Origin of the sequence: Parabacteroides sp. Y3-G-102, assembly GCF_023656845.1 — a bacterium.
Lineage (GTDB): Bacteria > Bacteroidota > Bacteroidia > Bacteroidales > Tannerellaceae > Parabacteroides > Parabacteroides distasonis.
This window is the reverse complement of sequence record NZ_JAMOKU010000008.1, coordinates 57,672-115,342: the sequence shown is the minus strand read 5'-3', so window position 1 is coordinate 115,342 and position 57,671 is coordinate 57,672. Positions and strand designations below refer to the sequence as shown.

Annotated in this window: 46 protein-coding genes (2 of these 46 cut by a window edge); 14 read left to right on the top strand and 32 right to left on the bottom strand. The window is 48.4% G+C overall.

Translation table 11 applies throughout. From position 1 onward, the window contains the following. Positions 1-1,839, bottom strand: the 5' portion of a protein-coding gene (locus tag NBH16_RS05755; RefSeq protein ID WP_022192213.1) for an LruC domain-containing protein. It extends 396 nt beyond the left edge of the window; the window shows 1,839 of its 2,235 coding nt (coding positions 1-1,839); its start codon is at positions 1,837-1,839; its stop codon lies beyond the left edge, outside the window. Positions 1,840-2,019: 180 nt separating this feature from the next. Between NBH16_RS05755 and NBH16_RS05750 the strand changes: the two genes are divergently transcribed. Then, on the top strand, positions 2,020-2,298 hold the full coding sequence (locus NBH16_RS05750) for a hypothetical protein (protein WP_227793754.1): 279 nt from the start codon (positions 2,020-2,022) through the stop codon (positions 2,296-2,298). On the opposite strand, the gene NBH16_RS05745 is transcribed toward NBH16_RS05750, so the two are convergent. Continuing rightward, positions 2,263-2,403 carry a hypothetical protein gene (locus tag NBH16_RS05745; RefSeq protein WP_154396232.1) on the bottom strand — a complete coding sequence of 47 codons (141 nt, stop codon included), beginning with the start codon at positions 2,401-2,403 and terminating at the stop codon, positions 2,263-2,265. The genes NBH16_RS05750 and NBH16_RS05745 overlap by 36 nt on opposite strands. Before the next feature lie 111 nt (positions 2,404-2,514). On the opposite strand from NBH16_RS05745, the gene NBH16_RS05740 reads away from it, so the two are divergent. The 5 genes from NBH16_RS05740 (at position 2,515) to NBH16_RS05720 (ending at position 6,467) form a co-directional block, all read left to right on the top strand. Beyond that, positions 2,515-4,701, top strand: coding sequence for a VapE domain-containing protein (locus NBH16_RS05740; RefSeq protein ID WP_250788214.1), 2,187 nt, complete (start codon positions 2,515-2,517; stop codon positions 4,699-4,701). Positions 4,702-5,104: 403 nt separating this feature from the next. Next, entirely contained in the window at positions 5,105-5,326 is a 222-nt protein-coding gene (locus tag NBH16_RS05735) for a DUF4248 domain-containing protein (protein WP_022192633.1), read from the top strand. Between the two features lie 97 nt (positions 5,327-5,423). After that, positions 5,424-5,870, top strand: a complete 447-nt coding sequence (locus NBH16_RS05730; RefSeq protein WP_022192632.1) for an HU family DNA-binding protein — start codon at positions 5,424-5,426, stop codon at positions 5,868-5,870. Between the two features lie 49 nt (positions 5,871-5,919). Then, entirely contained in the window at positions 5,920-6,030 is a 111-nt protein-coding gene (locus NBH16_RS05725; RefSeq protein ID WP_153188314.1) for a smalltalk protein, read from the top strand. Continuing rightward, positions 6,024-6,467 (top strand): N-acetylmuramoyl-L-alanine amidase, encoded by a 444-nt coding sequence (locus NBH16_RS05720; protein WP_044545188.1) that lies wholly within the window; start codon positions 6,024-6,026, stop codon positions 6,465-6,467. The genes NBH16_RS05725 and NBH16_RS05720 overlap by 7 nt, the downstream gene beginning before the upstream one ends. Positions 6,468-6,483: 16 nt before the next feature. Here the strand turns inward: NBH16_RS05720 and NBH16_RS05715 are convergent, their stop codons facing one another. The 22 genes from NBH16_RS05715 to NBH16_RS05610 form a co-directional block, all read right to left on the bottom strand. Beyond that, the gene (locus NBH16_RS05715) at positions 6,484-7,803 is read right to left on the bottom strand and encodes a sigma-54-dependent transcriptional regulator (protein ID WP_057319648.1); all 1,320 of its coding nucleotides are present in this window, start codon (positions 7,801-7,803) and stop codon (positions 6,484-6,486) included. A 50-nt stretch (positions 7,804-7,853) separates the two neighbouring features. Continuing rightward, positions 7,854-9,026 (bottom strand): DUF418 domain-containing protein, encoded by a 1,173-nt coding sequence (locus NBH16_RS05710; protein ID WP_057319649.1) that lies wholly within the window; start codon positions 9,024-9,026, stop codon positions 7,854-7,856. A 370-nt stretch (positions 9,027-9,396) separates the two neighbouring features. Next, positions 9,397-11,883 carry an ATP-binding protein gene (locus tag NBH16_RS05705; protein WP_057319650.1) on the bottom strand — a complete coding sequence of 829 codons (2,487 nt, stop codon included), beginning with the start codon at positions 11,881-11,883 and terminating at the stop codon, positions 9,397-9,399. Positions 11,884-11,898: 15 nt separating this feature from the next. Continuing rightward, complete coding sequence (locus NBH16_RS05700) at positions 11,899-13,617, bottom strand: phosphoethanolamine transferase family protein (RefSeq protein ID WP_005863022.1); 1,719 nt, start codon at positions 13,615-13,617, stop codon at positions 11,899-11,901. Between the two features lie 136 nt (positions 13,618-13,753). Then, complete coding sequence (locus NBH16_RS05695) at positions 13,754-15,427, bottom strand: alanine/glycine:cation symporter family protein (RefSeq protein WP_008772433.1); 1,674 nt, start codon at positions 15,425-15,427, stop codon at positions 13,754-13,756. Positions 15,428-15,579: 152 nt separating this feature from the next. After that, the gene (locus NBH16_RS05690; RefSeq protein WP_044544864.1) at positions 15,580-15,921 is read right to left on the bottom strand and encodes a hypothetical protein; all 342 of its coding nucleotides are present in this window, start codon (positions 15,919-15,921) and stop codon (positions 15,580-15,582) included. A 119-nt stretch (positions 15,922-16,040) separates the two neighbouring features. Continuing rightward, positions 16,041-17,039: a glycoside hydrolase family 130 protein gene (locus tag NBH16_RS05685; RefSeq protein WP_005857736.1), complete on the bottom strand. Its 999-nt coding sequence runs from the start codon at positions 17,037-17,039 to the stop codon at positions 16,041-16,043. Positions 17,040-17,058: 19 nt separating this feature from the next. Next, positions 17,059-18,378, bottom strand: coding sequence for an MFS transporter (locus NBH16_RS05680; protein WP_005863027.1), 1,320 nt, complete (start codon positions 18,376-18,378; stop codon positions 17,059-17,061). Positions 18,379-18,430: 52 nt separating this feature from the next. After that, positions 18,431-19,315, bottom strand: a complete 885-nt coding sequence (locus NBH16_RS05675; RefSeq protein WP_122369421.1) for a beta-propeller domain-containing protein — start codon at positions 19,313-19,315, stop codon at positions 18,431-18,433. Between the two features lie 147 nt (positions 19,316-19,462). Further along, positions 19,463-20,335, bottom strand: a complete 873-nt coding sequence (gene lsrF / locus NBH16_RS05670) for a 3-hydroxy-5-phosphonooxypentane-2,4-dione thiolase (protein ID WP_005863031.1) — start codon at positions 20,333-20,335, stop codon at positions 19,463-19,465. A 69-nt stretch (positions 20,336-20,404) separates the two neighbouring features. Then, positions 20,405-21,019, bottom strand: coding sequence for a DAK2 domain-containing protein (locus NBH16_RS05665; RefSeq protein ID WP_005863034.1), 615 nt, complete (start codon positions 21,017-21,019; stop codon positions 20,405-20,407). 9 nt (positions 21,020-21,028) lie between these two features. Further along, positions 21,029-22,045, bottom strand: coding sequence for a dihydroxyacetone kinase subunit DhaK (locus NBH16_RS05660; protein ID WP_008772438.1), 1,017 nt, complete (start codon positions 22,043-22,045; stop codon positions 21,029-21,031). Positions 22,046-22,086: 41 nt separating this feature from the next. Beyond that, on the bottom strand, positions 22,087-22,401 hold the full coding sequence (locus NBH16_RS05655) for a hypothetical protein (RefSeq protein ID WP_005857750.1): 315 nt from the start codon (positions 22,399-22,401) through the stop codon (positions 22,087-22,089). A gap of 18 nt (positions 22,402-22,419) precedes the next feature. After that, on the bottom strand, positions 22,420-24,867 hold the full coding sequence (locus NBH16_RS05650) for a cytochrome c biogenesis protein CcsA (protein ID WP_250788213.1): 2,448 nt from the start codon (positions 24,865-24,867) through the stop codon (positions 22,420-22,422). 116 nt (positions 24,868-24,983) lie between these two features. Further along, positions 24,984-28,988, bottom strand: coding sequence for an SUMF1/EgtB/PvdO family nonheme iron enzyme (locus NBH16_RS05645; RefSeq protein ID WP_057316928.1), 4,005 nt, complete (start codon positions 28,986-28,988; stop codon positions 24,984-24,986). A gap of 92 nt (positions 28,989-29,080) precedes the next feature. Next, positions 29,081-29,839: a cupin domain-containing protein gene (locus NBH16_RS05640; RefSeq protein WP_250788212.1), complete on the bottom strand. Its 759-nt coding sequence runs from the start codon at positions 29,837-29,839 to the stop codon at positions 29,081-29,083. A 34-nt stretch (positions 29,840-29,873) separates the two neighbouring features. Then, a complete protein-coding gene (locus tag NBH16_RS05635) occupies positions 29,874-30,968 on the bottom strand; it encodes a chorismate transformation FkbO/Hyg5 family protein (protein WP_250788211.1) in 1,095 nt (364 codons plus the stop codon). Positions 30,969-30,979: 11 nt separating this feature from the next. Further along, positions 30,980-32,755, bottom strand: coding sequence for a YncE family protein (locus NBH16_RS05630; protein WP_057328384.1), 1,776 nt, complete (start codon positions 32,753-32,755; stop codon positions 30,980-30,982). A 17-nt stretch (positions 32,756-32,772) separates the two neighbouring features. Beyond that, positions 32,773-33,570, bottom strand: a complete 798-nt coding sequence (locus tag NBH16_RS05625) for an IclR family transcriptional regulator (protein ID WP_057326472.1) — start codon at positions 33,568-33,570, stop codon at positions 32,773-32,775. A 165-nt stretch (positions 33,571-33,735) separates the two neighbouring features. After that, a complete protein-coding gene (locus NBH16_RS05620; RefSeq protein WP_036615641.1) occupies positions 33,736-34,224 on the bottom strand; it encodes a Dps family protein in 489 nt (162 codons plus the stop codon). Positions 34,225-34,378: 154 nt separating this feature from the next. Then, the gene (locus NBH16_RS05615; RefSeq protein ID WP_034531327.1) at positions 34,379-35,062 is read right to left on the bottom strand and encodes an outer membrane beta-barrel protein; all 684 of its coding nucleotides are present in this window, start codon (positions 35,060-35,062) and stop codon (positions 34,379-34,381) included. A 135-nt stretch (positions 35,063-35,197) separates the two neighbouring features. Then, a complete protein-coding gene (locus NBH16_RS05610; protein WP_005863058.1) occupies positions 35,198-35,686 on the bottom strand; it encodes a Dps family protein in 489 nt (162 codons plus the stop codon). A gap of 481 nt (positions 35,687-36,167) precedes the next feature. On the opposite strand from NBH16_RS05610, the gene mfd reads away from it, so the two are divergent. From mfd to NBH16_RS05570, 8 genes are all read left to right on the top strand, one after another. Next, on the top strand, positions 36,168-39,530 hold the full coding sequence (mfd, locus tag NBH16_RS05605; RefSeq protein ID WP_250788210.1) for a transcription-repair coupling factor: 3,363 nt from the start codon (positions 36,168-36,170) through the stop codon (positions 39,528-39,530). A 27-nt stretch (positions 39,531-39,557) separates the two neighbouring features. Further along, positions 39,558-41,459, top strand: a complete 1,902-nt coding sequence (locus NBH16_RS05600) for an AMP-dependent synthetase/ligase (RefSeq protein ID WP_250788209.1) — start codon at positions 39,558-39,560, stop codon at positions 41,457-41,459. Between the two features lie 24 nt (positions 41,460-41,483). Then, the gene (locus NBH16_RS05595) at positions 41,484-41,639 is read left to right on the top strand and encodes a hypothetical protein (RefSeq protein WP_192922580.1); all 156 of its coding nucleotides are present in this window, start codon (positions 41,484-41,486) and stop codon (positions 41,637-41,639) included. A 342-nt stretch (positions 41,640-41,981) separates the two neighbouring features. Then, entirely contained in the window at positions 41,982-42,809 is an 828-nt protein-coding gene (locus NBH16_RS05590) for a DUF6261 family protein (protein WP_250788208.1), read from the top strand. A 179-nt stretch (positions 42,810-42,988) separates the two neighbouring features. Next, positions 42,989-45,577 (top strand): DUF5686 and carboxypeptidase-like regulatory domain-containing protein, encoded by a 2,589-nt coding sequence (locus NBH16_RS05585; protein WP_122369231.1) that lies wholly within the window; start codon positions 42,989-42,991, stop codon positions 45,575-45,577. A gap of 56 nt (positions 45,578-45,633) precedes the next feature. Beyond that, positions 45,634-46,929: a Na+/H+ antiporter NhaC family protein gene (locus NBH16_RS05580; protein WP_122144203.1), complete on the top strand. Its 1,296-nt coding sequence runs from the start codon at positions 45,634-45,636 to the stop codon at positions 46,927-46,929. A 56-nt stretch (positions 46,930-46,985) separates the two neighbouring features. Further along, on the top strand, positions 46,986-47,228 hold the full coding sequence (locus NBH16_RS05575) for a hypothetical protein (protein WP_122144202.1): 243 nt from the start codon (positions 46,986-46,988) through the stop codon (positions 47,226-47,228). Then, a complete protein-coding gene (locus tag NBH16_RS05570) occupies positions 47,222-47,371 on the top strand; it encodes a type II toxin-antitoxin system RelE/ParE family toxin (RefSeq protein ID WP_122144201.1) in 150 nt (49 codons plus the stop codon). The genes NBH16_RS05575 and NBH16_RS05570 overlap by 7 nt, the downstream gene beginning before the upstream one ends. Before the next feature lie 198 nt (positions 47,372-47,569). Here NBH16_RS05570 and NBH16_RS05565 read toward each other — a convergent pair whose 3' ends face one another. The 8 genes from NBH16_RS05565 to NBH16_RS05530 form a co-directional block, all read right to left on the bottom strand. Beyond that, positions 47,570-48,538 carry a hypothetical protein gene (locus tag NBH16_RS05565; protein ID WP_122378559.1) on the bottom strand — a complete coding sequence of 323 codons (969 nt, stop codon included), beginning with the start codon at positions 48,536-48,538 and terminating at the stop codon, positions 47,570-47,572. Between the two features lie 6 nt (positions 48,539-48,544). Continuing rightward, complete coding sequence (locus NBH16_RS05560) at positions 48,545-49,087, bottom strand: ferredoxin domain-containing protein (protein ID WP_005863072.1); 543 nt, start codon at positions 49,085-49,087, stop codon at positions 48,545-48,547. Positions 49,088-49,158: 71 nt separating this feature from the next. Next, positions 49,159-51,273: a KamA family radical SAM protein gene (locus NBH16_RS05555; RefSeq protein WP_250788207.1), complete on the bottom strand. Its 2,115-nt coding sequence runs from the start codon at positions 51,271-51,273 to the stop codon at positions 49,159-49,161. 123 nt (positions 51,274-51,396) lie between these two features. Next, positions 51,397-51,792 (bottom strand): response regulator, encoded by a 396-nt coding sequence (locus NBH16_RS05550; RefSeq protein WP_005863076.1) that lies wholly within the window; start codon positions 51,790-51,792, stop codon positions 51,397-51,399. Positions 51,793-51,923: 131 nt separating this feature from the next. Then, positions 51,924-53,807 (bottom strand): TonB-dependent receptor plug domain-containing protein, encoded by a 1,884-nt coding sequence (locus NBH16_RS05545; protein ID WP_057326477.1) that lies wholly within the window; start codon positions 53,805-53,807, stop codon positions 51,924-51,926. Positions 53,808-53,898: 91 nt separating this feature from the next. Then, complete coding sequence (nikR, locus tag NBH16_RS05540; protein ID WP_057326478.1) at positions 53,899-54,300, bottom strand: nickel-responsive transcriptional regulator NikR; 402 nt, start codon at positions 54,298-54,300, stop codon at positions 53,899-53,901. 89 nt (positions 54,301-54,389) lie between these two features. Then, positions 54,390-55,985 carry a SusD/RagB family nutrient-binding outer membrane lipoprotein gene (locus tag NBH16_RS05535; RefSeq protein WP_057326479.1) on the bottom strand — a complete coding sequence of 532 codons (1,596 nt, stop codon included), beginning with the start codon at positions 55,983-55,985 and terminating at the stop codon, positions 54,390-54,392. A gap of 4 nt (positions 55,986-55,989) precedes the next feature. Continuing rightward, on the bottom strand, positions 55,990-57,671 hold the 3' portion of the coding sequence (locus NBH16_RS05530) for a SusC/RagA family TonB-linked outer membrane protein (protein WP_250788206.1). 1,624 nt of this gene lie beyond the right edge of the window; the window shows 1,682 of its 3,306 coding nt (coding positions 1,625-3,306); the start codon falls outside the window, past its right edge; it ends in the stop codon at positions 55,990-55,992.

Sequence of the window (57,671 nt, the reverse complement as noted above, 5' to 3'; positions counted from 1 at the left end):
TATCTTATAAGTATTAATAGGTGTTCTTTCCGAGCTACCTAATAGAGAATGTGCATCCGAGAACAACTGGATCACAGCATTCGTCTGTCCTTGCTCAGCGCCAGAAACCGCCGAAGCGGGAATACCATCCAATTGGAAACCAACCCCAATTTGCTTTGTAGCGCCGGTGGCATATAGCGTATAGATGATTTTAGCAGACTCCGTCTTGCCCCCGATCTTTTTATTATTTATCTGGATACCTATTACCAAATCATTCATATCATAATCGCCGGTAGTAGGCCAATTATCCTCAAATAAATAAGTATAAGGTAAAGTCTCAACTTCTTCATACGACGGATCTTGATCTCCATCTCCTTCTCCCGGATTCTGATTTCCTGAATTTTTATTACAATCATCTTCATCTATCTCTACAGATGCTTGTCCTTGCGCAAATGTAGCCGGAGCATTCAGTTTATAATAGTTTACATTCTTGTCATGATGATCACATTCGATCTCAAGCATACCTGAATACTCTACACTATTCCAACCACCTAATATTACCTTATTTGCTCTAAACAACGCATATTCCGGGCTATCAGACGTACCTGATATGTAATTTGTTTGCGTCGTAAAATGCACTCCAGCATCTTTATCATCATCAGTACAATCAAAAATGGAAAACGCATCCATATACATGTGCAAACCACCAGCCGTAAATTTATCACACTCAAAACCAGAATAGGAAGCTAAAATTATAGTTCCACCGTTAACATCGCATATATCCGTCTCAAAAACACAAGCGTTATATATCTCTCCATTTGTTAACATCAATGTTTTCTCTATATCAAATTCTCCATAATTTACAATGAGGTTTGTTTTATCAGTAGTAGACAGCCCACCTGTAATGTCCATTTCTCCATCATTATAAATTGAAGCACTTGAAGTTAAAGCCAAAGAATAATTTCCATTTGCCTTCTTTCCATTCAACTCAACATCTCCATGATTAATCAATCTTGATTGAGCCGTGAAAGACAAGCTCAATTTTTTGTCATCATCATCATCTCCTAAAGAGCCATCCTTTTCTACCGCTATTTGAGCGTTACCCACACAGTTCAATACTATATTGTTTTTACCAGCAGTCAACTCGCCATCACTTAATATATAAATCTTCGCATTATTCTGCAAAGTTAAGTAATCAGTGGTTAGTTTGGCTTCACCTTTTATATATAAGCTAAAATTCCCCTCTCCCGGTAAAGAACTTATATTCAACTTTGCATCCTTGTTTACGATATATTTTCCTCCAGTTTTAATTTGTTGCTTTCCACTAATCGCAGTCGCACCTGACGGACTAAAATCAACCTCTGGCATTTCGTAACTTGCGCTACGCAACACTGAACCAGAAGAGCTTTTAGTATTGGCAATCGAACCCAAATTACAAACCATATCACCATCTTGAACAGGAAAAGCATAAACTCTTTTTCTCTTAAAGGGATCAGTTTGACGTATAAAGATTTCATTTTCAGAATCCGGAATACTTATATTCACGTTAAATGGAACTTTACTATTCACTTTCTGTCCTGCCAGCAATCTCGCCCTTTCATCAATAGCTGGATTGCCAGCAAAGGCCTCTATTGTATAATAATATTTTCCATCATAAGCATCGACTATATTTACAGTCAAGTTTCTCGACTTGGATATCGAGTTCACTATATCCACAATTGGATTTTCCGGAATCTCCGGCTCCGGAGTTGGAGTAGGATCCGGCTTCGGCTCATACACATCCGCCGTACAAGCGGCCATCAGCGCCGCGAACAGGAACAGCGCCATGAACTTCACTTTCGTAAAAATACATCTCTTCATATGCTTAATCATTAAATATTTCCCCTATAACACTGTTAAAAAAAAAAGTTGTATATTTTAATCAACTTGTTGAGTATTATCGACAGCAAAGGTAGACTTTATTATGACACGAAGTCCTTCAACAGGCAAACATTATTACATCAATTAACTATAATTAATAACATATCCAATAAAAAGCCATTGATAAATAGACAATATTTATCTCATGCCGTATTAAAAAAGAATAAAAAACACACTTTTACCCCCCTACTCCAGCCACTCAAGCAACTCCTTACGCCAAGACTCCCGTTCACGGCGAAGGCGGTCGGTGTCGGAAGGGATAAGGCCCTTGGCGATCTTCTCGTCGTAATAGCGGAGGATATGGCGGTGGGCGATGATGAGTTGCTCGAGGGACAGCGCCTCGTTGGGCTGGAGTTGATCCATTCATGCCCGCGCGAAAACGCCGTGACGGATATGTAGTTCCCGCTCGAAGGTATGCCGCATGCGGGGATAAAGGCGGTCCAGATAAGTGAGTACACGTACGGTTAGCGCACGGGAGGTTTGGGATGTTCCGGTTTTTTCCATGTAGAATTCTTTTTTGAATGTTTTAGCATATTATGTCCCCTGCAGGGACACTTTCTTGGCCAAGCAAGCGGAAAGGCCTTAATTTGAGCAAAATTAATAATTTATTTTCATATGGAACAACTACAATTACCTGTTTACGCCTCTTGCGTGTCGAAAGAGGAGCCGAGAATGGAGACAATCCTTGAGATATACAACCGGATCGTGGGCGAGGAGCTGCGACCGACGACCGAGGAGTACAGGCGTGCCATGCGGAAAGGCGACCCCGAAGTGACGGCGAGGATGAAGCGGACGGCATTTCCCGCCTTGATGCCCGCCTGCGTATGCGCCGGATTCCGGCGAAAGGAGTGCGTAACGCGATATACGGGGCTTTGCCAAGTAGACTTCGACAAGGTGCCCGCAGAGCGGACGCATGAGGTGGCGCTCCGTCTCAAGGCCTTGCCCGAGACCCTTCTCCTCTATCGCTCGATGGGCAACGGCCTCCACCTGCTCTACCGCTACGAGGGCGATTACCGGCAGGCCTTCCGGCAAGGCAACCAATATTTCGCCGAGCAGGCGTCGCTCCCCTACGACCCGTCGTGCGAGCCGATCGTGCATCTCAGCTCGTTATGCCACGACCCGGAGGCTTATCTCAACCTCTCGGCAACGGCTTTCGTACCCGACGGGCATGGCGAACGTCCCGAGCCGGTGCGGACTACCTCCGGCATCTCTCCCGAGACCGCGGGGAACTCCGGCGGGACGACGCCCTTGACCTCCGACGAGATCTGCCGCCACGCACGAGAGCTGGTGGAGCGGCGGATGCCATTCATGCAGGGGCAACGGCATAACCACCTCGTGCGCCTCTGCTACTTGCTGAACGACTACGGCGTGTCCGAAAGCGATACCGAGATGTGGATCGCCATGAACTACGCCGACTATCGCGACGAGAACCCCGCCCTCCTCGTCCGCTCCGTCTACCAACGGGCCACGGCCAGCTTCGGGTGCCGCGAGAGCCCTTCCCACCGCCCTTCCGCCCGGAAGGCCAAGGACACCAAGACCTCCGGGGGGCGGAAGGCACGGGTGGCCGACGAGGGCGAGACGGATGACGGGAGGAGGAAAATGACACGCACCGAGATCGTGGAGCAATTCCTGCGAGGCAAGCCCCTGCGCTACGATATCATCAGCCAGAAGACGCAGCGCAACACGGAATCCTCCCCCAACGCGAATTGGAAGGATATGACAGACCGCGACACCAACTCGCTCTACTGCGAGTGTTGCCGGACGACCTCCCAGAACATCAACCAGCCCACCTTCCGTGCCGTGCTGAGCAGCGACATCATCCACGAGGTACACCCGCTGCGCGAGTTCATAGAGGAGCTGCCGCCTTGGGACGGGCATACGGACTATATCTCCCAAGCGAGCGGCATGGTGCACGTGAAAGACCCCGCCAAGCAGTCCCTCTGGACCTCCTGCTTCAAGAAATGGTTCGTGGCCATGGTAGCCTCATGGATGGCCGACGAGGTGACGAACCATGAGATACTGGTGCTCATCGGGCGGCAAGGTATCTACAAGACCACGTGGATCGACCGGCTGATGCCCCCCCAGCTCGTCCGTTACCGTAGCAAGCAGAGCGCCACCGGACGGCTGGACAAGGATGAGATGCTACGTTTCTGCGAGTTCGGGCTGATCAACATGGACGAGATCGACAGCATGCCGGATCGCGAGGTGAATACCCTGAAGTCGCTCATCACCTCGGACGACATCATCGTACGGGCCGTCTACGCCACGAACAAGGAGCGTCGCATACGCCTCGCCTCCTACGCCGCCAGCGGCAATAAGGAGCAATTCCTCACCGATACCTCGGGCAACCGCCGCTGGCTCCCTTTCGAGATCGAGAGCATCGACTCGCCCTTCGAGCATCCTCTCCCCTACGCCGGGATATACGCCCAAGCCTACCAGCTCTCGAAAGACGGCTTCCGGCATTGGTTCGATCTCGACGAGATAAAGGGCCTCGAGGAGCACGTGGAGGGCTTCATGGAGGAGACCAACGAGGGGCAGTTGATCCCCGTTTACTTCGCCGTGCCCACGCCCGGGCAGGAAGAGGCCGGCAACGCCATCTTCCTCACCCTAGCCGAGATCGGCGCCAAGCTGACCGTATGGGGCGCCATCCGCAGGCCGCTCAGCCTCCGGCAGCTGGGCAAGGTGATGACGAAGCAGGGATTCAGGTGCGTAAGGAGGGGAAACGGCAAGCAAACCGGTTATCTGGTGATCGAGAAAACCTCTACCTTCATCGAGGCCGAGCGTAAATTGAAAGCCCACTGACAAGCGGCCCGGGGCGTGGCCGGGGGTACGATGGTACGATTCGATTCAATATCTTATTAAAATTTTTAGGTTTTTGATATAATAGATTGATAAACAATATTATACAGACCTGTTTTTTATACGGTGAGCGCTTGGATCCAATCGTACCATCGTACCGTAAGGAAGCCTGATCGCTCATATACAAGGATTTGTGTTTTTCAGGAAAATCCGTAATCGTACCGAATCGTACCCTACCATCGAGGCTTACGGGTCCCCCCCCGCAAACCCAAGGTTTACGCCCCCCAAACCCAAGGTTTACGACTCGTAAGCCTTAGGGTTATATAGGCCTAGCCCCCCGGAAAAAGGGCATGCGATATCCGGCGAAACCCTTTGTATTTCAATAATAATTCCGTATCTTAGGGGTATGGAAACAACATTCAGGATACGGCCCTACGGACGGATGGAACTGGCGCAAGCCTACCTGCCCGCCATGACTCCCAAGGCGGCTCACCGCAAGTTACAACACTGGATAGCGATCTATCCCGGGCTGGCAGATCGCCTCCACGACATGGGCTACCGGCCCACCGAGCGCCTCTACTCCCCCGCCATGGTACGGGCCATCGTAGAGGCGCTGGGTGAGCCTTAATTCCCTTTAACCTCCCCCTATTCCCTCGAACTCCCCATAAGTCGCAACTCGATACGGCAGCGACGTATCTTTGTGACATCATCAAAAACAATAGGTTATGATCAGATTCATGAAATTCCAGAACAAGAACGAGAAGAACCAGACGGCCTTCGGGAAATGGTACGCACGTGCCGTGTGCGACGAGACCGTAGACATCAAGGGGCTAGCCGCACACATGGCCAGCCACAACACCCCTTACTCCACAGGCGCCATCCACGGCATGCTGAAGGACATGGTAAACTGCACCAAGGAGTTGCTGCTGGACGGCAAGAACGTAAAGATCGACGACCTCGCCATCTTCTCCGTAGGCCTGCATACCACGGGGGCCCCTACCGCCGATGATTTCAACGCCAACACCAACATCACCGGCGTACGCCTCCGGGCGAGGGCTACCGGCAACCTTACTCCCACGACGCTGAAACTCGACGTGAAAATCAGGGAACTCACCGAGTATGGGGCAAGCGAGAATAAGGGAAGCGATAGCGAGAGCCCGGATGAGATCTGAGGAATCGGGAATTGAAAAAACGGGGTATTAATCATTCATTATTTATAATATGGAACAAGAGAAGAAAAAGTCTGTATGGGGAGTTATCATCAAGGTAATCATAGCCGTAGCCACCGCCTTGGCGGGAACGTTGGGCTTAACCGCCTGCGGAGTATGGTAGCCTCGTGTTTTTACCAGAATTACAGGGAGGTGCGCCTCCTTGTAATCCATTGCAGCGCCACTCGTTACGACCGTGATTTCCCGGTGGAAGCCCTTAGGGCCTCCCACAAGGCCCGGGGATTCGCCGACATCGGCTATCATTTCTACGTCACCCGCGACGGCGAGATACACCGCTGCCGTCCACTGAACCAGATCGGGGCGCACGCCGCCGGCTGGAACGACCAAAGCGTCGGTATCTGCTACGAGGGGGGGCTGGACGAGAGCCTCCAACCCACCGACACCCGTACCTACGCCCAAAAATGCGCCCTCATGGACCTGCTCCGCCAATTGAGGAGGGATTATCCGAAGGCTAAGATCCTAGGCCATTACCAATTAAGCCCCTACATCCGGAAAGCCTGCCCTTGCTTCGACGCACGTAGCGAATACGCTGAGTTATAAGGGGAGGAAGGGGTTATCAATCCAACTGATAAATCTTCAGCTTATTGTAAAGCGTCTTCCGGTCGATGCCCAATAACTGGGCCGCACGAGTCTTATTATTGCCGCACTCTTGGAGGGCCTTACGGATAAGGTCACGTTCATGCTCCACGTTCTTAAGCTGGATGTTGGTGTGCGAAGAGAGGTTCTCCGTCAGTTCCTCCGGGAGTTCCTTGCGGGTGATGTATCGACCGGTCGCCAATAAGGTAGCGTACTTGATAACGTTCTTCATCTGCCGCAGGTTACCCGGCCAAGAATAGGATTGGAACAATTGCATGGTATCGTTGTCGAAACCGATGATATCTTTCTGGAGCTCGCTATTCGCCAGATCGAGAAAATGATTGGCGAACAAGAGCAAATCCTCTTTTCGCTCTTTCAAGTCCGGGATACGGATCGTGAACTCATTGATACGATGGTACAGGTCCTCACGGAAATCTCCTTTCTCGATCGCCTGCCGCAAGTTCTCGTTCGTCGCGGATATCAAGCGCACGTTGATAGCGATCTCCTGATTGCTCCCGATCGGCTTTACCTTGCGCTCCTGTAGGGCACGCAATAGCTGAACCTGTACCTCATACGTCAGGTTCCCGATCTCATCCAAAAATATCGTACCGCCTTGAGCCGCCACAAACGCCCCAGTCTTGTTCTCGATCGCCCCCGTAAAAGAGCCTTTCACGTGGCCGAAGAACTCGGAAGCCGCCAATTCCTTGGGGATAGCGCCGCAATCCACGGCGACAAACGGAGCCTTGCTACGATTACTTTGCTCGTGGATCCGACGGGCGATATACTCCTTACCGGTACCGCTAGCGCCGGTCACCAATACCGACATATCCGTCGGAGCCACCAAACGCACATGCTCATAAAGCTGGCGGGCCGCTTGGCTCTGCCCCTCGATATAAAGATCCGGGGCCGAAGAAACCGGGACTCTCGCCGGAGCCTTCTCCTCCACGTGCACAAGTTCCTTGATCTTTCCCAGCAACTCATCCGGGTTCAACGGCTTAGCGATATAATCCGCCGCTCCCAGCTTCATCGCCTGAACCGCCGTTTGTATCTCCGCATAACTGGTCATCATGATAAGGGGTAAGGAAGGATGAGTGCTTTTCAGCCATTTCAATAAGTCGATCCCGTCACTATCCGGCAGGCGTAAATCCGATATAACCAAATCGAACGCTTCCTCCCCCAGCCTCCGTTTAGCATCGGAAACAGAGGACGAGGATATTACGACAAACCCTTTCTTACCCAGCCATGTGGTAAGCATCAAGGAAAAAGTTATATCATCTTCAACGATTAGAATCGACAACATACCCACTCAGATTATTTATAGTAACCACAAAGGTAAATAAATAAAACGAATCAAGAAAACATCCACGTAGCTTTACGCCATACTCCCTCGAAAGGACCTTGTTTATGATGGGCTAACCACCAGTGGCAAAAACCTAGCTGGAGAATGAAAAGAAGGATTCCTATGGCGAAGCTGGCGGTCGTCCCCAGATCGTCATACAGGGATAAACCGTATCCGAAATAGATGAAAGAGCCTACCATCGATTGCGTGAGGTAATTCGTCAAGCTCATTTTCCCGTAAGGCACAAGCCCGTGAAGCACCTTATGCGGCGCCTTCCACTGCCACAAGAAGATAAAGGAGGATACCAATACGCACATGAACGAGAAATTACGCAAGGAAGACACGATCGTGCTCATCGGGCGAAGCTCTTCGGTACGCTCCAGCAAACCGGGTAGGGAAAGGGACAGATAATAGAGGGGAATGAAACAAACTACCCCGATAACAAAGGTCCTTGTCCAAAACGTCCGGTGCTTCTCCGGATCGACAAACAATCCCTTGCGCCCCAACAACATGCCCAGCATAAAGAGAGCCGATGTCTGGAAGAAACGTCCATAGCTCCAAGCCCAGAGAAGGCTATACAGCTGCCCGTCCCACAGATTGGACTTGACCATTTCCCAAAAGCTGGTACCTTCCATATACGGATAGATCCGCATACAGTGCACCAGCCATTGTTCCTTGGATGCCACATATTCCGGATGCATCAGGGCATACATGAATTTACCCCACTCCATAGGCTGTAGCATCAAGACCACGGCGATCGCCAAGACCACCTTATTACTCAACTTGCAAACCGGTATCAACACAATACCCAAGATCGAATAAAGCACCAAGATCTCCCCCGGGAAGAACGATGCGTTGAAGCAACCGATAAAGAATAGGAGCACCAACCGCCAGAAAAAACGAAGCCGGAAGTCCTTCCCTTTCCTCGCTTGGTTATCAAACTGGATAAAGAAGCTAAAACCGAACAGCAGGGCGAAAATAGCGTATGCCTTCCCGGAAAAGAGGAAGAACAAGGTATCCCATACCCCTTTATCCAAGGCTTTCATAAAATCGGTAGTAGCCTCCGGAAAATTATACAAGTTAAAATGCTCGATATTATGCAATAGGATAATAGCCATAACGGCAAATCCTCGTAATGCGTCGACCACCTCGATACGAGGTCGGGATTGTAGTGCGTGTTCCATGATATGATTCAGTAGATTTTATTATTTCGTGGCAAAAGTAACGAAACTAAATAGAAAAAGCATCCTCGAAAGGATGCCTTTTTCTTTTGCAGACTTAAATTGAATACTCAAGACTTAATCTTTCGCCATGAATAAATTCATGACTTTTGTTTTTAACGGTTTAAATGTAGAAACGCCCACTTGCGATTTCATTAAATAGATAGCGAATATCGTGCCAAAGCCAGCGAAACGCACGATAATGAATATCTAACTACTTATCCTTTAACAAGTAATAGATAAATTTTGTTTCTATAAAGTGGAATTTTATTTCAAAAGCATGGGGAAAGGCATTCCACGGATGGGTATTTATTCCACACCGGATTCCACAAGATTACCCGATGGCGGACTCCGCATCCTTCACGATAGCAAGCGCTTGCTCGATTACCTCGCCCAGCAGGTGGTACCAGCCGGAATCGGTCAGTTCCTCATCATTCTTCTCCAAGATCCGCAGGTGTTGTACCAAAGAATTGGCCCCCAGCATCGTGAACAGGGGAATCAACTTATGAGATATCCGGGAGGCTTCCTCCCGGTCTTTTCCCTCTAACGCATCCCGAAGTAAGTCGATGCTCTTGCGGGTTTCCTCCGAGAAGGTTTTCAGTATAGAGGCTGAGGCCTCCGGATCCTCTCCGGCAAAAGCGGTCAACGAAGAGAAATTCAACTCGCTCCTTGCCTCCAGATGGAGTGTCAGCAACTCATTCAGCAAGGAGATTAATTGGGCGGCGGTAAACGGCTTGTTCAAGAAACCCGTGAAACCAGCCTCCAGATAATGCTCGTGCTCCTTGGCGATACTGGCGGACAAGGCGATCACCGGGATCTTATCCGTTCCGGGGATACCGGACGTACGTATCTGCTCCAGTAAATGATAGCCATCCAGCGTCGGCATCTGTATATCGGTAATAATCGCATTGAATACGGTGTTCCGCAATAGCTCGAGGACGTTATGCGGATTCGTACAACCTACCACCTGCACGTGACTCTGCTTCAAGAGTTCCTCCGTCAAGGCCAGTTGTAGAGGATCATCATCAACCAGAAGACAATAGACATCTTGCCCCTCAAACAAGGGTAAAGCCTCGGCCTCACCAGCATCCGGAGCCTCCGCCATTACGTCCGGCAAAGATTGATTATCGGCCAAGGGAAGAGGTAGCAAGATCGTGAAATCACTGCCTTTCCCCGGGGTACTATCCAAAGCAAGCGTACCGTTCATCAAGGACAGAAGCTTACGGGTGATGGAGAGGCCCAGACCGAAACCTTCCGCCTCTTCCGTATCGGCAAGGCGGGTAAACTCCCCGAATATCCGCTCTTGTTCCTCTTTCGGGATGCCCGGACCGGAATCGCTTACGGTAATAGATAATTGATAATTGATAATTGAAAGTTTTTGGAGGGAGACGAGGAGGACAACTCGTCCCGCTTCCGTGAACTTGATAGCGTTGGATAAGAGGTTTCCTACGACCTGCCGGATACGGATCGGGTCGCCCATATAGACTTGCCCAGTCTCCTCCGGTTCCAGGTTCAAGACAAACCGTAAGCCTTTCGCCTCCGCTATCGGCTGGAAGCTGGTATAGATCTCATCGAACAAGACTGGGACACGGAAGGGAACGCTATGCACCTCCATCTCGCCGGACTCCAACCGCTGGAAATCCAACAGGTCGTTCACCAAGGAAAGGATATGATCCGAGGAACCTTTCATGTTCTCCAGATAATATTGCTGACGCTCGTCTGGATGGCGGCGTAGCAAAAGCTCGATATATCCGATGATGGAAGAGAGCGGAGCCCGTATATCGTGGCTGATCGTCAACATCAGCTTCTCACGGCTTCGCAATAAGCTCTCGGCGACCTGTTTCGCCTTTTCCAGTTGCATACGGTAATATTTACTTCGTGAGATATCCCGTGAGATAAAGAAGAGGAACAGAAAGGCGATTACCACGGAGACGATCGCGATTCCGGCGATCAAATGGGAGGTCTCCCTTAATAGTACCTGCTTCTTATAGACCCTTTCCAGCGACGCCTCCATCTCCTCCTCCTCTATATTACGGAGCATCTGGTTGATCTCCCGGGTAATCACGCTATTGTTATACCGTAAGTTAGAGGCCCTTTCCAACAACTGATCCATCAGTTGTTGCCGTTGCCAAGCCACACTGTCTTGGATGCTTTTCAGCACGCTGACAATCGTATCGGTCGGATTATAAGCGTTCACCAACGTATCGGTAACGATCTCCCGGGTCGTGTTCACCACGATGCTGGTATCTTCCTTGCCGGGAGAGAACACGTCGGCCAAACGCTTGAAGAATCCCCGCTTCTTACGGGGAACTACCACCGTATCTTGCTTGACCTCTACCCGCTCTTGTACCTGCACCTCGTTTACGATCGTATCCCGGACGGCAATTATTTTCTCGATATTCTCCGTATAAAGACGCTCCGTGTTCGCTTCCTGCCAAGTCTCAAGCAAACGACGGGTATTCCATCGCTTACGCTCCAGCAGTATGTCGATCGTATCTATTTTCAGGAGTTGCATGGAGTCCGTCACCAAGGTCCTCAACGAATCCATGTTATTATGGGCCTTATTCAACGTACGATTGAAGTGGCGGAACTCGTTCTGGGGCATGCCTACCAACTGCCCCAATGCCTCGCTCTCATAGAGCAGGGAGAGGGTATTGGTGACCAAATACACCTTCCGGCGTGCCTGATGATCCGGCTCATCCTCCTCGGCCACTTTCTCTACGATATTATAAATGTAAGCGACCGAGCAGACTGCAATGGTAATCAGCAAAATATAGCCTAATATCACCTTGCTAGTAATATGTCCGCTTTGCTCTTTCATACGGTTGAGATCAGTCTAATTTCTATCGTAAGCGATATCCCATTTATCCATCATCTCAAAATCCTGCTTTTTCAAGCCGACTTTCCAGAATGGAATCGGGTCGTCATGGTCTCCCAGATACATACGGTCACGTACCTTGAAGGCACGATTCGTTAAGGCAAACGTGGAATCGGCCACCGGAGTCCGCACACCGGCTATATCAAGCATCGTATGGAATACGCTGTTCGTGCTAACCGGATAAGTCTCGTGTGCCTGCGCTTCCAGATATTTCTGGGGATATGACTCCCGGTAAGCCTTCGAGAACCAGATCACATACGGGATATGCAACTGGTAATAGGTCGGTATCGGAGACGCATGCAGATAACGGGCTCTGGAATCATCGAAGATATCCTCTCCATGATCGCTTAAGTAAAGCATGGATGCCGGAGCATTTGTCTTCGCCAACATATCCACGATTTCCCCCAGCACGTAATCTGTATAGTGGATGGAATTATCATAAGCGTTCCGTAACTCCTTTTTATACGAGGCACGAATTCCCTCCGCCTTATCCGGCCTATAGAAACGGAACTCCTTCGGATAACGTTCATGGTAATTAAAATGCGAGCCATAAGTATGCAGTACTACGAAAAGATTACCGTCCTCTTTATCCAGTTCCTTCTTTAGATAAGGCAGGATCGCCGCATCGTGCAAGGAGGTTAGCGTAGAACCCGTATTAAATGCACTCATATCGATAAAGGTATCTGCCTCCCGGTAAAAAGCGCCGATCATCGAGGTCGTTAGTTTCTGGTTGGCGATCACGAGCGTACGGAAACCAGCCTCTTTGAAAGCGGTCACGATACTTTTCTCGTCGTAAAGGACTCCATAATTCTCGGCGCTGGCAGCGGACAGGATAATGGGGACACTTTTATGCGTATTATTCGATTGCGTCACCACATCCGTGAAATGCACCAATCCGTCTAAAGCCTCCATACGGGGAGTCGTCTTGCGCTCGTATCCGTAAAGGCTCCATTCCATAGCACGGGAGGTCTCTCCCACTACCAAGACGTAGATCTCCCGTTTTCCCTCCGCTTGCTCCGGCTTAGTGGCGTCGAACTTAAAGTCGGCGGAAGTAATATGATACTTGCTGTTCCTCTCCGCCTTATTTATGGCGAAATATAAATTGTATAGGGCGTTAGCCGGATATACATCGTCCTTCCATGAGAACCGGTGATCTTGCGAAGGAGACAGGAAGCAAAGGAGCAAACCCACGACAAACATGCCTAGGCTGATCTTGGCCCATTTCTTCCGGAAAGGATTTCGCAGTTTCTCTTTCTGCCGTATCGAACGACAAGCGAGCACCAGCGTAGGTAATGTATAGAAAAAGAATACGCAACCGATCACCAGAATGATATTCCCCAATAACTCACTAGCCTCGGAAGCGTTCGAGCTGGTAAGGTTCAAATACATATCAACCGCTATCACGGACTGTCCGAAAAGATACAGAAGCACCAACTGCCCCCCATCTAATATAACCTTCGGCAACAGGCACCAAACCACGATCCCCGGTTTACGGGCCACTAATAAAACACACATCCAAAAGGCCAAAGGTATCAGCAACGAGGCGATACCGACCGTGACGGGAAGCGGTTCCGTAAAAAAGAACACACAGTTTGGGATGATAAATAACAGGGCAAATAAGAAATATAAATGCTCCTGTGAAGATATCCAGCGTATTAACCTTGTAAAATACTTCATTCAATCAAAACTTTGCCAACTCTCAATCATTACTCTTCTCAACTAATACCCAGAACCTGAAATTCCGGCAATTGGCAAAGATAGGCGTTATTAAACACATACAAAGCGTATTATACACAAAAAATGTTATTGACATTCATAACTTCTCTTTCATCCGTCGCCAATACTCATTGACAGAGCTTTTCACTTCCTTATGTAACAGCAAGATACCAATCAAGTTCGGGAGCGTCATCAAAGCCACGGTGATACCGGATAATGTCCAAACAATAGTAGTATCCGTGAACGAGGCCAAGAAAAATCCGACAATATAGATTACGTGGTAAATACGGACATATTTCGTTCCCCAAAGATAGGTCACCGCCCGATCACCGTAGTAAGACCATGCTATCGTTGTAGAAAACGCAAACAACAACAGGGAAAACGGAATAATAAACTGCCCCCAATCCCCTAAAAAACCTTTCTTAAACGCCTCCGTAGACAAGGGGGCGGAATGAAGCAGCGACTTACCGGTTAAATACACCGCACGCTCTTTATTCATAGGTAATTCGATACGTCCGTCACGTACAGAGAGCGTACCACTAAACAACACCTCCTTCCCTTCCTTGACCCGCACGCTATCCGCAAAGGAACGTGCGTGTAGTAACGTTATATCCGTATTTAGGATCTGTCCGTTCCGGACCTCCAAGGAGCCTGTATAAAAAGGCAGGGGCTTATTCCCTAGTACATGCTCCGACACTGCGGATTTACCGTCCGGGTCCGATTCATGATAAGCACCGGACAAGACTACCGTATCCGCCTGCTGAAACTTATTCTCAAACTTTTTCAGCCAAGTACCGGATGACAATAGAACCAAGCCGGTTATCGAACAAATCACGATCGTATCGATGAACGGCTCCAATAAAGCGACCATACCCTCGGATACCGGCTCTTCCGTCTTGGCTGCCGCATGAGCGATCGGAGCGGAACCTTGCCCCGCCTCATTCGAGAATAATCCACGGTTCACACCTCGGTTAAAAGCCCAGACAACCGTCGCTCCTAAGAAACCACCCGTAGCCGCCGTACCGGAAAAGATATTCGAGAAAACAGAGATAAACGAAGGTAGGATATGCTGGTAATTATAGGCCAATATGCTGAAGGCACCGAGCAGATAGACGACCGCCATAAAAGGCACCAACTTCTCGGTAACCTGCGCTATACGCTTGATTCCCCCGATCACGATCAATCCCAGCAAGACCGATAAAACCGCCCCGGTAATATATTGCTGAATACCGAACGCCGAAAACATGGCGTTCGAGATGCTATTTACCTGTGGCAGACTACCCGTACCGAAAGAGGAGAAAATAGTAGCGACCGCAAAAAGTCCTGCCAACCAACGCATATGCAAACGATGCTTCATATAATACATCGGACCGCCGGAAATCGTACCATCTTCCGTCTGCTCACGATACTTATGGGAAAGGGTGACCTCTACCATCTTGGTAGTCATACCCAAGAACGCCGTCATCAACATCCAAAACAAGGCAGAAGGACCACCTAGATGTATGGCCAGAGCGACACCGGCGATATTACCGGTCCCCACCGTACCCGAAAGAGCAGTTGCCAACGCTTGGAAATGGGAGGTATCTCCTATGTCTTGCTTATTGTCGTACTTCCCCCGCACGACCTTGATCGCATGCCCGAAAAAGCGCAATTGCGGAAACCGAAGATAGACCGTAAAGAACAATCCGGTTCCCAGTAATAGAAAAACAAACCATTGTGATCCTCCAAAATGAGCGTCAATAAGGGATAGTAAGTTATTCAACTCTTGCATCATCTGCCTACATTTTTAAATAATGATGCCGCAAGTTAAGAATAATAAAACAAAAAGCAACCTTACAAGCTTTTGTTTTTCATTTTAGACTTACAAGATTGCTTTTTCACAATCAAAAAGATACTATCACACAATAAAATTATATTTATCTCCTATATTTTCTGGAGGATAGCGATAAACTCATCATTCGTAATGTCTAGCTCCGGCTCTTTGTAATTGACATAATCCTCAAAATAGTCGCTGGCGATATCGGCTACGATCTCCCCTCCGTCCAAGCCATACGAGGAAACTAGTTTCTCCACCCGGTTACGTATCTGGCGAATCACCTGTAAACGATCCTCATAACGATCTGGCTTCTCCTGATCAGTGACGTGCTCATTCCGGGCGATCAAGTAAACTACCGTATAAAATTTCTCCATGCTCCCGAAAACAGGGACAAACAAGGCTTTCTTCTCCTCGGGCAGATCTGCCAAAAACTGTTGTATCTTTGTCATAACTCTTACTCTTTTACCTAATAAAAAAAACAATATACTTTTTGTTCTAAAACAATATACTTTCGTGTGTAAAAGTATATTGTTTCGACAACAAAAGTATATTGTTCTTCTCGAGTCTGTTAAATGATAGAATTCTTCTTCGTAAAGTCCAAAATCTCATCAATATAGCCAAAAGCCAATCCTGTTACCGTATCCGCGCAGCCGTAATAGATAGCGATACGTTTCGTCTCCGGATCATGCAAGGCGGCACAGGGAAAGACTACGTTCGGAACGTCTCCCATGCACTCGTAATCCTTTTGCGGGGATAACAAATAAGGTCCGGAGCGGAATTTCACTTTCCAAGGTTGCTCCAAATCCAAGATAGCGGAACCGAAGCTATACACATACCCGTTGCAAGAACGAAGCACGCCGTGGTAAATCAATAACCAGCCCTCGGAAGTCTCGATAGGGATAGGGCCCGCACCGATCTTCGTACACTGCCAAGCGCTATCCTCGAACGCAGCCGGAGACATCACGTGGCGATGTTTACCCCAGAAACACATATCCGGAGACTCGCTATAGAATATATCGCCGAACGGAGTATGACCGTTGTCGCTCGGACGGCTTAACATGGCGAAGTTTCCGTTAATCTTACGAGGGAACATCACGCCATTACGGTTGAAAGGCAGATAAGCGTTCTCCAGCTGATGGAAGGTCTCGAAATCGAACGTGTAAGCCACGCCGATCGTCGGGCCATGATAACCGTTACACCAAGTCACATAATAACGATCCTCGATAAAACATACACGGGGGTCGTAGGCGTAAACAAACTCGCCGATCTCCTTGTCGTCGCACTCAAACTCGAGTTTTGTCTCGGAGATACTCCAATGAATGGCATCTGCGCTAAAACCTACGTGCAAACGCATCCGGCGATTCGTATCGTCGCAACGGAACACACCGGCATAACCACCTTTGAAAGGGACAACAGCACTGTTGAACACGCTGTTCGATGTCGGAAGGATATCACGAGGAATCACCGGGTTCTTCGAATATCTCCACAATACTTCTTTGCTACCCTCGGGACGATCTTCCCAAGGCATATCAGGCAGCGGAGCGCCTACGATTTTCAAATTATCCATAACTAATCCTATTAAAATATTACTGTACTAACTTATTACCTTTATCGTCATACGTGAACGGTACGAAATAGGCTACCAAGAATGAAGGGATCATCGCCAGCAAGGTCACGATAAAGAAATACTTATAACCTAGCCAGTCGCTCACGAAACCGCTCATCATTCCCGGAAGCATTACGCCAAGGTTCATGATACCTGAAGCGAACGCATAATGCGCCATCTGATGCTTGCCCGGAGCTACCTGTTGCATCATAAACAGCATTAAGCCCACGAAACCGAATCCATAGCCAAAATACTCGAATACGATGGCGGAAGCGATAATGAGACCATTATCAGGCTGGAAACACGCCAAGAACGTGTATACCAAAAACGGTATATTGAAACAACAACAAAGCGTAAACAATACCTTTCGCAACCCCTTGGCCGAGATATAATATCCACCAAGCAAAGAACCCAGCACGAACGCCGCCGCCCCAAACGTACCATAATACAAACCGATTTCTTGCTCCGTTAGTCCTAATCCTTGATCAGCTATCGGAGCTTTCAAGAACAAAGGTACGATCTTTATCACGAAACCCTCGGCAAAACGATACAATATGATGAAACAGATATACCACACGATATACTTCTTCGTGAAGAACTCCTTGAAGACCAGCCATAACTCAGCCATACTTTCCTTCAACGAATGTTCTCTGGTAGCGGCTTTCCCACCCGAAGGCAACATCTTCATATGATAAAAACCAAGCAGGATCATGATCGTACCGCAAAGCAGCATAACGATCATCCAAGCGTATATCACGGCCTCTTTCTCCAATCCTATCCCGGTAAAATATTGCATCATATAACCCGCCAGATAAACCAGACCACCCGTGGCTACGATCTTCGCCAAATTGTAAAACGCACCTTGCCAACCGATATATTTGGCTTGATCCTCCGGCGAGAGCTCTTTCATATAAACGCCATCCGTTGCCACGTCATGCGTAGCCCCGCTAAGCGCTATAATACCTAATAATGCGATAGATAGAGCAAAGAAACTCGGCAAGTTTAACGCCAAGGCCACTAAACCGAATAAGCAACCGGATAACAACTGGGTCAATACGACAAAGAATTTCTTAGTACGATACATTTCCAAAAACGGGCTCCATAAAGGCTTTAAGGTCCAAGGTAACATGATAACCGAGGTCCATAACGCAATCTGGGCATCCGATATATCCAATCCCTTAAACATGAGTACGGTAACCATGTTCAGCACTACAAAAGGCAATCCCATAGCAAAATAGACACTAGGGACCCAAGTCACAGGGTTTCGACGTTTAGTAGCATTCGTGTTTTTCTCTTCCATGCTTTATTTAGAATTTAGGTGTACAAATATAATTAATAATCCGGATATATCTTTAATCGATCGGACAAATAGAGGAGATCATCCCGAAGGTAGCGTTATCATTCAAATCCCAGACCATCTTTCCGGCTCCGTTTATCTCGATCAACTGCGGGTAATGTCCTTTCGCAGCCTCTCCGTCATGGCCTTGCCAGTTACAGATATACAAACCACCGTCCCGTTTAGGGAGCAACTGGGCAACAAAGAAAAGCTGGGCTCCCTCGATATCGTTCGCATTCACCTTGCGAACGATATCTCCGGTCTCGAAATTCAGCTCTATGAAGCAATGGGCATCACCGCAAGCGACCAGATAATTACAGTTATCCAACGCAGCCACGCTAAACGGGTTACCGTCTACTTTCACGCTTTTCAGCAATTGACCGGACGGGGATATTTCCCGGATCTCGGAGGTAGCGAACAAGGGCACTAGATAATTGCCCCGCTTATTCTTGTTTACTTGACGGAATTGTGCATGGGGTTGCTCAATTCGGGTATCGAAATCTGTTTTCGACAGGATCTCTCCTTTTGCGTTCACTTCCATGATCGTAGCCGGGTTTCCACACCACGCCAATAAATAATTACCGTTGGAAAGTACACGGGCTGTCTGCATCTCACACCCTTCCGGAGCGGAGATATTCCAGACCTCCTCATGATCCCGGGTGATTAGCTTCGCCCCTTTCGAATAGGAAAAAAGGATATTCCGATCGGGAGTAACAGCTACAGAATTACATTCCCATCCTTTTTCCAAGGGATGCTCCCATTCAATTTCTTTCGTGTTCTTGTTTACGATGGCGATCTTGTCCCAGCCGGAACCGCCTAATAAAAGATGATGCGATGCCTCATGACATGCGGAACATACGAGTAGCAGGCATGCGGATAATATAAAAGTATAGATTTTCATGGTATATAATAATGTACTAATTAGATAATATGCCAATTATAGCAGGATGGACACATGGGATCCACCCTGCAAAAAAAGATCATGTGTGTTGTATTCGCATTGGCATATTGACACATTTAGCGAAACGACACATTGGTTCATTCTTCTTTATTTCGCTAAGTCACGGAACAACTCATATCCCTGATCAGGCGTGATACCTTGATGCACGACCGCATGAACCGCCTGGATCATGGCGACAGGAGAAGTACTCTGGAATACATTACGTCCCATATCCACGCCGGCCGCACCGTCGTTAATCGCATTATAACATAATTCCAACGCCTCCTTCTCCGGTAATTTCTTACCACCGGCGATTACCACGGGAACCGGGCAAGCGGCGGCTACCTTCTCGAAGCCCTCACAATAGTAGGTCTTCACGATATTAGCGCCATTCTCCGCACAGATACGGGAAGCCAGACCGAAATAACGAGCGTCTCGAGCCATTTGCTTACCAACGGCGGTAACACCCATTACCGGGATATTGTAACGGCTAGCCTTATCGACCGCCTTATATAAGTTAGCCACAGTCTTAGCCTCATGCGCCTCGTCGCCGATAGCCAACATAACCGCCATGGCGGAGACGTTCATACGGATAGCGTCCTCTATATCGATCAATACATTATCATTCAAATCCGTAAGGATAGACGTTCCAGCGTCCGAACGAAGACAAATCGGTTTCGTCGTATTCGCAGGGATCGTAGATTGCAGGATACCACGGGTACACATCAAGCAATCCGCATATTCAATCAAAGGAACGATATTCAAGTCGATACGCTCCAGACCGGAAGTCGGCCCCATGATGAAACCATGGTCAAAAGCAAGCATAACCGCCTTGCCTGTCTTCGGGTTGAAGATACGGGATAAACGGTCTTTCATACCCCAAGGTAAGTTCTCGGCTCCCTTCACATGGAAACTCTGGTTCTCACAATTGATGCCTAAACCGAAGTCCGCACCTTCTCTTAAATCATCTAAATCTGCCATATTTATTATTCGTTATATTATTATATTTTATAGAGACGGGGCACGCCCCGTCTCACGCTGTGTATTATTTTATAGCGCCTCAGCAAAAGAAGCGAACATACAGCTCCAAGAAGTAGCCCCGCTATCAGCGAAACCAATCGAACGCTCGCCATAGTTACGGGCACGGCCAAAGTTAGCTTTCATCGGTACCGTAGCCTCCGCTCCCTCAAGCGCCGCTTTAGCGCCAGCATTCAAGACTTCCTTGATATCATCCGACGTACAAGCCTGCATAGCCTCCACCGCCGGGATCAAGGCATCCATCATCGTCTTGTCGCCTCGTTTCGCTTGGGTTTGTTGTTGCACATTCGCCAAGCCACCGGCGAACATAGCTTTCACGCCTGCGGCATCCAACTCGGTTCCCTCTGCATGATCGCTCATACCCAAGAAGAAAGCGCCGAGCAAGGTACTTGTCGATCCGCTCACTTCCATCATCACGTCCATACCCATATCACCAAGCATTTGCTTGAACTCCGTTCCAGACTGAGCGCTTTTATTCACGGCAGTCATAGCGGCAACGATAGCGGTACCATGATCTCCATCCCCGATTACGGCATCCAATTTAGAAAATTCCTCCTCACGTGCCTTGATCTGTTTCAGCGCATTGTCTAACATGGCCTTGAAGGCCTCGATAGTAAGTTGTTTCATGTATATTATTTATTTACCTAGGGTTGTCCAATAAGGTGCGTCCGCACGTTTGTTATTCAAATAATCGATATGATCCTCATCCAAGATCGCCATGATCATCTGGAATCCGGCTTGCTCCTGTACGGTCAAGATCTCTTGGATACGGCTTACCACCACCTGCAAGCCACGAGCCTCTAATTCCTTATAAGCCTTGCGGAAGATGATATTCAATTCCATATGGGTAGTAGCGCCTACGCCGTTAATGATCAATAACATCTTATCACCGGCTTTTGGCTGTAACTGCTGGCAAAGTAGGTCTACCATCTCCGCTGCCGTATCATCGGCGGATACCAACGGTTTCTGTCCACCACCACCTTCGCCATGCTGGCCCATACCGATCTCCATGATTCCATCGGGAAGATTCGTGATCGTACCTCCGTTCTGGGGATGCGTACAAGAACGCATAGCGACAGCCAAGGTAGCCACGTTCTTATTATAGCGTTCACCTATCTCAATCAACTCGTCTAAAGACTTCCCTTCCTCGGCGGCGGCACCTAATATCTTATACAAAGGAACACAACCGGCCAAGCCACGGCGATCATCTACATTCGCCCCGATACCTGCGCTGATATCATCATGCGTAAGTAATTTCTTCACCTTGATACCCTTACGAGCAGCCAACTGGCAAGCCATATTAGCGCTCATCACGTCGCCGGAATGGTTCAATACGACCAGCAAGATCCCGGCCTCACGATCCATCAATTGCAGTGCCTGAAACAAACGTTGGGCACCCGGAGCGGCGAATACGTCACCCACGACGGAGCAATCCAACATGCCCTCTCCTACGAAACCGCTCAAGGCAGGCTCATGACCGGAACCGCCTAAGGTAACGATCGCTACCTTATCATTGCCTTTCGGGTTAGCACGTACGACGATATTCTCAGCCGCCAACTTTACTTGATTCGGATACGCTAACGCATAACCTTCCAATAACTCAGCCGTAATATTCTCAGGATCATTTATGAATTTTGTCTTGATGTCTGACATGGTATTATCCTCCTTTAGATTTATAAATTTTGATTTACGAATTATTTTAGTTCCATGATCTCGATAGCGATACCTTCTTCCTCGATGAAAGCGATCGTCAAGTGCTCGTCGCAAACAGCAGGGCCGAAGATTACCTTCTTACCTTCCAACTCTTTTTCCAAACAAGGAACCGTATAAGCGATATGGCCATTGGTCTGTACCAACTCCGGTAAGCAGCTGCCTTTCTCGAATTTCAAGAACTCGATCCGGTTCGGACTCTTGCTGTAATCCGTCAACCATACACTCAGGCCTTCGTTATAAACCGCCCCTTCTTTACTTTCTGTAGTGACAATTCCTACGTGATTAAATGTTCTCATGATCTATTCAATTTATAGTTAGACAATTATATTATTAAAATTCGTTCTCTTCCGATAGGATATAAAGCCAGCCCCCAATACTAGGATGATCGACAGATAAAGATAAATAAATATCCCGTTCACGTTGTCATTCTGGCCATAAGAGTGCATGCCACTCAAGAAATAATTCACGCCGAAGAAGGTCATCAACACCGAATAGAAGGCCAAGATAGACGTAAAATTAAACAACCACAGGTTATTGCATTTCGGTATCAAGCGGAGATGCGTCACGATCGCATATATCACCATCGTAATCAACGCCCACGTCTCCTTCGGGTCCCAGCCCCAATAACGTCCCCACGACTCATTCGCCCAGACCGCTCCCAAGAAAGTACCGATCGTCATCAGGGCCAATCCGATCCAAAGTGACATCTCGTTCACGATACTCAATTCTCGTACCCGTTCTTTGAGCATCACGCTGTTCTTCTCCCCGCTTACGCTCATCATCACCAGATTCGTCAAGCCGATCAGACAGCTAATACCGAAGAAACCGTAAGCTCCCACGATAACCGCCACATGGAACATCAACCATGGGGATTTCAAGACCGGAACCAGCGGATTGATCTGCGGGTCCATCCAACTCAAGCCGGACACGAACAAGATGATCCCCCCGAATAAAGTAGCCAACGCAAACGTAAGCGTACTCTTGCGTACGAACAACAACCCGGCGAACACCGTAGCCCAAGCCACATAAACCATCGTCTCGTACGAATTGCTCCAAGGGGCGTAACCTGCGATATACCACCGCATTCCCATCCCATACATATGGAAAACGAATACGGCCAAAATGCCCAGACTCAATAACCAAGTCGTATAGGTAACCCATTTTTTCTTCTTGAATAAGGCCACGAAAGCGAAGATCAGCAACAAGCCTCCCAAAATCAAGTACCCTTTCTTACATTGCCGGAATACATCCATTTGATTATATTTAATCTCGGCCTGTATTTTCTCAGGGCGAATGTCTACCGTCTTATTCTTGGCTTGCTGATACGTATGGATCATTCCGATTACCTCGTCCGCTTTCTCCCAATCACCACTCTTCAATCCTTCCTGTACCTCCGATAAATACCAGCCCATAATGTGGGTAACGAACATGGAGTCCTTTCCGGAAAACGCCGATAAATCATCGCCCGGTGCATACCATTTGTGATCCGGGTCGTCCTCTTTCGGGAAAAGGTTTAACATCTGGTAATTGATCAATTGATGGAAGATATTTACCTGCTCATCCAGCTTGATCAAGTCTTTATCGAAGCGGGTACGCTCCGCTGGCATTTTATTGTAGGCCTTTTCCAGCTTCTCTTGCAATTTATAGCGTCCGTTACTATCGAATACCTCTATATAGGCGCAATCCTTATCCGTAAGGTCGTAATAATTAGCCAGCTCACTATTAGACAAGGCGATAAACGGCACCCGGACCCACATATCCGGCATAGCCAAGACACTCAACAAGAACTGATCAGAGTTCAAGGAACCGAACTGATCCGATTTATGCAACTTTCGCAGTACCTCGGAAGAAAATGTATTGATCGGCAACATACGTCCGCTTACCGATTGGATCGGCAACGCACCGAACTTAGCGGCATGTTCCGGACTTATCGCATATTTCTGTATGGCCTCCTTCATCTCGGGAGCGGCCGCACCTTGCGCCCGCAAGCCCCCTACGGAAAGAAGAATCGCTACTAACAGGGTCGTTTTACGAGCGCCCGATCTTAAATCTTTCAACTGTCGGCTTAATTTCATGAAACGGGAGTTTTTACCTACCAAGCAAAGTATAAAGCCGATCACTAAAATCACGTAGCCGGTATACGTAATATTCCTTCCGGCCACATCTCGGTTCACGGAAAGTACCGTTCCTTGCTCATCCGGGTCATAGGAGGCTTGGAAGAAGCGATAGCCTTTCACGTCTAATACATTATTCATATATACCCGGGCATGGCGAGTCTGTCCATCTACATGTACCAGCAACTCACTCTCATAAGCAGAGGGACTGGCAGAGCCGGGATAGCGGGTTAAGGTAAATTTCACGAGTTCTACGCTAAAAGGAAGCGTATGATAGAGAGTCTGGTCCGAGGTACGGATCATGATACGATCGCTAGCCTCTCCCTCACGCAGGTGAAGGATTCCTTCCTCGCCGAAAAGGTGGGAAATAAGGGCACCCAGAAGGATGACAATAAAGGCGGCATGGGTGACCATCAATCCCCATCTACGCCGCTTAAGTAACTGGTGCTTGATAACGATAGCCACGAAATTGGCTACCAATAAGAATTGGAGTAAGAAAAATACAGGAGAATAGTAAATCATCGCTTTAGCGGCGGCAGTACCATGATACTTCTCTATAAAAGTAGCGATAGCCAAGCCAAAGGCGTAGATCAATAGAAGGACGATAGTCGTCACAGAAGAAGAGATAAATCTTTCTAGAGTTTTCATTTGCTCATTTATTAATAACACTGATGCGACAAATGTACGCAGATTAATCATTTTTGAAAGAATCGGCGATTAATTTGCCGCATCCATGTTATCTATCTATAAATAGACCTTGTCTATTAGTCCTCAATAATTACCCGGAAGCCTACGTTGAATACACGTTGGTACGGATAATATCCTTTACGGGTATAAGCCGTCGAGAATTTCGGTCGCTCGATATAAGAACCGCCACGAACCACCTTATACTCGGAAACCTCTTTCGATTTCTCGTTGTAAGGATAAGGCAAGTAATCTGAACGAGTCCATTCCGCCACGTTACCGTGCATGCAATACAAACCGAACGGATTCGCTTCATATTGCTTACCACCCACCTGAACCAAATTGCCATCATCCACGCCTTCCTCTTTCGGTAAGTAAGTATAGTACTTGTACCAATAAGAAGTCTTAGGCATCGGTTGCGGGTCGATACCGCTTACGGCAAGCAGGAGCGTGGTTACGTCGGCTAGGTTATCCTTTTTACCGAAGTCCGCATTCATATCGCCATACCAGAAATCTTGATCGCTACCGGCACGACAAGCCCATTCCCATTGCGCCTCGGTCGGAAGCGTGATGTTCAAGCCTGTTTTCTCACTCAGCTTCTTACAATAATCCATAGCGTCATTGTAACTTACACGGATTACCGGTTGCTCTGGCTTATTAGCGGGATATCCTTGAACCACGTGATCCTTCCATTGCTGATCCACGAAACGGCTGTCGTGATCCGGGAAAATCACGTTGAATTGCTGGTTCGTAACCTCCAACTCACCCATCCAGAAAGCTTTGTCAATCTTCACTTTCGCCGTCGGACGAGTATCGGATTGCCCACGATAGCTACCCATCACGAATTGTCCGGCCGGAATGCGAACAAATGTCATCTTGATACCCGGAGCCAACTCAATCTCCTTACGGGTTTCCTTCTCGTCGGCCAACATAGCCTTGATCCGGTCCGCATCGAAAGGCCAACCTTTCACCTTCAACTCTTTTTCCTTGACAGGAGCCAATTTCTCCGGCATCTCCGGTTTGATCTCACCTTTACCCTTCAAGTAAGCGGCATAATCGGAGATCTCTTTCTTCCAATCCACGCCTGCGCCATTCGCATACTTATCCGTCAACTCTTTACGACGCTTGATCTGGTCAAAGCCTTGATACGGGATGATATCCTTCGAAAGCACATTCGCATTGAAATAACCCTTATCCGGAGCGTTGTAATCAATCCAGTTATAAAGGGTTTTCCACTCTTTATCCGTCAGTTGCACGTTAAAGTGCCCTTTCTTCAACATACGAACCAGTTCACTCGTGTTCGGATGATATTCATACGGTTGAAGAACCACCATATCACCCTCGCCACCTTGACGGTGTACATACGGATGCAGATTCAAGTAAGAAGTGCCATAACCTAATTTATCCTTCTTGCCCCCACGCAAGTCGAAAGCCTTACCCTCACCATTATGGCAAGCGATACAGGCACGATCCAAGATCGGTTGGATCTCCAGATCGAACGTGAACGAACGGGTCCCCCCTTCCGGCGGAGTCAACGCATGCGGGGCTTTCTGCGAAGCCATCACACGTTTCGGAATAGGAATCTGGTTCTGGTCCTCATGGCAACCGATACAAGATACCACCTCGCCCGGCTGACCGGTCAACCAGCTACGCATCCACTGGATAGCCACTCCGTCTTTGTCTAACGGCTGGATAGAGATCGGCGTATTCGCCGGGATCTTGAAGATAGCGGAGCCATCCTCTTCTACCGGTACTGTACCCAACATACGTTTGATGTCCCAACCGGACTGGATTCCATGCCAGTTATGATCGGAGGTAGTCTTCACGTAAGCATACTCATAAGCGTGCAGACGAAGAGACTTAACCGTACCCCGGGGAATGCCTCTCAAACCCTCTCCCTCGTAAATATCCTGAATAAAGACCGTAGCCTCTTTGTCATTCAATTTCACACGGTCCGGAATAGCCGGAGGAGTCTGTGTCTTACGTACGGCAACCGGACTGATATAGCCCTCACCCTCTACCTTACGCAAACAAGTCACGTTATCGAATACGTCCACCAAATAGATACCCCATAAATCCTGTGGATCTAATTTAGCGGCCACCAAGAAATATTTATCATTCAGCGGAGTCGGTTTGATAAACTGCGGCCATACGCCATTTACCAACTCATCCTTAATCTCCTCCACGATCGGCCGGTTACGATACGGTATCTCCTGTACCATACCAGCGGCGCCTTTACGGGCTTTCGCCGGATCGAACACGATTAAACGACCGGAACGGGCAATACCATGGTGACCGGAGATAATTCCCACGAAAGCGGAACCGTGGCCCGGCAACGGCTGAATATCGAACGTACTGTTCGGGAACATCGATCCGCTACCATACAGCGCTTTCTGCTCCGTACCATCCGGATTCATGTTCATCACGATACGGGAATAATAGTGCGTCAAGTCCGTGTACTCCCAACGAGTGTACATCACACGACCGTTATTCATCACTACCGGGTTCCAGTTTGCGTCTTGATCGAAAGTCAGACGGCGCAAGTTCTTCGTATCCGGCGTATAAAGTACCATATTACCGACAGGGTCATCACCGCTTACACAAGGCACGCCTTGATAACCGATATTCGAGTTGGCGATGATACGTCCGTCCGGTAAGTAGGTTCCATCATAAAACTCCAGATCCGGTTCCTCGTTATGTATTAATTGCTTAAAGCCCGAGCCATCCAATTTCACCTCGAATACGTTCCAACGCTTATCGGGCATCGTCTGGGTAAACATAGCACGATCGCCATCCCAATGCATCCGCAAGTCGGCGACAGAGGAACCGTTTTCCGGTTTATAGATCGACCGTACCTGTACATCCTCCCCGCGTAAATTACTCAACTCCACGATATCGGCGTCGAAGCCCATACGGCGGGCGGACTCTTGGTTACTCCAGTTATTACCCTGCGTACCCAAATCCGGAGCCATTGCCTTATGAGCGTTTACACCTAATTTAAAGCGGGCAGCCAAGACTTTATCACCATCCAAGAACGGGTTCGCCAGCAAGATCGTACGTTTATTCGCGATCGCTTTCTCGGCATTAACCAAAGCGGCCTCATCACCACTATAAATGCCATCGAAACCTTTCTTTACCTGCTGTTCCAACTCATCCAGAACCGGTTGATATTTAGTGGCGTCGAAGCCTTTCAACTTTTTCATATCGTTGAAAGCCAAACGAATCGCCTCCATATTCAACCAACTCAAGTCGCTCTGCAAATTACAGATACGTTGAGTTTTCTCATAAAGTTTCAAATACTCACGGATCTGGGTATCAATATCTTTTTCCGTCTCGATCTGCTTAACAGCGTTCTTTACATACGCAGCGTCTTTCAGACGAGAAGCCAGATTCAAGACAATATCACGCTCGGCGGAAGCGTCACTGGCAGTCAACCAGTTCTCCAACCCATCGATATTAGCGTTTAAGGCCCCCAATTCCTTCGGATAAGCGGCTAGCAAACGTGCGGCCTCCTCCTTCGGGAAAACATTCATGATACGGAAGAATACACTACCTACCGTCGACTGATCGGCCAAACCCACCTCAGCCTCGAAGCGTACATATTCCTTATTGATATTGTACACCATCACGCCATTGGCATGGCATAATACACTATGATCGTATTTCTTACCGCCGATCAACAAAGGATTCCCGTATAAATCCGTATTCTTGCGGATACTGCCCGAGCCAGAAACCCAATAATCAGGATCTAACTCATCCAACCAAACCGAACTACCGTCCGCCTTGATTAAACGGGCATTCGCCCATGTACCCCAATCCCAATCCGTACCATCCGGTCCGGCGGCCGTAACAAGCACCAACTGATCCAGCCCCGTCAAATCGGCGGACATCGGGACAGCCTTCTGCTTCGCCTTGATCCAAGCCGACATGATCGGCATGTTCGCCTTCACCAAAGAGGCACGAAGCTCAGACTTTTGTTTTACTGAGGCGTCAATCCAGTTATCCACCTTCTTTTGCTTCGGACCTGCCGAAACAAGAAGAGAGGTCGACAACAAGAGTGATACCATTATATAGTATTTATTCATGTATTAAATTTAAATTTAGAAGGTTGTTTATTGAAACCCTAAGGATCACGATCGGCAACCCTTAGAATTACGAAGCATAACCCTAGAGGTTTTTATAAAGCGGCCTTCTGGTTCGTGAAACGTAAGCCAGCGTTGTCGTGATAGCATGCCCACTCATCTACGATAGCGCCTTCCGGACCTGCCATCATAAAGTGGAATGTCTCCAATTTCTTCAGACGTAATACGTCGCCGACCTTCTGAACCACGAAATTCTTGCTCTTGATCGGTCCGTGTCCAGCAGGGATAGCCGGTGCGTTCGGAGTCTCGTCACCTACCTCAGAGAAGTTGTATACCCAACCCTTCTCTACCATCCAAGACTCATGTTTAGCCGGGAAGTCAGTCTTTATGTGAGCATGTTCCGGAATCATCTGGCCCGGCAACAAATAGATAGCGTGAGCGAAATACTTATACTCCGGATCGTTGATCCAGAAAATACCCCCCATACCTACATTCTCGAAATCACCCAAACCAAAGTCTGTCACCCACATATCTTTCGCCATCAACTCCGTGAAAGGAACATCGTAGAAAGCAAACATATCTTTCATCGCTTCCATAGCGACATCTTGTTGGAACTTGCCGTCTTTATAAAAATCGGCGTTCGTGTACTTCTTTGAATAAGCCATTGTTTTATTTTTTTGATTGTTAGTATTACATGCGTTCGTGCATTCTTTGCGGCAAGTTCCTTCCGGACAATTGCCCTCCCCGTTAGCGGCGCAACAAGTAGCGTCTGTTGTTGTCTTTCCCGTACATGCGACCATAGATGCCAACGCCAATCCCATAGCCGCCATTTTCATGTTCAAACCTTTTCTCATTTGTTTTTGTGTATATTTGTTAGTACTATCTGTTTCAACGTATCGCTATTCCCTCGATCTCGATCAATAACTCATCCCGGCAAACGTCGGCCCACATATAAGAGATCGGGATATTTAATCCGTAGGTATTCATCAAACGCTCAGCCTCCTCATAGTCGGATTTATTCTTCAAGTAGACTCGTAACTTAACCAATTTAGCGTCAGCGATCAGTTCCGCTATATTCTCCATCGTGATCCGTAGCTGACGTTCCAGACCTACTCCCTTCAAGCTCTCCTCACCACGGATAGCGGCTGTACCGGAGATATAAATCAATTTACGATCCTGAAAAGTCATGCTCTTGGCACGCTCGAACTTAGGGGTCGTCTTCTTTTGTCGGGCAACTTCCAGTACTTGTTCCGAATACGCATGGGCAGCCACCTGCAACTTATTATCGATCGGCGTAGCGAAAGCGTCCGGCGTAGTAAATACGACAGCATCCACATCAATCAAGATACCTCCCAGATTCGCCCCGATACCCGTAGCGGCAGGATAACCATTCGTCCATTCCGTTTTACTATAAAAATCAGACCGGGCGTTATTAAACGCTTGATAATGCTGATCCTGACCGTCGAAAGCTGTTATACGCTCGATATAATTCCACTGACGGATAATGCTATTCAACGGAAACCCCTCCCGACGAAGCACATCCCCCAATAACCGGAAAGCTTCCACCGACTGAGGCTCTATACCAAAATGGAGTACATCCCCTTGAAAACCGCCGGCAAAAAGGAAACGTCCCGAGGCATTCTCCAACAAGACATAAGGAACACCTTGATAATGACGGAAAGTAATCCGATCCTGCGCATCGGGCACATAGCTATGTACCTCCATCAGCAAAGGAGCGTTCAGCGGCGGTTGGGAGACATAGCTCAAAGCCGGTTCGCAATCCCCATAATACCGACGGATTTTCTCCCGCAGCAAAACCCGGCGTGCCACGTATTCCTCATTCGTACCCGGAGTACCGAAAAAGGCCAGTCTCATGATCACCTCGTTTTGAGGTAATTGAGACAATAGATCGTCCACCATAACCGCGAACTCAGCCGGCTCAGTGTTTAATATCGTATAATGTATTTTCTCACAATAATTCATATCCTTTTATTTTACAGGGAGTTTACATATTCCGTTAATGCCTCGACATCTTTCTTGGAGACCTTTTTATCGATACCATGCTTATGGACCTCGAACACCTCTTCCATGGTAGCCGCACGCCCATCAAACAGATAAGGAGCCGTACGCCAAACCTCAATCAAAGTAGGAGTGTCCCACCCTTTCTCAAATTCGATATCCTCGCCGATACGGTGCATCTTCATATCCGTATAATAAGGACCGCTATGACACTCGCCACATTTCAGTTTCTCAAACACCTTTCTTCCCTCTTTCGCCTTATCCGATAATTCCCCATTTACTAAATACGGACTAGGCACCGGACGCAAGGATTTCATATAAGCGTCCACACATTTCGCCATTTCCTCTTCTGGCTCAAAAAACTGGATGAACTTAAAACCGGCACGTACCGCATATTCCGCACTCTCACGAACACCCGAGATCATGCTTGGGGGAGTCACATGCGAATACAACATGCTCTTACAATTCTTCGAGTTACCAACTCCATCATTCATCAAGTCCCAGTTCATCCCGTCCGTACGGGCATCCCCCGGATGGCAACCATTACAACTCTGCCAGCCTTGATAACAATGATTCGCATCGTTAAAATATTTCTCGCCCTTGTTCTCCGGCGTTTCCGTACGACCCGGATTCATGTCGGTAGCCGTTACCTCCAATGTATTTATATCGACGGTATTCAAGATATCGGCGAAATAAGTAGGGATTATCAACTTATCTCCCGAAAATATAAAATTTCGGGGACCGTTTCCTTGTAAGGGAACTCGCTCACGAAGTCCATACAAGAAATTCAAGTCGTAATCCAGACGGCTCTTATCCTTATAAGACTCAAACTTCGCCAACATCGCCGGATGATCGATCACGCTTACCTCATGCGTACCGCTATGCGTGATAAAGATATGCTTGTCATCGCAAGCGATACTCCAGATACCGGCAGCGCCACGATCCGGCTCGTCCACCAATACCGCCCCAACGAATTCCTGCTTCGCCACATCGATCACGCTGAAAGCACTCGTGTTCATCCAACCTTGTTGAAGCTGGGAAGTAGGCACCGTGAATCGTCCCAAGTTATGAGACACGTATATATATTTCCCGTCCGGCGTGATGCACATCCCTCGTAAGGCATTGCTACCATTCGCCAATTGGATATCTTTCACTTTCGTAAACCCATCCATCTCGATTACCGATACGCAAGCGGCCACCACATCCACGTCCGCCCGTTGTGCGGGCAGGAAATTCGTAACAAACATATACTTGCCATCCTTGCTGAATACCGCCGATTTAGGCTCACGCAACACTTTCACGCTCCGGACTACCTTACGCATCACCGGATCTACCTCGACCACCGAATTATCGAACTGATTACATACATATATATGTTTCTTATCCGGCCCGAACATCGGATGGCAGGCTCCCGATCCCGTCGGTATGGCCGCTTCCACCCTACCCGATTCCAAGGAAAGCACTTGTAAGCGGCCGGTCTTCTCGAAGGTCGTCACATACACCTTATCCCCATCCGGAAGCAACCCGGTCGGGATCTCATCAAACGGAAACGAATGAAGCAAGCTCTTACCGTCCGCTGAAAAGATATCCAGATGTCTCGTTCCTTTCTGTGTCATTAATAGCTCCCCCTTCGCGTTCAATACGGCATCCGTAGTAAAGAAAGGTGGGTTGCCGGCTGAAGCGAGAGAAACGCAACAGCCGACAAGACAAGCCACCAATGAGTTTTTTATCAAGTATTTTCGTGTGTTCATGGTATATTTTGTATTCCTTATTTTCTAAATCCTAGTTCGTTCGAAATCAACCCGGTAACCTCCTTGATCGTCTTCACCGTATTTTTCACCACCTCTTTCGATAAGCGGTCTTTCGGGCCGGAGATCCAGATCGCCCCACAAGGATATCCCGTATAATTAAAGATCGGGGCGCCTACGCATATCACGCCGCTCAGCTCCTCCTCATTATCCATGGCATACCCCAGTTTGCCAACCCTTTCTAATTCCTCCAGATAGGCCTCACGAGAAGTGATCGTCCGGGTATTATACCGTGTAAACGTCATGTAGGACAGGTAGCGATCTCGCACCGTCTTCGGCAAATAAGCCATAATCGCCTTTCCCGGAGCCGAACAATGCAACTCAAACGGCTTTCCCGGCGACAGGACGAAGCGGAACGTATGATGTCCTTGCGCTTGTTCGATAAAAATCCCTTTCTCATCTCCCAAGACACCAAAGCAAGCGGTCTCTTTCACTTGATCACGTAAATCACGCAAATGTGGCAAGACGGTCTCTAAAAGATTGTGTTCATTCAAGGATCTGAAACCAAGAGTCAATAATTTTCGGGAAAGTTTATAACGTTTCGTGTCTTCACTAAAATTAAGATATTCCAGCCGCACCAATGTATTCAAAATACGGTAAGCCGTGGTCTGCGATATATCGAGCGCCGACTTAATATCTTGCAATGTTTCCCCCGCCGACCGCAAGGAAAGGTACTCAAGAACCGCAATGCCCTTCTCTAAATTAGGCACTTTATAGTTCTCATCCACTTTTTCCATATTTGGTAGCGTGTTTTCCATATTTGAAATTGCGTTTCAGATTTGAATCAAATATAGCAGTGATGAATTTAAACAAGATACGAAATATGTAAAAAGGTGTTAAGTATGTTGCAGAGCATAAATATCATAGAACAAAAAAGCCGGAATCTCTTCCGGCCTTCTTTAAACGCAATGAATCTACCATTTTTATTTCTTGCAATCGCAAGTTGAGTAGGCTACTAACATCCAAACCAACTTCTCCTGTTCTTTCAGATAATCGCTCATCAAAGCGACCGTAGCCTCATCGCCTGCCTCAGATGCCAAGGAAAGAAGTTTACGCTCCTCACCGATCAGATGACCGTATGTATCAAGAATATTCTTTAACGCCTCATCACCGCAAGATACGCCTGATACCTCTTTTACACGGGCTACTTTCAAATACTCGCTGAACTTGTTCTCCGGCTCGCCTCCCAACATCAGGATACGTTCCGCCAACTCGTCAACCTTCTCGGCAGCGTTGTTGTACATATCCTCAAATTTACTATGAAGAACGAAGAAACCGTGTCCCTTGATATTCCAGTGGAAACCACGAAGGTTCGTATAGAATACTTGGTAATCCGCCAATAATTGTTTCAAGCTTGCTACTACGTTACTTACCGCTGACGCGTCTAAATGAAGATAATCTAATGTTTTCATACTGCTATTTTTTAATTGTTATACTTTTCGTTTTTCTTATATTGCAAAGATATGGCAAATATAAACAACTGTCAAACAGATAATTCCTATACATATATAGATAAAATCTATATTTAAACGATCAGCAAGAAGACTTGCGATAGAACTTGGGTTTCTATTTACCCAATTTAAACTTATATCCTGCGGTAAGAGCCAAAGTATGGTAATTCGCCTCGATCGATCCTCCCTTATACTCTTTACCTAACGATACATCATAGCCAAAATTGATAAAGCATTGTTTTATTTCCACACCTACAGTGGCACTTATCCCCCAATCAAAAGCACGAAGCCCTTCACAGGGATCATGGGTATAAAACTTAGCGGATTCTTCCGAAGCGACAGACCATCCCCCGAACATTCCTTTATCCAATACGCTTACGGCTATATAAGGGCCTACTCCAACATTCAAACGAATATCCTCAGCTAATTTGAATGAGAAATTAGCCATAATCGGTAATTGCAAGAAATTTCGTGTCACCTTATTTGAGTAATCATACGCATATCCATACGGATCATAAGTAGGTCCCGGCACTGCCCACCAATAACACCCATATCCATATCCGGGAAATTTGTCATTACTATATCCCCTTTGCGTATAATACAAACCTGACTTCAGAGAGAGAAATTCCGGCTTCAACTGATATTCCACTCCTACCCCAATCTTCCAACTCGGTTTCCAATCAACCATTGGACCCGCCTTCATCACTGTCATACCCGCTTCCGGAACTACCGACCACTGGGCTTGTACCGATATTACACCCAACATTAACACCATCGCAAATAATACAACTCTTTTCATATACTTTTTATTTTGATAAAATAATCGAACGACATATATGAATAAGACATGAAACAATAAAAAACCCCTATTGGCACCAACAGAAAAAGGCCGGAATCACTTCCGACCTTCTCCAAACGCAATGAATCACCTTTTTTACTTCTTGCAATCGCAAGTTGAATATGCTACTAACATCCAAACCAACTTCTCTTGTTCTTTCAGATAATCGCTCATCAAAGCGACCGTAGCCTCATCTCCCGCCCCGGATGCCAAGGAAAGAAGTTTACGTTCCTCATCGATCAAATGACCATACGTATCAAGAATATTCTTTAACGCCTCGTCACCACAGGATACGCCTGATACCTCTTTTACACGGGCTACTTTCAGGTACTCGCTGAACTTGTTCTCCGGCTCGCCTCCCAACATCAGGATACGTTCCGCCAACTCGTCAACCTTCTCGGCAGCGTTGTTGTACATATCCTCGAATTTACCATGAAGAACGAAGAAACCGTGTCCCTTGATATTCCAGTGGAAACCACGAAGGTTCGTATAGAATACTTGGTAGTCCGCCAATAATTGTTTCAAGCTTGCTACTACGTTACTTACCGCTGATGCGTCTAAGTGGATATAATCTAATGTTCTCATAATTGCTACTTTTTAATTTGTTATACTTTTTGTTTTTCTTATACCGCAAAGATACGGCAAGTATAAGTAGCTGTCAAACAGATAATTTTTATATCAAGATAGAGGAAATTTATTAAACTATTCCATACAATAAGTATGCAAATGACATGAATACATAAATAATTGGATACTAACATTTTAAAAAGACGATTATCATTTTCGAAAAACACGTACGTGTTTTTTTGAAAAGTCGTACATGTTTTTCGGGAAACACGTACGACTTTTTACAGAATCATACGGCAAGGAACTAGAACATACATAAAAATATACGATAAGTCTCCCTTTTTCAGGGGGCCCAAAAGCATTTCCCCCAAAATCCCCTACTCGAATTATCGCTGTGGTTTTAGAGAGCCGTAAAAGTTACTTGATAAAGAAAGAAACCGGACGAACACCTATAAAAACTTAAGCAAAAAGGTTACCTTCGCGGAAACAAGATTTCGCTTTGGAAGTACAAGAATTATTGAAACTATATGCCGCTCACCCGCAAGTGACGGCGCTGGACACCTTACTGAAAAACGATACGTCCCGCAATATATTCCTAAAGGGACTGAATGGCTCGGGTCCGGCAATGACGATCGCCTCTCTTTTTACGAAAGGAAGGGGAAGTTATGTGTGCGTGTTGAACGACCAAGAGGAAGCCGGCTATTTCTATCACGACTTGATGCAGCTTACCGCCAGCGATGAGGTATACTTCTTCCCATCCGCTTACCGGAGGGCCATCAAGTACGGGCATGTCGATCCGGCGAACGAGATCCTGCGCACCGAGGTACTCAGCCGGTTGCAAGACCCGGACGCCTCTTTCGTGATCGTCACGTATCCGGACGCCTTGGCGGAACGAGTCGTGGCCCGGGAGGTATTGAAGGAGAATACCTTAAAGATCAGCGTGGGCGAGAAGCTGGATAATATGTTTGTCTCCGACGTGCTGGACGAGTATGGCTTCGAGCAGGTCGACTATGTATATGAGCCGGGGCAGTACGCCCTCCGTGGCAGTATCCTCGACGTTTTCTCTTTCTCCAACGAGTTTCCTTACCGTATAGACTTTTTCGGCGACGAGGTGGAGACCATCCGTACGTTCGACGTGGAGACGCAACTCAGCAAGGAGAAACTGGACAGCATCTATATCGTACCGGAGATGAGCAAGAACGCCATGGATAGTACTTCCTTGCTAGGCTCCCTTCCCCGGAACACCTGCATAGCGGCGAGAGATCTCGCATGGTGCAAGGAGCGCATCGGAAGCGTATGGAACGACGATCCGGTGGTAGCCGACGAGGAATCCTTCGCCGATATCGACCAGATGCGGAAGAAATTAGTCCGGGGCGAGGACTTCCTACGGGAGGTCTTGGATTTCCGTCGCATTCATTTCGGGGCACGGCCGATGGGAACGGCGGACGCTACCATCCATTTCTCTACGCAAACGCAGCCGATCTATCATAAGAATTTCGACCGGGTGAGCGAGTCGTTCCATAAATACCTCGACGAGGGCTATACATTATATATATTGAGCGATCAAGAGAAACAAGCCAACCGTATCCGGATGATTTTCGAGGATAGGGGCGACAATATCCCTTTCACCGCCGTAAACCGCACGATACACGAGGGATTCGCCGACGATACGCTACGCATCTGCTTTTTCACCGACCATCAATTGTTCGACCGCTTCCACAAGTTCAACTTGAAGAGCGATAAGGCACGAAGCGGAAAGATCACCCTTTCGCTCAAGGAGCTGAACCAGTTCTCGCAGGGGGATTATATCGTACATATCGACCATGGCGTAGGACAGTTCGGGGGATTGGTACGCACCGAGGTGAACGGTAAGATGCAAGAGGCCATCAAATTGATTTATCAGAATAACGATATTATATTCGTCAGCATCCATTCCCTGCATAAATTATCGAAATACAAGGGGAAAGAGAGCGGCGAGCCGCCTAAGTTGAGCAAGCTCGGCACAGGCGCTTGGGAAAAGATGAAGGAACGTACCAAGGCGAAGGTGAAGGATATCGCCCGGGACTTGATCCTCCTCTATTCCAAACGCAAGCAAGAGACGGGTTTCGCCTACACGCCGGACAGCTTCATGCAGCATGAGCTGGAAGCCAGCTTCATCTATGAGGACACGCCGGACCAGATGAAGGCTACCGCCGAGGTCAAGGCGGATATGGAAAGTACCCGTCCGATGGACCGGTTGATTTGTGGAGACGTTGGTTTCGGAAAGACCGAGGTGGCTATCCGTGCGGCATTCAAGGCGGTATCGGACAATAAGCAGGTGGCCGTGTTGGTACCCACCACCGTACTGGCTTTCCAGCATTACCAGACGTTTTGTGAGCGCTTGAAGGATTTCCCTTGCAAGATCGATTATATCAGCCGGGCCCGTACGGCCGCGCAAATCAAGGCTACCTTGAAAGAGCTGAAAGAGGGCGAGGTGAATATCTTGATCGGCACCCACCGGATCGTCGGCAAGGATGTACGTTTCAAGGATCTGGGCTTGCTTATCATCGACGAGGAGCAGAAGTTCGGGGTATCCGTCAAGGAGAAGCTTCGGCAGCTGAAGGTGAACGTGGACACCTTGACAATGACGGCCACCCCGATCCCCCGTACCCTACAGTTCTCCTTGATGGGGGCCCGGGACCTTTCCAGCATCACCACGCCACCGCCCAACCGTTATCCCGTGCAGACGGAGGTGGAGCGTTTCAATCCCGATATCATCCGGGAAGCGATCAATTTCGAGATGAGCCGGAACGGGCAGGTATTCTTCATCAACAACCGTATCCAGAACATTTACGAGATGGAAGCCTTGGTACGGCGGGAAGTCCCCGACGCACGGGTAGCCGTGGGGCACGGGCAGATGGAGCCGGAGAAGCTGGAAAAGATCATCCTCGATTTCGTGAATTATGAGTATGACGTATTGATAGCCACCAGTATCGTGGAGAGCGGCATCGACGTGCCCAACGCCAATACGATCATCATCAACAACGCCCAGCAATTCGGGCTTAGCGACCTCCATCAGCTACGCGGACGTGTAGGACGAAGCAACCGGAAAGCCTTCTGCTACCTCCTTTCCCCGCCCCTCACCTCGCTGACGCAGGAGGCACGGCGCAGGTTGCAAGCGATCGAGAACTTCTCCGAGCTGGGTAGCGGTATCCATATCGCCATGCAAGACCTCGATATCCGGGGAGCCGGGAATATGCTAGGCGCCGAGCAAAGCGGTTTCATAGCGGATCTGGGTTACGAGACGTACCAGAAGATCTTGGAGGAGGCGGTAGACGAGTTGAAAAGCGAGGAATTCGCCGATCTTTACGCCGATAACACCGAAGGGCACCGGGATACGGGCAGCGAGTACGTCCGGGAGACCTATATCGAGAGCGATCTAGAATTGATGTTCCCTCCCACCTACATCCCCAACGACTCGGAACGTATCTCCCTATACCGGGAGTTGGATAATATGGAGGAGGAACGTGACATCCTCGCCTTTACGGAGCGCCTGAAAGACCGCTTCGGCAAGATACCGAAGGAGGGCAAGGAATTGATCCGGATCGTGCGCCTCCGTCGCATGGCCAAGAAACTGGGTATGGAGAAGGTGATCCTGAAGAAAGGGCAGATGAGCCTCTTCTTGGTGAATAACCCAGACAGCCCGTATTACCAAAGCGAGGCGTTCGGCAAGCTGCTGGGCTTCATCCAAAAGCATCCCCGTGAATGCAACCTCCGGGAGCAGAATGGCAAGCGAAGCATCGTGATCAAGAACGTCCCTACGGTGGAAGCGGCATGCGGCTACCTGCAAGAGATGGAAAAAATAAACTCAACCAACTTTTGACACATCCTCTTACAAACACGAAAAGATATGGAAAAGAAAACGATTATAGACCTTTTTGAGAGTTCAGCCAAGCGATTCCCGAGTAATCCTTTTTTATGGGAGAAGACGGGCAAGCGATTCGAGCCAACCACTTACGCCGAGGTTCGCGACCTCGTCTATGAGGAAAGCGCCGGCCTCATATCGCTGGGTGTGCGAAAGGGGGATAATATGGCTTTACTGAGCGAAGGGCGCAACGCGTGGATCATCGGCGAGCTGGCCATGTTCTACGCCGGGGCGACGAACGTGCCCCTATCGATCAAGCTGGAGGAGGCGAACGACCTCCTGTTCCGTCTCGTCCACGCCGACGTGAAATATATCATGGTATCGGGCCAGCAACTCAAGAAAATCCGGGCGATCAAGGATCAGCTCCCCGCCGTACGGAAGATCATCGTACTCGATGAGCAAGCGGAATACCAAGACCGTGAGATGTCGCTGTCCGAGATACGCCGGATGGGGAAGGTCTATCTGGGTATTCATCCGATAGAGGAGTTCTTGGCGATCGGGCAATCGCTGGGCAACGATGATTACGCCACCATCACCTATACCTCCGGCACGACCGCCGATCCGAAAGGCGTGATCCTCACCCACCGCAACTATACGGCGAACGTGGAGCAAGCGCTCACTTGCGTGGATATAGACGATACGTGGCGTACGTTGGTGATCCTCCCGCTGGACCATTGCTTCGCCCACGTGGTAGGATTCTACATCTTCATGTCGAAGGGAGCCTCGGTAGCTACTGTGCAGGTAGGGCGTACCGGTATGGAGACCTTGAAGAATATCCCTATCAATATAAAGGAGTTCAAGCCGTACCTGATACTGAGCGTCCCCGCCTTGGCGAAGAACTTCAAGAAGAATATCGAGCAAGGTATCCGAGCGCGAGGCAAGAACGCCGTCCGCCTTTTCAACCTAGCCTTACGGATCGGTTATATCTATAACGGGGATAGCGACGAGGAGGAAGGAAAAGGTTTCCGCGTCCTCTTGAAGCCACTGGTCCGTTTGTTCGACAAGCTATTGTTCGCGAAAGTCCGTGAGAACTTCGGGGGCGAGCTGAAGTTCTTTATCGGAGGGGGCGCCTTGCTGGATAAGGACTTGCAGAAGTTCTATTACGCCTTGGGAATCCCGATGTACCAAGGATACGGGCTGAGCGAGGCGACACCGATCATCTCGACCAACGGCCCCCGCCGCCATACCTTCGGCAGTAGCGGCGTATTGGTGCGGCCCCTCGACCTAAAGATCTGCGACATGGACGGCAACGTACTTCCTCCGGGGGAGAAAGGCGAGATCGTCATCCGGGGAGAGAACGTGATGGCCGGCTACTGGAAGAACCCGGCATCGACGGCCGATACCGTAAAGGAGGGTTGGCTGTACACCGGGGATATGGGATATATGCGTGACGGGCTTCTTTATGTGTTGGGGCGTTTCAAGAGCCTGCTGATCGGAAGCGACGGGGAGAAATACAGTCCGGAGGGTATAGAGGAAGCCTTGGTAGAGCATTCCTCTTGCATCGACCAGCTGATCCTGTACAATAACCAGAGTCCGTACACGACCGCCCTGTTGGTCCCTAACAAAGAACGGTTGAGGAAGCATCTGGCCCACCAGAATCTGGACCTCACGAGCGATCAAGGCCGAGAAGAGGCCATCCGTATCATCCAGCGCCAGATCGACCGTTTCCGCAAGGGAGGCGACCTGTCTACTCTATTCCCGGATCGTTGGTTGCCGACTACCTTCGCCATCCTCCCCGAGCCTTTCACCGAGCAAAACGGCATGGTAAACAGCACTATGAAGATCGTCCGGGGCAAGGTAGAGAAAGCCTACGCCGCCCGTATCGCCCAGCTCTATACCCCCGAGGGGAAGAACCCGCTGAACAAGTGGAACAAGGAGGCGTTGTAGAGACGCGGCGTGCTCGCCTACTCCATGCGTCCCCGAGAAGGCTCCCTAAGCACGAAGCAGTATTACAACCCGGAATATTATCCGTTCTTGGTTCCTACGTTAGATGACAATGGCAAGCAGATCGGGGATCTGGTACAGCCCGAGGGCGGCACACGTATCATCGTGATCAAGAAGAAATGATTTATCGGCGAGGCCCGGCCACCAAGGTTGGGCCTCGCATTTTCTAAAGATTCCACCGCGCACCTGCCGCGAGGTGCCGCATTTCCCCAAGATTCGACCGCGCACCCGATGTACCCCCCGTATTTTTCCAAGATTCGACCGTGCACCCGCCGCAAGGTCTCGCATTTCCCCAAGATTCCGTTTCGCGCCCGATGTAAGCCCCGTATTTTCCCAAGATTCGACTTTTCACCTGCCGCGAGGTCGAATCCGCGAAAAATACGGTAGTTTCCAGAGCTATATCCACCGATTTGTCTTACCTTTAGCCAGTATTAAACCTGATCATGGATCTAAATCAACAAGAAAATGGAAAAGATTACAAAAGTAAAAGACATTAACATCACGAAATTGAACAACGCCGAGTACCGAACCTTCATGGCCCGCTACGGGAACCTGCTCGCGGGTGGCGGAGGCGACTCGGAATCTCCCGACGAGATCAGCTTCGACCCGAACGACCCGCTGGGCATCCCCCAAGAACTTCGTACGGCCTTCGCCACCGATTTCGCCCTGTTGACCGACGCCGTGAACCAATCCTCGGCCAGCGAGGAGACCGCGCAGATGTCCGCCCTCGACAAGGAGAGGGATGATCTCTTGATCTTCATTACTTCCACTATTACCCAAATGACGAAAAGCCCGCTGGCGGCGCAACGCACGGCGGCCGAGAAGCTATACCTTCCCGTAAAGCCCTACATCGGAGCCGCGCGCCTCGCCAACTTGCAGGAGACGGCCGCCATCGAGGGCTTGCTGGTAGACCTCGACAAGGCCGGGATGCCCGAGGCGCTGGCGGCGATCAACCTCACCGAAGTAGTAGCAGCGCTGAAAGAGAAGAACAAGCAATACGCCACGCTCACCGAGCAACGCACCAACGCCAAGGCGGACGACCCCGTAGAGAGCGCCAAGAAAATCCGCCTACGCATGGACGAGGAATACGACGAGATGTCCACCTACGCCTTCGCGCAAAGCGTGGTGAAGCCCACTCAAGAGACCGCCGCCTTCATCAGCCGCCTCAATGCGCTGGTCGACGAGACGAACGCCCTCTACAACCAACGCATAGCGCAGGCGAGGGCCGCAGCCGCCAAGAAACAAGAAGGCGACAAGCCCGCTACCGACAGCGACTCGCCATCAGAGATATAAAATAATGAAGATCTTTTTCGTTAAATAATGAAGCTCGCGTTTTCTACCGCCGGGTTTCCCATCGAGCGGTGGGAAACCCGGTGATTAATGATTATTAATAGCCTCTCCCCCCTCCCTCCCACGAAAAAAACATACCTTTGCCAACAGTATTATCCGTGAAGGAATAACGAGACATTTACATGATAAGATCTATTCGCTATATCACTTTGCTAGTCCTGTTACAATTCGTGACCGGCATTTCCGTCCTATACGCCCAGAGCATAACTTCCGCATCCGGAATCGTGAGAGACTCCGTAAGCGGGGAACCCCTATCCTACGTATCCGTCATGTTCGAGAACTCGACGATCGGGGCGATGACCGACGATGACGGGGCTTTCAGCCTCCAGAATGACAAAGGGCTTACCCGGCTGGTCGTATCCTCGCTTGGATATGACAATAAGGTCGTAAACCTAAAGGCGGGGCAAAAGAACAACGCCCTCAACGTGCTCCTCCGGCCTACCTCGTTCGAGATTGCCGAGGTAGTCGTCAAGCCTAAACGTGAGAAATATTCCCGCAAGGACAACCCCGCCGTGGAACTGATCAAGAAAGTCATAGAGCATAAGAACGACAACCGCATCGAGGCGAAGGACGAGTACCAAAGCGAGGTGTACGAGAAGCTCAGCATGTCGCTGGACGACTTCAACCCCAATCTCGAGAAGAATAAGTTCCTGAAGAAATTCAAGTTCATCAAGAACTATCTGGATACCTCGGAGTTCAACGGGAAACCGATCCTGACGATCTCCGTCCGTGAGACGATCTCCGACCAATACTACCGCAAACATCCCAAGGCGGAGAAGACGATCACCAAGGCCAAGCGCCAGCAGGGTATCGACAAGACCTTGGACGATGGAGGCGCCATCACCGCCAACCTTGAGGAGATATTCAAGGGCGTCAATATCTTCGACAACAATATCAATATCTTGTTGAACCGTTTCGTGAGCCCGTTATCTTCCACGCTGGCTGTCTCCTATTACAAATATTATATCATGGATACGGTGGACGTTGCCGGAGATAAATGTGTGGATCTCGCCTTCGTGCCCGTAAACAGCCAGAGTTACGGCTTCACGGGCCGCTTGTACATCACGCTGGACGGTAATTACGCCGTCAAGAAATTCCTCTTGAACACCCCGGCGAACATCAACCTCAACTGGGTGGACAAGCTCCGGATCGAGCAAGAGTTCAAGCGGATGCCGGATAGCACTTGGGTGCTCGCCAACGAGAATACCTACGTTAATTTCTATATTGTAAAAGGGGCGCAACAGCTCTATGCCCACCAGCTAAGGAATTTCGATAAGTATCAGTTCGACGTGCAGAACGCCGACTCGATCTTCGGCCTTCTCGGTCCGATCCATGAGCTGCCCGAAGCCACCGCCCAGACCGACACCTTCTGGATACACAACCGCCATGTCCCCTTGAAAGAGAAAGAGAGCGCCTTGGACGACTTGCTGGCGCAACTTCGCAAGGTACCGGCTTTCAACGTGATCATCAAGACCGCCGAGATATTGATCACCGGTTATATCCCGACCACGGCGGACAAGGATAAGAGCAAGTTCGATTTCGGACCGATGAATACCACGTTCAGCGCCAACCATCTGGAGGGCTTCCGCATGCGTGTGGGAGGTATGACGACGGCAAACCTCAACCCGCACTGGTTCGGTAGCGGTTATCTGGCCTATGGCGTAAACGACCGTAAGCTAAAGTATAACGCCAAGCTGACGTATAGCGTGAACAAGAAGAAATATCACGAGGGAGAAAGCCCGGTGAACAATATCTCTGCGATCCAAGAGTACGACGTATATACGCCTGGTCAGGACTTCCTCTTCACCAGCAAGGATAATATGTTCGTGGCATGGAAGGTGGGCGAGCCCGTCACCATGATGCAATACATCCGCAAGACCATGCTCCAGTACCAGAAGGAATGGCTGAATGGCCTGACCCTTACCACTTGGGCGCGGAACGAGAACAACGAGGCGGCCGGAACGCTCCGCTACGACCGTTACGACGCCGACGGGACATTGACGAACCTAAAGAGTTTCACCAACACGGAGCTAGGGACCCAGCTTCGTTTCGCCCCGGGCGAGCGTGCCTATAACGGACGAGAGGGTAAGAACTCGCTTTTCAACCTCTCGAAAGACGCTCCCGTATTCAAGCTATCCCATCAGATGGGATTGAAGAACGTGTTGGGGGGCGACTTCAACTACAACCATACGGAGATCAGCGCCGAGAAACGGATCTGGCTCTCTTCCTTCGGACATATCGACGCCTTGGTGACGGCGGGCAAGGTATGGGACAAGGTTCCTTTCCCCTTGCTCATCATGCCGAATACCAACCAGTCCATCACGATCCAGCCGCAAGCCTTCAACATGATGCGTGCGCTGGAGTTCGTAAGCGACCAGTATGTTTCGTTCTACTTCACGTATTATATGAAGGGATGGATCTTAAACCGTATTCCCGGCGTGAAGTGGCTACGTTTGCGTGAGGTGATATCGTTCAGCGGTTTCTACGGAGGACTGACCGATAAGAACAACCCTGCCTTGGACCCGACGGGACTATACCGTTTCCCCGAGGGAACCTCGCCGATGGGCCGTACGCCTTACCTGGAGGCCAGCGTAGGTCTGGAGAACATCTTCAAGATATTACGGATCGATTATTACCGCCGGTTGACGTATCTGGACCAACCGAATATCAAGAAGGGGGGCGTGCGTATAGCGCTGCGGTTCTCCTTCTAAGAGAAGGGACGTAGAGAATTGACAGTTGACAGTTAATTTAAGAGAGATAAGAAAAAATGGGGGAGTTGGAACGCAGACCGAACGCTTGGGCGTTGACACCGCTGGTGGTATTCTTATTGACTTATTTGGTGGTATCTATCGTGGCGGGAGATTTCTATAAGATGCCGATAACGGTAGCCTTCGTCATCTCCTCGATCGTAGCGATAGCGATCTCCAAGGGAGGCAAATTAAGCAACCGCATCGAGCAGTTCTGCCGGGGGGCGGCCAACAGTAATATCATGCTGATGGTATTGATCTTCATCCTCGCCGGGGCCTTCGCGCAGACCGCCAAGGCGATGGGTGCCGTAGACGCTACCGTGAATCTGGCGATGTCCATCCTGCCCGGTAACCTGTTGGCGGCCGGAATCTTCCTAGCCGCTTGCTTCATATCCATCTCGGTAGGTACGTCGGTGGGCACGATCGTGGCCTTGGCCCCGGTAGCTGTCGGTATAGCGGACAAGACGGGGATGCCAGACGCCCTTATGCTGGGTGTCGTGGTGAGCGGCGCTATGTTCGGCGATAACCTGTCGTTCATATCCGATACGACTATCGTAGCTACCCGCACGCAGGGTTGCCAGATGTCCGATAAGTTCAAGGTGAATATCCGTATCGCCCTCCCGATAGCGATCCTGACCGGATTGATATACGTGCTGGTGGGAAGCGGCGTGGAGAACGCTTACGCCCCCGCCCCGATCGAATGGGTCAAGGTGATCCCTTATCTGGTGGTATTGGTAACCGCCGTTTGCGGGATCAATGTCATGCTGGTGCTATTCATCGGGATCGTCCTGTCCGGTATAGTAGGTCTGTGGACCGGTAGCTTCGATATCTGGGGCTGGAACGCCTCCATGGGACTAGGTATCACGAATATGGGCGAGCTGATTATCGTGACGCTTCTGGCAGGAGGCATGTTGGAGATGATCCGTTATAACGGGGGTATCGACTGGATCATCCGCAAGCTTACCTCCCGCATCCATTCCTCCAAGGGGGCCGAGATGAGCATAGCGGCCTTGGTAAGTTTCGCCAACCTCTGCACGGCCAACAATACGATCGCCCTCATCATGGCCGGCCCGATCGCCAAAGATATAGCGGACCGGTTCAAGATAGATCCCCGCCGCAGCGCCAGCCTATTGGATATCTTCTCTTGCTTCGTACAGGGAATCATCCCCTACGGCGCCCAGATGTTGATGGCCGCCGGACTCGGGCATGTCTCCCCTATCGAGATCATGCAATATCTTTACTACCCGTATCTATTGGGGGCAGGCGCCTTATTGGCGATCTTATTCAATTATCCGAGGAAATATACGGTAAATTAAATGGATAAACATTATCTTTGCTCACAGTACTCATTTAAAGAATAAGGAGGATCCGTATGACAACTATGGAATTAAGGGCAGACATCTTCGAGAATCTTAATTTCCTGCTAGATAACGAAGAGGCGATGACACAGCTGAAAAAATATCTGTGCCAGCTGCGAAATAAAGTCGAACGGGACAGCCCTTGTAAATATGACGTTGACGAATTGACACAACGTGTACGCCAAGGTGTACAAGATGCCCGCCAAGGCCTAGGACAAAGTCACGACGACCTAGTAAAAGAAGCCGAAGCATGGTAAAAATAAAATGGCAGAAAAATGCCAAGCAAGATTTATTTGACATCTGCAAATATTACCGTTCGGTAAAGCATAGTCCCCAAACTGCCGACAATATAAAGAAGGCCCTGTTTGATGCCGCACGTACACTGGAAATGTTCCCATAATAATCCCACACTATTACAAGATAAGCTTGGAGAAGAATAAATAAGACGTACAGATCCTCTATGTGAAAACACAATAGTATTCAAAGCAAAAAGACTATTGTGTCCGGGATTGAATACTATTGTGTTCGCTGATGAATACTACTGTGTTCAGGTGGGAACACGGTAGTGTTTGGGAGCGATGGGAATACCGCTGTCGGATTAGCCGAACAAATCCAGCGTAAGCTGCTTCTTCGCGGCTTCCAGTTTACGAAGATGCCGCTTGCCTTGAGGGGTGACGATCTCCATCTTATCGAAACGGGTACGTATCACCGTAGTCACGGTATAGCTCACGTTGACCACCTCTCCTAGCTCCGACAGACGGCGGGCGATCTCCAAGACGCAATCGATGCACATGCCGCTCGTGAACGAGATCTTGTCCTCGAACATCTGTTTCTTGAAATCCTCATCTTGCATATAGAAATCGATCGTCTCGCCTCCCTTGTTGTAGATACCTTTCCACCGATACTTACTGTCTTTCAGTACCGGCGAGATGATCTCTATCGTGGCCTTATTATCCTTGACCGTAGGCAGATCGTCGCTACGCAAGATAAAATAATCGAACTGGTCCCGCTTCACCTCCAGCGAACCGGAACGGCTACGATCCTTCTCGTTCAACTCACGTACCGAGATTTTCGTCACCTTCGGATACCCTTTCAAAGCCTCGTAGAAATTAGACTTGCACTTGCAGAAACGAGGCGAGGCGTTCAACAGGTCGATCAAGCGGCGTGAAGGCGTAGCCCCCGGAGTCTTCAGCCGTAGTTCACGGCGTAACTTAGACAGCTCACGCTGCATCTCCTCCTCGTCCGCCGGCGTACGATCCATCAGCGGTTGTCCACCCACCGACAAGGAAGGACGGGTCAATATCTGCATCACCAAGTTCAACACGATAGAGATAGAGCGGCTACTCTCCCCAGCCACGCCCAGCTTCTCACGGAAACCACCCTCCTTATCGTAAGGCTCGTTGTAAACCGTCAGCTTCACGTCCAGCATATCCGCCAAGGAACGTATCAGCGTAAGAATCTCCTTCTCACACCGGTGCTTGGTCATGGCATCCATATAATTGGATTTATTATTAAAGGAATAACGTATCTCCAGCTTATTCGCGAATTTTAGAATAGAGTCACTCATTTGTTTCTAGTTTTTCGGTTCTTCTTTCGGTTTACGATCAAAAAACGGGTTCTTCGACGAGGCGCTGACCGGTATCGCCATCACGCATTTACAGTCTCCCAACAGCCCCAGTCGTTGGGCCGCCAAGCCGGCGCTGAACATGACACGAGTATCCACACGCAGGTCCGCCGCCGTAGCGCAAGCCGAGCCGATAGCGATACCCAGATCGACGGAATTAATAGCGCACGGAACCAAGTCCGGCTTTTCCACGCAGGTATCGAAACCGCAATGGGCGCAGTTCAAGCCTTGTACTTTCTGGGAGGTACCGATAATCACCACGGCGTCGGCACTCTTTATATTCTCGGCGTCACGAAGCAGGAACTTGAATCCGGTCTCGGCCGCTATCCGGATCATCTCATCGGACAGGCGCAAGATATCCCCATCCGTCACCATCGCTATCTCTATGATATCAATACCCTTGCCTTTAGGAGCCGTGCGAGCGGCTGTCATCATGCGGCGTGCGGCCTGTAACACAAGCTCATGCCTGATTTCTCTTTCGTTCTGTATCATATCCTTCTAAATTCAATGAAACAAAATTAAGCAAAATATACGAAACCAAGGCAAACACATGAGGATAGAATTCATAATTCAAGATTAGTCATTCGGTCCGTGGCCTTAAAGGGATAAGCCGGGTATTCATAAATACTGAAACGAGGCTCGGTCTCTCCCTCGCAATAATTCCAGATCGTACGGTACTCATTGACATCCTCGCCTATCTCCTTCAATTGCCTAAGGTAAGCGGCCACGGATTTATTCTCCACGATATAGACCTCACCCATTTGATCGATAATCGGGCTATGCCGACGGCTCCCGTCGTGATCGAACTTAAGAATCCGCTTTCCCTCGGAAGTCAGTCCAATGGTATGGAAAGTCATGCTCTTACCAATAGCGGGCAAGTTCAACACGTTACGATCCGTCCCGGCGAACAGCAACCCGTTCTCCTTCAGGAAACGAACCAAGCACTTGCCTAAAGGACGCTGGTTACGGATCATATCATACAACTCCGCCTGTTTCTCCTCCGGCACCTGCCCGAAGATCTTCTCCTCACGAGCCTCTTGCAACGAGCGGCTATTCGGGGTGTAAACCGCATAATTCTCCAGGAATCCTTTCACGGAGAACGTATAATAGCAAACCACCCCAAGGGCGTTTAAGGTCTGCCGTAATTTCGCCGTATGTCCCTTACGGGAAGCCGAAACCGTATATACCAACTGATTCGTGATCGTCCAGCCCGCCGCCAAGATCGCCTCGATAGCGTGCCTCGCCTCCGGTGTCACCTCTAGTGGAGACTGGAAATGCGTTTGTATATAGAACTGGCTCACGCCGATAGCGGAAGCCTTCTCCTTGAACTCCCTCAATATACCGACCAACTCATCGGTCACACGCAGCGGAAGATAAGCCAGCAACCGGGAACCTAGCCGTACCCGTTGCAACTCGGCGTACTTCTCGCCCTCCGGACGGCTCTCGTTCGCCTTCCGTTTCCGCACCGCCATCTTATATACCGCCTCCAATATCTTACGCAAGGTAGCGTTCTGGCTCATCAAGGCATCCCCGCCCGTTATCAAGATATCCCTCAGTTGGGCGTCTTCCTCAAAATAACGCATCAGACGACGTAACTTCCGGTCCCAACTCTCCTTAGGCTTCAGAGCCTCGAAATCGAAATTCAACCGCTCGCTCTGGAAATCATACATGCGCTGGCAAGAAGCGCACAATCCACCGCAGGCACGCCCCATCGAATCGGGGATCAAGATCGCCACCTCCGGATACCTCCGGTGTATATTATGTCCCTCCGGCAATAGCCAACCCGCCGCGTTCGGCTCATCGGCAACGACCATGTCTTCCTTTTCCCACGCCTTAATGCTTCCATACGTATCTACCAGCTCGTTCGAGTACATGATGTACGATCGCACCGTAGCGTCGTCATACCCCTCATGTTCTATATTTAATAGGGAAAGATAATAAGGAGTCACAAAAAAGGGCATCCCCTTCTTTTTGGCACGAGCCAATAAGCTCATCGTCTCGTCCGACAGGGAATATCCCAAAAAGGAGTTCAATTCCGTAGGACTCTTGATCGCCATCGACAAATGGAAACGAGCGGTATTCCACCATTCACGTACCCGGGCCTCTTTCTCCTCATAGGAGATGCCCTCGGCGAACTGAAAACGTGACGAAGGGCTATGGCGTCTTTCTATCTTCTTGATCAAGCAAGCGATGATACGCTCCTTGTTCCTCTCACGGATAGCGATTACCTCCGGGTCAAGCCCGGTCGGCCAACGGCTCATCTGCCTTTTCACCAATGCCCGGTCCGGTAGGATCTCAACCGGATATTCCAATAAATCAAACTGATGGTATAGGTCAATGAATAAATCAGGAGAGACCTCATTTTCCAAATGGCCGATCAGGAACTGCCAAAGATAAGTGACCGTCCGCACCGGAAGACGCTCGCCCGTAGACAGCTCGTCCACGAAAGTATCATCATGCTCAATCAAAAGAAGGATACGTCTCGCCACCGCCATTCCTACGTTTTCTTGGGTACTTTCCTTTTCCGTGAGCCGGGATAAAATAAGAGAACGCAAAGCATCCTTAAAATACTTTGCGTTCTCACTTTCTTCCGCTAAGGTCACCAACCAAGGGAAGCTCTGATTATATACTTTTTTTAGTTTAGAAATGTCGGATACAAGATGTTCTTTTTTTATCATAAGCATGTCATTTTTGTAGATTAGAATACATTTGTAAAGCGCCCTCTTGACGATTTTCTACAAAAATAACAAAAAATACGGCAAAATGCCGTTTATACAAATCTAAAACATCTTAATAAATCCTTACCATACGATCGACGGACAATACTGCGATATCGTATTTTTCAATACCTTTAGATTGATCGGCTTCGTGATAAAACCGGAAGCCCCGGCTTCTTTAGCGGCTTCCATATCAGAGTCGAATACATAAGCCGACTGCATGATTACGGGGATATCTTTCGATAGCTTACGGATTTCTTTCAAAGACTCGATACCCGTCATCTCAGGCATCTTTATATCCATCAAGATCAAGTCCACCTCGTTTTCCTTAAAGAGAGCCAAAGCTTCCAAACCAGTTTTAGCACGGATCAAATTACAATATTTATGTAAAATGGTCTTCAGAAGTAAATAATTACTTTCCTCATCCTCCGCGATTAGCAACGTGGGCTTTCCTCCACTCAAATCATTTTTCACATCCATATATATAACGTTTTATTCTTTTAATCAAAATCAAATAAACTCTGATGAAGCAAAGATAAAACAAATATTAGAAAGTAGACATAAAATTCAAGGAGATATGAGTATTCGGGGAAGTTCTTTTTCCACCCATGCTAGAAAGTTACGTCTATACCTCCCATAAATATCGCCTTCGGCATCGGGAATCCTTCGTTGATGGAATAACGGGTAGCCGTTAAATTCTCTCCTTTGACAAATAGATTCAAGCCTTTATCACGTGTACCGAAACGGTAGGCTGCCTTCGCATTCAAGGTTGTAAAATCTTCCTTCTCTGTACAACCTTCATTGGTATATAGATCAAAGATAGATTGTACATTTACATTTAAAGTAAAACGTCCCGGTTTATAAACAGCCCCTACATAAAATTTTTGACCGGGGGCACCAGGAATAGGCTTACTCATATGCAGATAACTGTAATTTAAGTTCATACTTAAATTCTCACAAATTTGATAACGAGTTTCAAACTCAATACCTTTATTTGTAAAGGTACCCGTATTTAGATTCTTGAAAGGAGGCCTATTATCCCCATTTACGCTCACCGAATAAATCATATCTTTCCCATCAATAAAAAATGCGGTTAACTCAGCATATAAATCACCACCCAAAAAAGATTGTCCGACAGCCACCTCATAATTCAACATACTCTCCGGTTTCAAATCTGGATTTGCAGCTCCCCACATATACATTTCACGAATATTGGGGCTACGAAAACCTTTAGAAACAGAAGCCCGAATCATATTTCCCTCAAAAGGACGAACAGTCACTCCCCCTTGAGGGACCCATTCTCCACCATAAGTACTGCTGTGCTCATAACGAACGCCGGCATTCAAACTTAACATATCAAACAAATCCTGTTGCATAATGACATATCCAGCCGTTTCATTCACAGTTTTGTCAACCAATTCTTTTTCAGAGCCATCGTTATTATCATTCCAAGCATGTCCACCCCAGTTTTTATAATCAATACCTACGGTAAAGTTATTCCCTTTAAACAAACGAAAAGACTCATATAATAAGACACCGACGTTGTGGTCATCAGATCGGAATAAATAAGTCAATGGTTTCTCTCCCGGATCGTAGCCATCATTAATCTTATGATTTCCCCAATTATAAAACAAACGTAAAGCCCCGCTCATTTTCCCATAATTATTTACCAAAGCCATAGATGCCGTACCACGCAGGATATCCATCTTATTATCTAATACAGGAGCCGAGGTCTTCCCTGGATTTTGAAATTTAGATTTAGCTAAGCTAACATCTCCTGTTATCTTATAATGTTCATTGAATGTATATCCCAAATTAGCAAAACCATTAGTAATATTAAAATCCGAATTCGGACGATGTCCGTCAGTACGATCATGGTTAATTGAGACAAAACTACTGAACTTCCCAACGTTAAAACCATTATTCACCATATATTTTTGTGTGTTATAGGAACCATACATCACACGGGCCTGCGTACGCCTTCCTTCTTGTTTATGATGACGAGTGATAATATTAACAACTCCTCCCATAGCGTTTGAGCCATATAATAAAGAACCCGGTCCACGGATAACTTCTACCCGCTCAACATCCGAAGCAACATATGTATCAGGTAATGCATGTCCGAACACACCTGCCCATTGCGGTTGTCCATCAAACAACATCAAAACCTTATTTCCACTCCCTACGCCACGAATATTTACGGTTCCAGCCGCTCCTTCCGAAACACCAAATCCTGTGATTCCTTTTTGTGTCACAAATAATCCCGGCACATACTCCGATAATACAGGAAGCAACGCCGATTCACTGCTAGCCTCAATCTCCTCCCGTTCGATGACCGAGATAGATAACGGCACACTGTTCCGGTTCACATGGATCTTGTTGGCGGAAACCACCACCCCTTTCAAATTGATCAGACTGTCAATCTCTGCCGGATCTATCGCAAATGCCATGGAGCCTATCAACAGTCCGAAAACCAGTAAAAGTTCTTTTCTCATATACTACTACATCTATAATATTTATCATTTTAAACATCCCTTAGTAGCACGTCTACTAAAAAACGTGTTACCAAACCCGCAAAAAAAAGCATTAATCCGCCCGGCTCATCACCAACTTACCATGCTTAATGCCTTTGATTGTCGTCAACTTATCCGACAATTCCGTCAAGCGGTGGGCCGTTCCCATCACCGTCACTATATGCAAGCAAAAATTCTGATTGATATAATACTGGGAAGACGACAAGATCACATCCTTATAATTTTGTTGGATACTCGTGATTTTCAAGGAGATCTCTTTCTTGACTTGGTCATACATGATCACGATCGTCCCGGCTACGATATGGTTGCATTGCCATTTACGTTCGGCTACATTCTTCTCTATCAGAAAACGAATCGCCTGTGAACGATTGGCGAAGCCATTCTCATTCACATATTGATCCAATGATTCCAACAGATTGTCTTCCAAAGAGACACCAAAACGTTTTAAAGACATAAACCCTTTTTTTATAATTTTCGGTGCCAAAGGTAGTGTTTTTTCAAGAATCTCGGTATTCTATCGGCAGGAAGAGGAAAAATTAGTCGCTAATCACGAAAATTCACTCCGGTATCCCACCATAAGCGAGTACCTCCGGTATCCGGACCTCCCAAATACTCACACAAGGCGGAATATTGAGCCGGGTTACCGGAAATAATGCTAACCGGGAAATTCAAACGACGAATCATCGTTCGCATATCGATCTTTCCATTGCTTTTATTCACCAAAACCGGGAACAAACGGGGATAACCGGTACGCCTCTGCTCCGCCCAAGCCTCACAGCCCTCGGGGTAACAAGCGATCCATTTTTGGGTAATGATCTTCTCCAGCTTGGTCTCCCTAGAGGCTTCTTCATCCCATGCCGGAGACACCAAGCAAAGCGCCTTCGCAGAATAGTCGGGAGTAAACGTATCCACGAAATCGGCGGCTACATGATCACTTTGTAAATAAGCGTTCGCCTCTCCTACCCTCCATTGATTGAACGATGATCGTACGCCTTGCTCATAGCAAGTCCCGGCGTCCTCCCCGGACCAGCCCCGCAAGGCTGCCTCCGCACGTAAGAACCAAACTTCCGCAGGCGTCATTAAGATAGCGTCCGTTTTCTGGGTAATCGTGCTTCTCGAATGCTCACTATAGCGGGAATGATTAAATCCTGTCCCTTGCCGGATTCCACGGTACTCCCCGGAATATCCCTGTCCGGTAGCAGGCTCAAAATAACGGGATAATCGAGGGTCTTTATATCCTTTAAGGATCGATTCCATATTAGCGTTCATAAAAACCTCTCCCCACGCCTTATTGATCTCCCCCAGCGGATTCGAGTAGCCGGTTCCGGCGGTAGAAACCGCAACGACCTCATAAGCCTCCTCCAGCAAACCGGCTGGATGTGTCAGCGACTTATGCGCCTCATCCCTTGCCTTATCCGGGTCGGCCATAGCGATACGAATCGCCAAGCGCAAACGTAATGAGTTGGCGAAACGCATCCATTCCCCAAACGTCCTGTAATTCTCCGGCATAATCATATCGAAACGAGAAAAGGTTTCTTCTCCATCATATTCAGACAGCAGGTGAATAGCCTCCCCCAAATCTTGGAAAAAAGCATAATAAGCGTCTTTCTGGGAATCCGGCATTACCCCGGCATCCGACTCCCCAAACTTTGTATACACAATCGGGCCATAATAATCCGAGATCCGATGCATGATCTCTACTTTCAGTATTTTAGCGATCGCATAGAAAGCCGGATATTTATCACGGGAATGATCTTCCGTCTGCTTTATCTCCGTCATGATATATCCATACGTATTATCCCACATCGTACCATTCCAGCCATCCTGCAAATTATAGACCGTATTCCCCAATCCTGCGTTGAAGGGTTTAAAATCATGCATATAACCGGAAAACATATCCGCATTCAGATTTTGCATCGTCTGGAAATGCCAGTTCTTGCCACTCCCCCAATCATAATTAAAATAAATCCCCATCTGGACTACCTTTAGCCAGACACCGAACGTATTATAATCATACGTTTTCTGCTCATCGGTAAAACCCGTATTATCGGTATTATACTCCTCGAATTTACCCGTACAGGAAAAAAGGAGTAATACAGCCAACAGAGCTGCCATCTTATTCAGAAATCTCGTCTTCATACGCTTAGAATGAAAGTTTCACATTAAAGCCGACACTTCTCGTAGTCGGTATCCCGAATATATCAATCCCTTGATTGCTATTGCTCGCCGAAAGCACGGCATCCGGATCAAATGGAGCCTTTTTATAAATAAAGAATAGATTCCGGGCGACAAAAGACAGTTCCGCCTTTTTGAGAAATTGTTTTCTCCCCAGCAATCTCTTCGGTAGCGTATATCCCAAAGATAACTCCCGCAAACGGATATTGGTAGCATCGTACATATAATATTCAGTCACACCGTTTCGTCCTCCCACCTGCTCATAAAATCCTTTTATGTTATAAATATGATGCCCTTCCAAATCCACATACCCCATCGTACGGGCCTCTCCGGAAACCTTACTCACTCCCGTTTGGTCAAGCACAGCCTGAGTCTGGGCCAGCACATCTCCCCCAAAATGCCCGTCAATCAAGAAATAGAACGAGAAATCCTTATACGTGAAACTATTTCCCCAACCCAATAAGAACGCCGGATTGCAATTCCCCACCTTAGCCGTATTCCCGCTGCCGATCTCTTGGGGCAAGCCGTCCCGACCATACACGATCGCACCATATTTATCCCGCTCAAAAGCTTTCCCATAGATATCACCAAACGAGCCACCTTCCACCAAACGCATCGTATAGCTAGAGGAGAATCCTTCATCTCCTTGAATAAAGCTAGCCAAATCATCATGTAGTTTCTTTACTTCATTTTTATTCCGGGAAAAGTTGAGTGTCGTATTCCATTTAAACTGATTCGTTAAGATAGGAACCGCACCGAACGTCAATTCCACTCCCATATTCTGTATATTTCCCGCATTCACAAAATAATACTTGTATGCGGCTCCAGCGGAAGAAGGTAAAGAGAAGAGTTGATTTTTCGTATTGGTCTTATAGAACGTAAGATCCACGTCCATACGATAATCAAAGAATTTCCATTCGGTACCTATTTCAAAAGAACTGCTCATCTCCGGCTTCAAGGTACCGAACGGAGCCGTATCATTCGGCTGGGGAATCCCGCCCGCGGCGATATGGCCTACCGTATTGCTAACGAATAAGGGTATATCATTACCCACCTTACTCCAAGAAGCCCGTACTTTCCCAAAAGATATCAAGGAAGGCATCGAAAAGGATTTAGGGATAATCCAAGAAAGACCGACTGAAGGATAGAAAAAACCTCTTGATTTACGTTCCGTAAACGCAAGGGTAGATGACCAGTCATTACGTGCGGTCACATCTAAGTAAAGGCTTTCCTTATATCCCAACTGCGCCATAGCAAAAAAGGATTGCATTTGCCGGCGTGCGTCATCCGACTCCTCGATGTAGGCACTGGACGACATGTTAATATTAGCGATCGTAAAGACATTCGGATAATACAAGGAAGCCGTTTTCGAATCCAGCCTCAACGCACTGGTGCGTGTGTCCGTTATGCTCGTACCGATAGCGGCGTTCAAGGAGAAATCACCCCAGCTTTTATTCAATTTGGCCATCAAATCCCCATAGAGCAACGTAGTCTGGTAGGTGTAATAAATGTAACGCCCGTTCTCACCGGCGATACCCGGAGAGGTAGAAGCGTATATTTCCTGCTGATACTTATCATTCACATAATCGATATTTCCACGGCCCTGTAATGTAAGCCAATCTGTCACCTTGAAACTAGCGGAAGCCAACG

Excerpts from the sequence above, each read along its gene's own strand:
- NBH16_RS05745 (WP_154396232.1), bottom strand. The coding sequence starts at position 2,403 with ATGGAAAAAACCGGAACATCCCAAACCTCCCGTGCGCTAACCGTACGT.
- NBH16_RS05740 (WP_250788214.1), top strand. The coding sequence starts at position 2,515 with ATGGAACAACTACAATTACCTGTTTACGCCTCTTGCGTGTCGAAAGAG.
- NBH16_RS05735 (WP_022192633.1), top strand. The coding sequence starts at position 5,105 with ATGGAAACAACATTCAGGATACGGCCCTACGGACGGATGGAACTGGCG.
- NBH16_RS05730 (WP_022192632.1), top strand. The coding sequence starts at position 5,424 with ATGATCAGATTCATGAAATTCCAGAACAAGAACGAGAAGAACCAGACG.
- NBH16_RS05725 (WP_153188314.1), top strand. The coding sequence starts at position 5,920 with ATGGAACAAGAGAAGAAAAAGTCTGTATGGGGAGTTATCATCAAGGTA.
- NBH16_RS05720 (WP_044545188.1), top strand. The coding sequence starts at position 6,024 with ATGGTAGCCTCGTGTTTTTACCAGAATTACAGGGAGGTGCGCCTCCTT.
- NBH16_RS05715 (WP_057319648.1), bottom strand. The coding sequence starts at position 7,803 with ATGTTGTCGATTCTAATCGTTGAAGATGATATAACTTTTTCCTTGATG.
- NBH16_RS05710 (WP_057319649.1), bottom strand. The coding sequence starts at position 9,026 with ATGGAACACGCACTACAATCCCGACCTCGTATCGAGGTGGTCGACGCA.
- NBH16_RS05705 (WP_057319650.1), bottom strand. The coding sequence starts at position 11,883 with ATGAAAGAGCAAAGCGGACATATTACTAGCAAGGTGATATTAGGCTAT.
- NBH16_RS05700 (WP_005863022.1), bottom strand. The coding sequence starts at position 13,617 with ATGAAGTATTTTACAAGGTTAATACGCTGGATATCTTCACAGGAGCAT.
- NBH16_RS05695 (WP_008772433.1), bottom strand. The coding sequence starts at position 15,427 with ATGCAAGAGTTGAATAACTTACTATCCCTTATTGACGCTCATTTTGGA.
- NBH16_RS05690 (WP_044544864.1), bottom strand. The coding sequence starts at position 15,921 with ATGACAAAGATACAACAGTTTTTGGCAGATCTGCCCGAGGAGAAGAAA.
- NBH16_RS05685 (WP_005857736.1), bottom strand. The coding sequence starts at position 17,039 with ATGGATAATTTGAAAATCGTAGGCGCTCCGCTGCCTGATATGCCTTGG.
- NBH16_RS05680 (WP_005863027.1), bottom strand. The coding sequence starts at position 18,378 with ATGGAAGAGAAAAACACGAATGCTACTAAACGTCGAAACCCTGTGACT.
- NBH16_RS05675 (WP_122369421.1), bottom strand. The coding sequence starts at position 19,315 with ATGAAAATCTATACTTTTATATTATCCGCATGCCTGCTACTCGTATGT.
- lsrF (WP_005863031.1), bottom strand. The coding sequence starts at position 20,335 with ATGGCAGATTTAGATGATTTAAGAGAAGGTGCGGACTTCGGTTTAGGC.
- NBH16_RS05665 (WP_005863034.1), bottom strand. The coding sequence starts at position 21,019 with ATGAAACAACTTACTATCGAGGCCTTCAAGGCCATGTTAGACAATGCG.
- NBH16_RS05660 (WP_008772438.1), bottom strand. The coding sequence starts at position 22,045 with ATGTCAGACATCAAGACAAAATTCATAAATGATCCTGAGAATATTACG.
- NBH16_RS05655 (WP_005857750.1), bottom strand. The coding sequence starts at position 22,401 with ATGAGAACATTTAATCACGTAGGAATTGTCACTACAGAAAGTAAAGAA.
- NBH16_RS05650 (WP_250788213.1), bottom strand. The coding sequence starts at position 24,867 with ATGAAAACTCTAGAAAGATTTATCTCTTCTTCTGTGACGACTATCGTC.
- NBH16_RS05645 (WP_057316928.1), bottom strand. The coding sequence starts at position 28,988 with ATGAATAAATACTATATAATGGTATCACTCTTGTTGTCGACCTCTCTT.
- NBH16_RS05640 (WP_250788212.1), bottom strand. The coding sequence starts at position 29,839 with ATGAGAAAAGGTTTGAACATGAAAATGGCGGCTATGGGATTGGCGTTG.
- NBH16_RS05635 (WP_250788211.1), bottom strand. The coding sequence starts at position 30,968 with ATGAATTATTGTGAGAAAATACATTATACGATATTAAACACTGAGCCG.
- NBH16_RS05630 (WP_057328384.1), bottom strand. The coding sequence starts at position 32,755 with ATGAACACACGAAAATACTTGATAAAAAACTCATTGGTGGCTTGTCTT.
- NBH16_RS05625 (WP_057326472.1), bottom strand. The coding sequence starts at position 33,570 with ATGGAAAACACGCTACCAAATATGGAAAAAGTGGATGAGAACTATAAA.
- NBH16_RS05620 (WP_036615641.1), bottom strand. The coding sequence starts at position 34,224 with ATGAAAACATTAGATTATCTTCATTTAGACGCGTCAGCGGTAAGTAAC.
- NBH16_RS05615 (WP_034531327.1), bottom strand. The coding sequence starts at position 35,062 with ATGAAAAGAGTTGTATTATTTGCGATGGTGTTAATGTTGGGTGTAATA.
- NBH16_RS05610 (WP_005863058.1), bottom strand. The coding sequence starts at position 35,686 with ATGAGAACATTAGATTATATCCACTTAGACGCATCAGCGGTAAGTAAC.
- NBH16_RS05600 (WP_250788209.1), top strand. The coding sequence starts at position 39,558 with ATGGAAAAGAAAACGATTATAGACCTTTTTGAGAGTTCAGCCAAGCGA.
- NBH16_RS05595 (WP_192922580.1), top strand. The coding sequence starts at position 41,484 with ATGCGTCCCCGAGAAGGCTCCCTAAGCACGAAGCAGTATTACAACCCG.
- NBH16_RS05590 (WP_250788208.1), top strand. The coding sequence starts at position 41,982 with ATGGAAAAGATTACAAAAGTAAAAGACATTAACATCACGAAATTGAAC.
- NBH16_RS05585 (WP_122369231.1), top strand. The coding sequence starts at position 42,989 with ATGATAAGATCTATTCGCTATATCACTTTGCTAGTCCTGTTACAATTC.
- NBH16_RS05580 (WP_122144203.1), top strand. The coding sequence starts at position 45,634 with ATGGGGGAGTTGGAACGCAGACCGAACGCTTGGGCGTTGACACCGCTG.
- NBH16_RS05575 (WP_122144202.1), top strand. The coding sequence starts at position 46,986 with ATGACAACTATGGAATTAAGGGCAGACATCTTCGAGAATCTTAATTTC.
- NBH16_RS05570 (WP_122144201.1), top strand. The coding sequence starts at position 47,222 with ATGGTAAAAATAAAATGGCAGAAAAATGCCAAGCAAGATTTATTTGAC.
- NBH16_RS05565 (WP_122378559.1), bottom strand. The coding sequence starts at position 48,538 with ATGAGTGACTCTATTCTAAAATTCGCGAATAAGCTGGAGATACGTTAT.
- NBH16_RS05560 (WP_005863072.1), bottom strand. The coding sequence starts at position 49,087 with ATGATACAGAACGAAAGAGAAATCAGGCATGAGCTTGTGTTACAGGCC.
- NBH16_RS05555 (WP_250788207.1), bottom strand. The coding sequence starts at position 51,273 with ATGATAAAAAAAGAACATCTTGTATCCGACATTTCTAAACTAAAAAAA.
- NBH16_RS05550 (WP_005863076.1), bottom strand. The coding sequence starts at position 51,792 with ATGGATGTGAAAAATGATTTGAGTGGAGGAAAGCCCACGTTGCTAATC.
- NBH16_RS05545 (WP_057326477.1), bottom strand. The coding sequence starts at position 53,807 with ATGAGAAAAGAACTTTTACTGGTTTTCGGACTGTTGATAGGCTCCATG.
- nikR (WP_057326478.1), bottom strand. The coding sequence starts at position 54,300 with ATGTCTTTAAAACGTTTTGGTGTCTCTTTGGAAGACAATCTGTTGGAA.
- NBH16_RS05535 (WP_057326479.1), bottom strand. The coding sequence starts at position 55,985 with ATGAAGACGAGATTTCTGAATAAGATGGCAGCTCTGTTGGCTGTATTA.